Origin of the sequence: Lelliottia sp. RWM.1, from assembly GCF_016859735.1 — a bacterium.
GTDB lineage: Bacteria > Pseudomonadota > Gammaproteobacteria > Enterobacterales > Enterobacteriaceae > Enterobacter.
Window position 1 is genome coordinate 1 of the sequence record NZ_WLVC01000040.1, and the last position, 41,803, is coordinate 41,803.

Annotated in this window: 31 protein-coding genes, 1 tRNA gene and 4 pseudogenes; 12 read left to right on the plus strand and 24 right to left on the minus strand. The window is 49.6% G+C overall.

Going from position 1 to position 41,803, the window contains the following annotated elements; genetic code table 11:
* Positions 1-674, minus strand: a pseudogene (locus GF617_RS21245) (IS3 family transposase); the annotation flags it as partial.
* Between the two features lie 69 nt (positions 675-743).
* Here GF617_RS21245 and GF617_RS21250 point away from each other — a divergent pair.
* Positions 744-830, plus strand: a pseudogene (locus GF617_RS21250) (AlpA family phage regulatory protein); the annotation flags it as partial.
* 117 nt (positions 831-947) lie between these two features.
* On the plus strand, positions 948-3,695 hold the full coding sequence (locus tag GF617_RS21255) for a TOPRIM and DUF927 domain-containing protein (RefSeq protein WP_203452395.1): 2,748 nt from the start codon (positions 948-950) through the stop codon (positions 3,693-3,695).
* 403 nt (positions 3,696-4,098) lie between these two features.
* Here GF617_RS21255 and GF617_RS21260 read toward each other — a convergent pair whose 3' ends face one another.
* The 15 genes and pseudogenes from GF617_RS21260 to GF617_RS21330 all read right to left on the minus strand — a co-directional run bounded on the left by GF617_RS21260 (position 4,099) and on the right by GF617_RS21330 (position 20,899).
* A complete protein-coding gene (locus GF617_RS21260) occupies positions 4,099-4,554 on the minus strand; it encodes a hypothetical protein (protein WP_181625797.1) in 456 nt (151 codons plus the stop codon).
* 111 nt (positions 4,555-4,665) lie between these two features.
* On the minus strand, positions 4,666-5,628 hold the full coding sequence (locus GF617_RS21265; RefSeq protein WP_203452396.1) for an ankyrin repeat domain-containing protein: 963 nt from the start codon (positions 5,626-5,628) through the stop codon (positions 4,666-4,668).
* 11 nt (positions 5,629-5,639) lie between these two features.
* Positions 5,640-6,746: a nuclease gene (locus GF617_RS21270; RefSeq protein ID WP_181625795.1), complete on the minus strand. Its 1,107-nt coding sequence runs from the start codon at positions 6,744-6,746 to the stop codon at positions 5,640-5,642.
* Positions 6,747-6,756: 10 nt separating this feature from the next.
* Positions 6,757-8,520 (minus strand): restriction endonuclease subunit S, encoded by a 1,764-nt coding sequence (locus tag GF617_RS21275; RefSeq protein WP_181625794.1) that lies wholly within the window; start codon positions 8,518-8,520, stop codon positions 6,757-6,759.
* Positions 8,520-9,992, minus strand: a complete 1,473-nt coding sequence (locus GF617_RS21280; protein ID WP_115257860.1) for an N-6 DNA methylase — start codon at positions 9,990-9,992, stop codon at positions 8,520-8,522. The genes GF617_RS21275 and GF617_RS21280 overlap by 1 nt, the downstream gene beginning before the upstream one ends.
* 72 nt (positions 9,993-10,064) lie before the next feature.
* Positions 10,065-12,505 (minus strand): annotated as a pseudogene (hsdR, locus tag GF617_RS21285) (EcoAI/FtnUII family type I restriction enzme subunit R).
* Between the two features lie 100 nt (positions 12,506-12,605).
* The gene (locus tag GF617_RS21290) at positions 12,606-13,814 is read right to left on the minus strand and encodes a PD-(D/E)XK nuclease family protein (RefSeq protein WP_115257858.1); all 1,209 of its coding nucleotides are present in this window, start codon (positions 13,812-13,814) and stop codon (positions 12,606-12,608) included.
* Between the two features lie 444 nt (positions 13,815-14,258).
* Positions 14,259-15,071 carry a shikimate 5-dehydrogenase gene (locus GF617_RS21295; protein ID WP_181620281.1) on the minus strand — a complete coding sequence of 271 codons (813 nt, stop codon included), beginning with the start codon at positions 15,069-15,071 and terminating at the stop codon, positions 14,259-14,261.
* A gap of 1 nt (position 15,072) precedes the next feature.
* A complete protein-coding gene (gene sorE / locus GF617_RS21300) occupies positions 15,073-16,293 on the minus strand; it encodes an L-sorbose 1-phosphate reductase (RefSeq protein ID WP_181620282.1) in 1,221 nt (406 codons plus the stop codon).
* Positions 16,294-16,343: 50 nt separating this feature from the next.
* A complete protein-coding gene (locus tag GF617_RS21305) occupies positions 16,344-17,168 on the minus strand; it encodes a PTS system mannose/fructose/sorbose family transporter subunit IID (RefSeq protein ID WP_181620283.1) in 825 nt (274 codons plus the stop codon).
* Between the two features lie 11 nt (positions 17,169-17,179).
* Positions 17,180-17,977 (minus strand): PTS mannose/fructose/sorbose transporter subunit IIC, encoded by a 798-nt coding sequence (locus GF617_RS21310; RefSeq protein WP_203452397.1) that lies wholly within the window; start codon positions 17,975-17,977, stop codon positions 17,180-17,182.
* A gap of 181 nt (positions 17,978-18,158) precedes the next feature.
* Positions 18,159-18,653 (minus strand): mannose/fructose/sorbose PTS transporter subunit IIB, encoded by a 495-nt coding sequence (locus GF617_RS21315; protein WP_203452398.1) that lies wholly within the window; start codon positions 18,651-18,653, stop codon positions 18,159-18,161.
* Positions 18,653-19,060 carry a mannose/fructose/sorbose PTS transporter subunit IIA gene (locus GF617_RS21320; protein ID WP_203452399.1) on the minus strand — a complete coding sequence of 136 codons (408 nt, stop codon included), beginning with the start codon at positions 19,058-19,060 and terminating at the stop codon, positions 18,653-18,655. Before GF617_RS21320 ends, GF617_RS21315 begins: the two co-directional genes overlap by 1 nt.
* Before the next feature lie 9 nt (positions 19,061-19,069).
* Positions 19,070-19,876, minus strand: a complete 807-nt coding sequence (locus GF617_RS21325) for an SDR family oxidoreductase (RefSeq protein WP_203452400.1) — start codon at positions 19,874-19,876, stop codon at positions 19,070-19,072.
* Between the two features lie 72 nt (positions 19,877-19,948).
* Positions 19,949-20,899 (minus strand): sugar-binding transcriptional regulator, encoded by a 951-nt coding sequence (locus GF617_RS21330; RefSeq protein ID WP_181620288.1) that lies wholly within the window; start codon positions 20,897-20,899, stop codon positions 19,949-19,951.
* A 396-nt stretch (positions 20,900-21,295) separates the two neighbouring features.
* On the opposite strand from GF617_RS21330, the gene GF617_RS21335 reads away from it, so the two are divergent.
* From GF617_RS21335 to ypdK, 4 genes are all read left to right on the plus strand, one after another.
* Positions 21,296-21,835, plus strand: coding sequence for a DUF2058 domain-containing protein (locus GF617_RS21335; RefSeq protein WP_181620289.1), 540 nt, complete (start codon positions 21,296-21,298; stop codon positions 21,833-21,835).
* A gap of 85 nt (positions 21,836-21,920) precedes the next feature.
* Complete coding sequence (locus tag GF617_RS21340) at positions 21,921-22,397, plus strand: WbuC family cupin fold metalloprotein (protein WP_181620290.1); 477 nt, start codon at positions 21,921-21,923, stop codon at positions 22,395-22,397.
* A gap of 377 nt (positions 22,398-22,774) precedes the next feature.
* On the plus strand, positions 22,775-23,692 hold the full coding sequence (lpxP, locus tag GF617_RS21345) for a kdo(2)-lipid IV(A) palmitoleoyltransferase (RefSeq protein ID WP_181620291.1): 918 nt from the start codon (positions 22,775-22,777) through the stop codon (positions 23,690-23,692).
* Between the two features lie 336 nt (positions 23,693-24,028).
* Positions 24,029-24,100, plus strand: a complete 72-nt coding sequence (gene ypdK, locus GF617_RS27460) for a membrane protein YpdK (protein WP_099458937.1) — start codon at positions 24,029-24,031, stop codon at positions 24,098-24,100.
* Between the two features lie 68 nt (positions 24,101-24,168).
* Here the strand turns inward: ypdK and alaC are convergent, their stop codons facing one another.
* Positions 24,169-25,401, minus strand: a complete 1,233-nt coding sequence (gene alaC, locus GF617_RS21355; protein WP_181620292.1) for an alanine transaminase — start codon at positions 25,399-25,401, stop codon at positions 24,169-24,171.
* Between the two features lie 385 nt (positions 25,402-25,786).
* On the opposite strand from alaC, the gene GF617_RS21360 reads away from it, so the two are divergent.
* Both GF617_RS21360 and GF617_RS21365 read left to right on the plus strand, forming a co-directional pair.
* Positions 25,787-27,484: a sensor histidine kinase gene (locus GF617_RS21360; protein WP_181620293.1), complete on the plus strand. Its 1,698-nt coding sequence runs from the start codon at positions 25,787-25,789 to the stop codon at positions 27,482-27,484.
* Positions 27,485-27,497: 13 nt separating this feature from the next.
* Positions 27,498-28,235 (plus strand): LytTR family DNA-binding domain-containing protein, encoded by a 738-nt coding sequence (locus GF617_RS21365; protein WP_181620294.1) that lies wholly within the window; start codon positions 27,498-27,500, stop codon positions 28,233-28,235.
* 37 nt (positions 28,236-28,272) lie between these two features.
* On the opposite strand, the gene glk is transcribed toward GF617_RS21365, so the two are convergent.
* Complete coding sequence (gene glk / locus GF617_RS21370) at positions 28,273-29,238, minus strand: glucokinase (protein WP_181620295.1); 966 nt, start codon at positions 29,236-29,238, stop codon at positions 28,273-28,275.
* A gap of 205 nt (positions 29,239-29,443) precedes the next feature.
* On the opposite strand from glk, the gene GF617_RS21375 reads away from it, so the two are divergent.
* Positions 29,444-30,682 (plus strand): ion channel protein, encoded by a 1,239-nt coding sequence (locus tag GF617_RS21375; RefSeq protein WP_181620296.1) that lies wholly within the window; start codon positions 29,444-29,446, stop codon positions 30,680-30,682.
* Here the strand turns inward: GF617_RS21375 and ipdC are convergent, their stop codons facing one another.
* Complete coding sequence (gene ipdC / locus GF617_RS21380) at positions 30,683-32,341, minus strand: indolepyruvate decarboxylase (protein WP_181620297.1); 1,659 nt, start codon at positions 32,339-32,341, stop codon at positions 30,683-30,685.
* A gap of 184 nt (positions 32,342-32,525) precedes the next feature.
* Here ipdC and mgrA point away from each other — a divergent pair, with 184 nt between their 5' ends.
* On the plus strand, positions 32,526-33,524 hold the full coding sequence (mgrA, locus tag GF617_RS21385; RefSeq protein WP_203452401.1) for an L-glyceraldehyde 3-phosphate reductase: 999 nt from the start codon (positions 32,526-32,528) through the stop codon (positions 33,522-33,524).
* Between the two features lie 126 nt (positions 33,525-33,650).
* Entirely contained in the window at positions 33,651-33,989 is a 339-nt protein-coding gene (ypeC, locus tag GF617_RS21390; protein WP_181620299.1) for a DUF2502 domain-containing protein YpeC, read from the plus strand.
* 47 nt (positions 33,990-34,036) lie between these two features.
* Here the strand turns inward: ypeC and GF617_RS21395 are convergent, their stop codons facing one another.
* Together GF617_RS21395 and GF617_RS21400 are read right to left on the minus strand one after the other, a co-directional pair.
* The gene (locus GF617_RS21395) at positions 34,037-35,212 is read right to left on the minus strand and encodes an IS4 family transposase (protein ID WP_203452402.1); all 1,176 of its coding nucleotides are present in this window, start codon (positions 35,210-35,212) and stop codon (positions 34,037-34,039) included.
* 99 nt (positions 35,213-35,311) lie between these two features.
* On the minus strand, positions 35,312-36,550 hold the full coding sequence (locus GF617_RS21400; RefSeq protein ID WP_181620301.1) for an Nramp family divalent metal transporter: 1,239 nt from the start codon (positions 36,548-36,550) through the stop codon (positions 35,312-35,314).
* Between the two features lie 349 nt (positions 36,551-36,899).
* Here GF617_RS21400 and nupC point away from each other — a divergent pair, with 349 nt between their 5' ends.
* The gene (nupC, locus tag GF617_RS21405) at positions 36,900-38,087 is read left to right on the plus strand and encodes a nucleoside permease NupC (protein ID WP_181620302.1); all 1,188 of its coding nucleotides are present in this window, start codon (positions 36,900-36,902) and stop codon (positions 38,085-38,087) included.
* A gap of 46 nt (positions 38,088-38,133) precedes the next feature.
* Here the strand turns inward: nupC and GF617_RS21410 are convergent.
* The 3 genes and pseudogenes from GF617_RS21410 to GF617_RS21420 form a co-directional block, all read right to left on the minus strand.
* Positions 38,134-39,222 (minus strand): annotated as a pseudogene (locus GF617_RS21410) (IS4 family transposase).
* 102 nt (positions 39,223-39,324) lie between these two features.
* Positions 39,325-41,514, minus strand: a complete 2,190-nt coding sequence (locus GF617_RS21415; RefSeq protein ID WP_203452404.1) for an EAL domain-containing protein — start codon at positions 41,512-41,514, stop codon at positions 39,325-39,327.
* Positions 41,515-41,726: 212 nt separating this feature from the next.
* A tRNA-Ala gene (locus GF617_RS21420) sits at positions 41,727-41,802 on the minus strand.
* Between the last annotated feature and the right edge of the window lies 1 nt (position 41,803).

Here is a 41,803-nt window from a genome sequence, read left to right on the forward strand (position 1 = left end):
GATGTCCGTTACCCAACGCTCATCCGGTGCTTCCGGGTTGAACTGCCGCTGGAGCCTGTTGGGCGTCACGATGCTGGTTTCACCCTTACGTGCCCGTGGGCTACGGTACCCGACCTGAGCCCTTATCCCGGCACGCTTCATCAGTCGCCAGACACGGTTAACTCCGCACTGTTGTCCGGTATCCCGCAGGTCGAGGTGGATCTTGCGATAACCATAAACGCAACCCGACTCCAGCCAGAACTGCTTTATCAGCCCCGTCAGCCTCAGGTCAGCATGATGCCGCCGTGAATCCGGCTGCTGAAGCCAGGCGTAAAAACCACTCGGATGCACATCCAGCACCCGACAAAGCAGTCGGACAGGCCAGCAATAGGTGTTGTCACGGATAAAGGCGTACCTCAGTCGGACAGCTTTGCGAAGTACGCCGCGGCTTTTTTTAATATGTCCCGTTCGTCGGTAACCCGCTTCAGCTCTTTCTGGAGGCGTCGGATCTCAGCCTGAGCGTCTGACTGGACTTTATTGGTTGAGGAATCCGGGCCATATGCCTTTATCCAGGCATAAAGACTGTGGGTGGTGATACCGAGACGTGTTGCCACGCTGGAAACAGAATGGCCGCGATCAACAACCTGTTTTACCGCTTCAATTTTAAACTCTTCGGGATAACGCTTACCGCTCATGGGCACCTCTCTTTAAGTCATCTTAAATGACTCTGAGGTGTCTGTTAAACCCGTGGCGATTCAGATTTCCCAAAATCAATTCGTCTCTCTGAACGCGTCACTGTTTACGATGCAGCAGAGATCCGCGCCTGGCTGGAAGCTAAGAAACACAACTAATCCCATGGAGTAAAACCATGAAATTAAAAAATTCTGGCTTAACCGCCAGCGGCCAAACTCACGCTAAAAAAAGTGACCCGCTAATTATCATTAGCAAACATTTGAGCGGTGAATCCGATGCGTAATATCGACTTTATCCGCGAAGTGACTCATACCGCTGCCGGGCAATGGCAATCCGTTCTGGCTGGCCTGAATATAGACGTGCCTAGTTCACCGCTCAAGCATACCGCCTGCCCCGCGTGCGGGGGAACAGATCGCTTCCGGTTCGACGACAACGAGCGCGGGGCGCATATCTGCAATCAATGTGGCGCTGGCGATGGCCTTGACCTGATTAAGAAGGTGGATGACTGTGGCACGACAGAGGCCGCACAACTCGTGGCGGAAGTGCTGGGTATTGATTACCGGACAACGCAAACGAATCCAAGCGTTGCTATCGAGCGCCGGGCATTACTTGAGACAGTGCAGCAGACACGACAAGAGCAGGCCGCACAGGACACAGAGCATCGTCGCCTAGCCTTTGCTCGCCGCTATGCAGCGATGAGCGAGAACGTCACACAGGGCGAATCTGACTATCTGAAATCAAAGGGGCTGAACGGCCTCACCTATCCACTTCTCACTAATGGCGCGATCTTACTACCGCTGGTGGACAACACCGGAGCGGTCACTGCCGCACAAACCATTACCTCGAGCGGGGAAAAGCGCCTTGTAGTGGATTCAGTCAAACGCGGAGCATTCCACGCCATTAACGCACCAGAGCAACCGCAGGAAGTGATCCTTGCCGAAGGGCTGGCAACTGCTTTATCCGTTAACTTGATGCGACCGGATGCGCTGACTGTGTGTGCAGTCGATGCTGGGAACCTGTTACACGTCGCCATCCATATGCGTCAGCAGTACCCACAGGCACAAATAATTATTGCCGCTGATAACGACTACCTCGACAACCAATCTAACACCGGGAAAGAAGCCGCAGATAAAGCGGCGCACGTGGTAGCGGGATGGGTGGCTCTTCCTCCGGGCGAGCATAAAGCCGATTGGAATGATCACCACCAGCAATACGGGTTAACTGAGGCCACCAGCATGTTTACCTATTCGATATACCAGATACAGGGGGAAAGCGTGAAACCAAAGTCGCAGGCCATTGAGGGAGGTAAATCTAGCCCTCCAGAAATAGACCCGTTAAAACCGCGTATCGAGAGCCGGGAGGATGGTGTGTACTGGATTGTGCCAAAAGTGGACAAAGAAAGCGGCAATATTATCAATAACGAAAACTGGCTGGCGTCAGCAATGGACGTGATCGGCTCCGGACGCGACGATAAAGACCAGTATCTGATATTACGCTGGCTGGCCTTTGGCTTAGACGTACCGACGACCGCTGCCATTCCCCTGGCGGATATTGGAGAGCGAGAAGGCTGGCGCGCTTTGAAAGCAGGCGGGGTTAAAGTCACTGCTAAAAGCAATATGAGGGCAATTCTGGCCGACTGGTTACAGCGCAACAGCTCACATGAGCTATGGCGTGTTACCTATGCCACTGGCTGGCAGTGCGGGGCATATATCATGCCCGACGGAGAAATCATCGGCACACCTGCCAGGCCTGTTTTATTCAGCGGTCGCAGCTCCGCAAGTGCAGGTTATGCCGTACAGGGCACAACTGAGAGTTGGCGTGGCAGTGTGGCGCGTCTGGCATACGGCAACTATGCAATGATGACCGGCGTCGCTGCCGCCCTAGCCGCGCCATTAATCGGCCTGACGGGCGCGGATGGGTTCGGCATTCACTTTTATGAGCAGTCGAGCGCAGGCAAAACCACCACCGCGAATGTGGCGAGCAGCTTATACGGCGATCCGGATTTATTACGCCTGACGTGGTACGGCACGGCGCTAGGGCTGGCAAACGAAGCTGCCGCCCACAATGACGGATTAATGCCTCTGGATGAAGTGGGACAGGGAGCTGACCCGGTGAGCGTATCGCAGTCTGCCTATGCGCTATTTAACGGTGTAGGGAAATTGCAGGGTGCGAAGGAAGGCGGCAACCGCGATTTAAAACGCTGGCGAACCGTGGCTATCAGTACAGGTGAAATGGATTTAGAAACATTCATAGCCAGTGCGGGGCGTAAAACCAAAGCGGGACAACTCGTTCGCCTACTGAATATACCGCTCAGTAAAGCTGAGCGCTTTCACGAATACACGAACGGCAAGCAACATGCTGACGCACTCAAAGAAGCATACCAGCACCATCACGGCTCCGCTGGAAGGACGTGGATAAAATGGCTGACGGACCACTCGCAACAGGCGATTGATACCGTGCGTAAGTGTGAAGCACACTGGCGCAATCTTATTCCTGCCGACTATGGCGAGCAGGTGCATCGTGTGGCCGCACGATTTGCCATTCTGGAGGCAGCGTTACAGCTGAGTGAAGCGGTCACAGGATGGGATGCACAGGCCTGCCGTGATGCAATACAGCACAGTTACAACGCGTGGCTACGCGAGTTTGGCACCGGCAACAAAGAACACCAGCAAATAATTGAACAGTGCGAGGCGTTTTTAAATTCCTATGGATTCAGCCGATTTGCACCGTTCCCCTATAGCTCAGCCGATATGCCGATTAAGGATCTGGCGGGGTATCGTCAGAAAGGGAAGCACGAAAACGATCCGACAATCTACTACACCTTCCGGGGCACATTTGAAAATGAAATCGCCCGGAACTTTAACCCGAAGCAATTCGCTGAAGTTCTGAAAAATTCCGGGATGTTGACCCCTCCTACGAGCGGGCGAGGTTACCAGCGCAAATCGCCTCGTATCGACGGAAGGCAGATTAACGTTTACGTCCTGACCTTCCAGACAGAAGACTACGCCGCATCTGAGGAATAGCATTTTTCACATACGTAAAAAGGGTGTTGGTTCAGTTAGCTCAGTCTGTTCAATATGCAATGCTCATTGTTTTATAAGAATTTTAATTCGCATGTTGAACCAGCGCTGAACCAACAAATACCCGTATTAAACCAACAATTGGTAATATTAACATTCACCCTGATAGGCAGTGAACCAACAGAAAGTCTCTCTGAACCATCACAACATCACCAATGTTGGTTCAGAAAAATCCAGTGTTGGCAATGTCTGGCGGACAGTGAACCAACTAAACCAACGTAACCAACACAACCTGCTTGTTATCAGTAAAAATCAGAGTCGATATGGTGGATATGAAAAATGACCACACAGATTTCAGCATACGAGTGGCTGATGACTGCCCCCGTAATCTTTCAGGTGAGGCTGGTTATGCTGAATCATTTACAGACTCACTCAAGCCCATTTCTCTCCACGCATCTTCCCAGCCAGCAATACGTTTTACTGAAATAGCATGATGAGTCGACTCATCATTTTGCGCACGGTGTCCACCGTGTTTCTCCAGATAACCCATATATGCCGTATAAATATCATTCCTGATCCAGGATAGCGGCGTGACATAGAAAGTATTCGGTTCTCGACCAAGATCGATAAATACCCAAAACTCATTGTCATTTTTATCAAGGGTACACTGGGCAGCATAGTTTGTTGAGGTTTGCCAGGTCCCTGACGTTTTCGCTCTGGCGGTAACTTTATACGTTTTACCGTTTGGGGCATCAAATGTGATGGATGACCTGTTGCCCTCTTTCTGGACGATGGCATTACTGGCACCAAGGCTCGTTAGTTTCTGCAATACCATTAACTGCCCTAATTCTGCTGTAGTCATATTTCCCCCTGATCTGTTTAAAACAATTTAAGCGAACACATCAAATTTGAAGCGATGAAATAATCCCGTGAAAAATAGCAAAACAACGCCCAATGATTACTAAAAAAAGCTTCATAAGGAACGTGGAGAAATCGACCAAACAGTTTGCAGCCAAGTTAACCGCTGTTGCAATTGTGGGATGAACTCATTAAGCCAAAACAGGGAAGCAACATAACCCGAAGATCCGCCACCACGACTGAATCGCTCAACGTAAAAGTCGATGCCGCCCACCCGATTGATTAACGACTTCCCCGTCAGTGACTGAAATGCTGCCGAAATAATATTCGCTAATTCATCTTTATCTTCAGGGATACTGACCTGACATAAAGCCTGTCGCATCTCCAGCCACAAGAACAAGTCACCTCTCGATCCCCATTGCGTCGGAGCAGGATCAAATAAGTCGGATACAACGGCCCAATCACTTTCCAGATAGCTAATCTTTTTTGCCGCAACTTTATGTACCAGCGGGAAAAATATTAGCCTGAAAAAATCCGGTTCAATCTCAAACGTAAAACTACTAGAAACGGAAAAACGAACAGAATCGACAGTGGATATTGCTTTCCCCGTCAACGCAAAAAAGAGGTGACTTAGTCTGGTATCCAGTTCGTTAAGGTCATCAGGGCATTGCTCAACACCTGAAGCCGCAATCATTTTATCGACCAAAATTTGGTTGCCATCATAATCCGTGAACAATTGCCGCTCAGTGGAAACCACTTTTCTGAAAATTTGTGCGATGGTCAATTTTTGCGGAAATAGAAGATATTGCAGATCAGGCCGTTTGTGCTTTTCAACCACGATGTCATAAGCAGTCTGCCGCTTAGCATTTGTTGTCGCACTTCGGTCAGCGCCAAGAGATAACAGTTCTCCAATAACCGACAAATTCGCCCCATGCCATGCAGCCTGATGCAGCGGGGTATAACCTTTAGGTTCACTGGGGTGATTTACCAGATCAGGATAATCACGAAGAATAGGTAAAAGCGTATTCCATTCGCCCTGGAAGGCGAGTTTCAATACTTTATCGCTAACAGACATCATTCCAGCCTCTCTTACTCTGCCCGTTCAGTATCCCAGCGTAAAAAAATACGCTTTAGCTTATCGACTGTGTGCCGCCATTTTGGTGTGGTCGGTTTGCAGACCGTATTCTGATTACCAAAGAAACCAATCTCATTGACCGCCTCCTGCTCGCTGCGCGTTTCCAGCCATTTCACAGGGACAAAATATTCTGATTTGTCGGGATCGTCGGCGTTGTTGCGATATCCGGCACCAAATTTCAGCACATCCATCGCCAGCTTTTCACCGTCGTCAGTGTTGATGGTGAAGCTACTGGCAGGCTCAACAGCACTCTGCACTATGCCAACACCGACGTAACCCGTTGCCGGGATTTTTACCCAGACTCGATTGCCAGGCTGGAGTTGTTTTAAGGTCTGACTGTACCAGCTTCCGCCACCCGCACTGATAAACCCGTAGCGACGCGCTTCTTCCCAAACTCGACTTTGCGAGTCGCCAAACGAAACGTAGAACTCACCGTTCCAGGGTTCCTTCGCATTGGCATTTGTGGCAGTAGCCTGTGCGGCATTAGTTTGTGTCTCGCTTGGGTCGAGAAGCCAGGCTCGGCTTAAGAACTGCTCGTCACCGTGCTGGAACACCTTGAAGAACAGTACGTTAATCGAGATGCCGTTCTTGCTGAGGTAATCGACAATGCGCTCGGTGGACGGGTCCAGTTCCGCTGCAACAATAATAATCTGATGCGACTGGTTGATGGACTCTTCTTCCAGTTCAGTATTGAAACGTTGCCTGAACGCATCACCCAAATTGCCCCCACCGGAGAATTTCTCGTAAATCTGCGACAAACGATCGGCGGATAAATCATCCACCCAGGAGGCGTAATCCAGCGCCTGCGCGACCACTTCACGCGGTGTGCGGTCGCGTTTTAGCTCAATCAGGATCAGCGAGGCATCCGGCGCGATAGCCAATAGATCGATACGCCCTTTGTCGAGCGTATTTTCCTGATGCCCGATAATCATCCACTGATCGGAGAGGATAGTGGGGTCGTTTAAAATCATCCTCTCCAGCAGTTGCTCACTGGCAAGTTTGCTGATGGTCAGCGGCTGAGGGTTCTCCCCCACTCGCCAGATTGCATGATGAACCGGCATCGTCTGTTCCTTAGTTTAATGCTGCGTCGGTGAGGGCATCCGCCAGGTTGAGCTGGGTTTGCTGGACGGATTGCAGGCGGGATTTAAGGCGATCGCAAATTGACGAAAGGTGTTCTATTTTTGAAACTATTCGCTTCTGTTCTTTCTCTGGAGGCATAGGGAAAAGAAAATTCGATATTTCAGAAAGATACAAACAAGGTTGTGCTCCCCCCCGTTTAGTTTCATTGATGATTTTCTGCAATAAAAATGAGTCCATTGAAAACTTAAGATAGTTAGAATTAAACAACAATGGTTTTATAATTGCTACACTTCTAACTAATGCAAAGTTAGCACTCTCTTTTATTAAAGAACTACGACCAATTGTTCCGCCAACAGATACAATTAAAAGATCACCGATCTCAGGAAGGCACCGCTCTCTTGATTTAAGATAATCCTCTTCAGAAATATAGTCGCAGTTATCATAATCAATATACCCATCTCGAACATTTTTAGCCGACAGTAATTTATAACCGTTAGTAATTCTCGGTGGGGTTTTATGATCACCATCAGTTATTTTTGACGTGATGTTTTGTAACTTACACCACTCCCATCCCTCCGGCAATTCAAAAGGCTTCTCCTCATCACTCACTGGCGGCAAAGGTTTTTGTTTTTTAATTTTACCGTCTTTCACCAGTTGCGATTTTTCCTGCTCAATACGATTTAGCAGTTCGGAAGCCGGTTCGTCGTTAGGATCTTGCGGCACCAGTTTACCCATTACCGCCAGTTGCAGAATGGTTTGCTTAAGCGCGTCAATACTCGCTTCGGTGGTAAATAGCGTGTTGAAATGCTGGCTAATGCGCGCCCAGTTTTCGGCTAATTCTTCTGCGTTTTGACTGTCGGTAAGCGTTGCCAGCAGCGTTTCAACAAGCTGAGAATGCGCATCCAGACTGGTCAGGGATTGCTGTTCCAGTTTGTCACAGAGGGACATTAACTCATTTATTTTGTAAACAATACGTAATTGTTCTGGTAAAGGTGGAACTGGTATTTCGAATAATTCAAGAGTTTTCTTGCTAAGACCTTCAATTGCCATACCAACTTGGCGCCCCCAAATGATTTTTTGTATTACTGGGGATATAATTGCCAAATGAAGAAAACTTACCATTCCCTGTTCAATCAGCCTGATAATTGTCACATGCTGATTAACATTTGCCTCACCTATTCTCTCTGGGAAAATTGTACAGCGACCTAGAGATGCTCCAGTGATATTCAATAATATATCGTTTCCTTTCACCTGAGTCCCTTCCATTTGAGAATGGACCTCTGAAGAAATAAATACTACATCATCTAACTTTAACTCATCATTCCAAATATTCTGAGAACGTAAAAATGGAATCCCAGAAGAAACATAAGAGTTTTGTCCGCCTCTAGGAGTACTTCCTGAACCAATTTTTGTAGTTAAATCGCCTAAGCGAATTACATCCCACCCGCTCGGCAATTCAAAAGGCATCTCTTCCTCACTAATTTCCGGCAAAGGCTTCTGCTTTTTAATCTTCCCCTGTTTTACCAGTTCTTCTTTCTCAGCGGCAATTCGCTTTAACAATTCAGACGCCGGTTCATCATTCGGGTTCTGCGGCACCAGTTTGCCGCGCACTGCCAGCTCCAGAATCAGCTCGCGCAGTTTCTTGATACCGTAGAGATCGATTTTGCCATTGCTGCCGCGCCCGGCGGTTGAGCGGGTTTGCAGGGCGGAAGTCCAGGTATCGATATGTTGGGTGATCAGTTTTTCAACGGTCATCAGTTCGCCTCCTTGCTGCCCGCCAGCGCGGCACCGAGGATGTCACGTAGCTGATTACGTAGTTCGCTGATTTCCGCCTGCTGCGTCTGGTACTGCGCCAGCAGTTCGTCCGGGTCATGGCTGATGGTTTCGCCCTGGTACGGGTTTTTGATATCGAGGTTGAAGTTGCGGTCGATGATGTCCTTGATACTGATTTTCCACGCCTGATTGTTCTCTTCGCGGCTGGCAAAACCGTCTGCTTCACTGCCCCACCAGTCGATCTCGGTCTGGAACTCTTCAAACTTCATCGGTTTGGTTTTGCTGTAGTTCTTTACGCCATCCGGGTAAGGGTGTTCGTAGAACCAGATGTCTTTGGTCGGCTGGCCTTTGGTGAAGAACAGAATATTGGTTTTGATGCCGGTGTACGGGTTAAACACGCCGTTTGGCAGACGCACGATGGTGTGCAGGTTGCACTCTTCGGTCAGCAGTTTTTTGATTTTGGTTTTGACGCCTTCACCAAACAGTGTGCCGTCTGGCAATACCACTGCCGCGCGACCTTTGTCTGCCAGCACTTCAATAATCAGTTGCAGGAACAGGTCGGCGGTTTCACGAGTCTGCATCTCTGCCGGGAAGTTTTTCTCAATGCCGTCTTCTTCGGTGCCGCCAAACGGTGGGTTGGTGATGATCACATCCAGCTGTTCGTCCCAGGAGGAGAGCGGCTTATTCAGCGTGTTGTCATGGCGGATTTGTACCGGCACTTCGATGCCGTGCAACAGCATATTGGTGGTGCACAGCAGGTGCGGAAGCTGTTTTTTCTCAACGCCATATATCTGTTGCTGCAGAGTTTTATGGTCTTCGGTGGTGTTGACGTAATGCTCTTTCACATGATCGAATGCACAGGCGAGGAAACCGCCGGTTCCGCAGGCTGGATCCATAATCGACTCGCCCAGTTTCGGATCAATACGATTAACCATAAAGCGTGTTACCGCACGCGGGGTATAGAACTCACCAGCGTTACCAGCGCTTTGGAGGTCGCGCAGGATCTGCTCGTAGATATCGCCAAACAGATGGCGTTCCTGGCTGCTGCTGAAATCGATTTCGTTAAGCTTGTTGATGACCTGACGCAGCAACGTGCCGTTTTTCATGTAGTTGTAGGCATCGCTGAACGCCTGCTTGACCACATAACCACGAGGGTTAGTGTCGATTGGTGCGGTCATGTTCTTCAGTTTTGGGAACAGGTCGTCGTTAACGAATTCCAGCAGCGCATCGCCGGTAATCCCTTCGCTGTTCGCCGCCCAGGTACGCCAAAGATAGCGTTCCGGGATAGGCAGGCTGTAGTTATCCTGTTCCAGTTCCAGCTCTTCTTCCTGAGTATCAAAAATCTTCAAAAACAGAAGCCACGAAAGCTGCCCCAGACGCTGGGCATCGCCGTCCACACCTGCATCTTTGCGCATGATGTCCTGAAGGGATTTAATAACTGAGCTAATCGACATGTTGTTATTCCATTCTTAAAAAAGGATGCCACTGGCAGCAAGGGCGGCCAGTGGCAATAAATTTATGCAGTATCAGGCGAAGCGTGGAGGTAGCTGGTAGATTCGTTTTCCAGTTCATTCACTGCCTGCTCGTAGGCCTGCTTGTCACCAAAGCGGGTTTTGATGATCTCTATTGGACGCCCCAGTGAGTCAAAGGGTTTCAGTTTCAATACCTGAACGTCTTCGATTTCCCGCACGCCTTCATCAGCGTATTTATCCAGCAGCGTGTTAAGCACCTGCTGCGCGGGTTCCGCATATTTTGTGAAGTAATTACGTTTACGCACGTTGGCGGCACGCTCATGGCGCGTTAACGGCGGCTGACCGTACACTACGTGGCAGAGCAGATCAAACGGATCGAGATCTTTTCCGACTTCTTCGGCCAGCACGTCCCACAGAATTCCGAGTTGCTCCAACTCTTCAATGATGACCTGCTTGCGGGGAGCTTCCTGCCATTTGCGCACGAAGCTATCCAGAGACGCATAATCACTGTCTTTGAGCATCGTTTTGCGGGTGTAATCCTGGAAGGATTCCGTCACCAGTTTGCCGTCGGCATCATAATACTGAACGCGCTTCGCCAGCACTTTAACGTCCACACCATTCACATAGAATTTGCGGACTTTGTTTTCGTCATCGTCGTGGAATTCGCCATTTCCGGCGAATTTTTCGCGGTTTACCTTGTATTCGGCTCTCTCTTCCCGCGCTTCATTGGCGAAACTATCATCGTCCTCAGCGTTATCTTCCGCATCGAGTTGGTCATTAAAATCAGACGCCGGGTCCGAAATGTCGTCAGGTTTTACCACCAGCACTTTTTCTGGCAAGCCGTCAAAACGTGGGTCGGCAAATAGCTCTGTCGCTTTTTTGAAGTCGAGAATCGTGAACCACAGCTTGCCGTGCTTTTCGTTGATACGCGTGCCGCGCCCGATGATTTGTTTGAACTTGGTCATCGACTGAATGTTCTGGTCTAACACCACCAATTTACAGGTTTGCGCATCGACGCCGGTACTCATCAGCTCAGAGGTTGTCGCGATAACCGGGTAAGCTTTTTTGGGGTCAATGAAGTTATCCAGCTGCGCCTTGCCAATATCGTCATCGCCTGTGATTTTCATCACGTATTTTTCGTTCTTCAGCACCTGTTCTGGGTTGAGTACCACCAGCGCCTGGCGCATCCGAGCGGCGTGGTCAATATCGTTGCAGAAGACGATGGTTTTATCCATCGGGTTGGTACGTTTCAAATAGTCGGTAATGGTCTGCGCTACCAGCATGGTACGTTCATCAATCACCATCGTGCGGTCAAAATCTTTCAGGTTGTAGATTCGGTCTTCAATCTCTTCGCCGTATTTATCTAACTGACCCTTAACCGGTCGCCAGCCCTGTACATCAACGTCGATATCGACGCGCACCACTTTGTACGGGGCTAAGAAGCCATCTTCAATGCCTTCTTTCAGGGAATAGGTATAAACCGGCTCACCAAAGTAATCGGTGCTGGAGACTTCTTCGGTTTCTTTCGGCGTTGCCGTCAGGCCTATCTGGGTGGCGCTGCCAAAATATTCCAGGATCTCCCGCCAGGCAGAATCTTCAGAGGCGCTGCCACGGTGGCATTCGTCGATGACTATGAGATCAAAGAAATCGGGAGCAACCTGCTTATAGGCTTTTTGATGTTCCTCCGGCCCGGTGATCGCCTGGTACAGCGCCAGGTGTACTTCATAAGCGGGGTCAACGGTGCGCCCGGTAACTTTGGTCATCGCTGAACCAAATGGCTTGAAGTCATTGCGCTTGGTCTGATCGACCAGAATATTTCGGTCAGCGAGAAACAGAATGCGTTTTTTGTTTTTCGCTTTCCACAACCGCCAGATTATCTGGAATGCGGTGTAGGTTTTCCCCGTCCCGGTTGCCATTACCAGCAGAATGCGGTTCTTCCCTGCTGATACAGCATCTACCGTTCGGTTGATCGCCTGCATCTGATAATAACGAGGGGATTTCCCGCTGGCGTCATCGTAGTAGTCCTGGCTGATGACGGGCAGCTGTTCCTGAGTAAACCCTTTCCAGACACAATATTTCTGCCAGAGTTGTTCAGGGGTTGGAAAATCACTGAGAGTAATTTCTGACTCAAGCTGCTGCGGGTTGGTTTTATCGTGAAAAACAAAACCATCACCATTGGTCGCAAACACAAAGGGAACATCGAGCAGGCTGGCGTAATCCAGACCCTGTTGCATTCCTTTACTGATGGCGTGCTGATTGGCCTTGGCTTCTATCACCGCCAGCGGCAAATTCGGCTTGTGGTAAAGCACAATGTCGGCGGATTTAACTTTGATACGCGAGGCCAGTTTGCCACGAACCACAATCTTACCATCGCGGAGTTTCACTTCCTGACGGACCTGCGACATCATGTCCCAGCCAGCATCTTTAACCACTGGCAGGATGAATTTGGTAATGATGTCCGTTTCAGTTAAATGAGCCTTGTTTACGCCAGCCATAGCAGAGCACTCCACGATATTGGGTTAGCTCTGATTTTACACAGATTAGTGCGTTACGTAATGACCTGAAACGAGGTTTTAGGCAACGTCTGGAAAACCATTATTCGTTAGAACAACTTCTACTGCTAACCGACTCATGTAATCGAATAAACAAATCGACACAGCGCCTTGAGAACTCACCATTGTTCATTTCAAGCCATGCACGATTACTCGAAAGCCAATCCCTGTATTCAATGGGATCAAGGTCATGCGACAAATATCCATTAAAGCTGCGCCACCATGGCCACCATGCACTCGCTTTCGCCCCTGTAGGGAAATCTATTTTGAGCTGTTGCGCAGCCAGCAAAGCTGATTCGGTAGCATTCGAAGCATTATCCAGCTTGATACCGTAACTCCAATCCTGATAACTCCCTTTGGCAGGTTCGATACAGTAGTGCCAGCCAATGGCCTCTGGTGGGCGCAACCCAATCCCGTAATCTGGATATAATTTTCGGCATACCTCCCAGCCTGCTGGTGCTATCAAAGCCGAAGTCGCTTTTTTAGTCAGCGTTTGATAAATGCTATTTTGCAGGCTTAGTAGACTTAACGTGGTATCCAGCGTTGATTCGTCAGTAAAGATCTTGTCTAACAAAACATCCACAACCTTCCCCTCCCTGCAATTCAGCACATTCACCGAAATAAAACGCTGCAAATCGAATAGAAAGACTCGCAAGCGGTAAGGTATATCATCATTTTTGCACAGCCCCTCAAGCCAAACGACGAGCCTTTGATATGACAGGAGGACAAGCTCACCAGACTGAAGCGCGGCGTCACATTGATGCTCATCAATACTAAACGGAGTTGGCTTGCTCCCTTCAGGAGTCAGGTAAATCAGCAGCGTTTCGTTTAGTACGCTGCGGCGCTTTCTTAGCTCGTGGAGATAGTCCAAAACCTGATTGGGTTGATCGGCGGCACTGGGTTTGTTCTCTATACCAAGTGTCCATCGCTCCCCTTGTACGACGATATCAATTCGACGTTTAGTGCCCAGGGCATCAGTCTGCTGTTCGCACTCAACAAACCGACAAGATGTTGCATCCCATAAGCTTTTCCCAATCAAATCGAGAAAGGTGCTGAGAAAGTGAGCTTGCTGACCATGAACACCGCGCACGTCAAGCAAATCAGCCAGGATGCGTGAAAGGCCATTTTCGTCAGCAGTGATATACCGAAAGACATTAAACTCAACAGCATCTTTTTTGTTGAGATTTTGGTGCGTCCGTCGGGCTTCGTTGAGCCACTCTGTCATTTGGTTCAGCCAATGATTACCAGTCATATCACTCCATCACACGCAGCTTTCATGCTCGGGACGGCTATATTAACAGCTCAATGCCTCATACAGCATAATGTCGGCCATATGATGCCTTGCCATTCCCGGATTACATTCCTGCTTTGCCCAAAATCATCATTCTGACGGCCCTTGATGGTATTTTTGCTGGTACCAGACATCCACTCTAAAAATAAAACCATCAATATCATAAAATTAGAAAGTTATTCGATTCCTGCAGGGACACTTTAATCTTCTCCCCCCCCCCCTCTAATACACACCATACGGGTGTTGGGCCAACAAACCTCACCAACGAATGATCCCTGGCTTCCCTCTAAATATGTCCATGTAACGTTCGTTATCATCACCAGATGTTCAGGTGAGTATATGACCGTAATCAATACCGAATTCAACAGTAAAGAGCGCCTGTCTTGGCGCTCTTTCAACGTTGACTTATCCTGCCCGCGCAAAGGCGGCAGCTTCCGTAATTAATGCATCATCCGGACGAACACCGGTATACATTTCGAACTGTTCAACGGCCTGCAACGCAATGACCTCCGCCCCGCTAATGGTCTTTTTACCCATCCGCTGGGCCAGCATAATCACGGGTGTTTCTGGCGGCAGGGCGACAACATCAAAGATCACGCTGGCCGTTTCAACCATCGACTCACTGTAGGCTAAATCATTGCTCTGCTTGCTGCCAGCCATGCCGACAGGGGTGACATTGACCAAAATATCGCAGGCAATGCCTTCTGGTAACGGCTGCCACTGAAAACCATACTGCTTAGCCAACGCCAGGCCACTTTCCCGGTTACGGGCGGCAATGATGACATCACGAAAGCCCGCATCGCGAAATGCGGCAATCACGGCCTTCCCCATCCCGCCGCTGCCGCGAATCATGACACGTGCGGAGGTATCAAGCTGGTGGTCCTCAATCAGGCTTTTTACGGCAATATAGTCGGTATTGAATCCAGTCAACCTGCCGTTGTCATTTACGATAGTGTTCACGGAATCAATAACGTTCGCCGACGGATCGATAGCATCAAGAAACGGCATGCAACTCTCTTTGAATGGCATGGAGACGGCACAACCCCGGATCCCCAGCGCACGCACACCTTTTACTGCCGCCTCGATGTCCTGGGTAGTAAAGGCCTTATAGATAAAGTTCAGCCCCAGCTTTTGGTACAAATAGTTATGAAAGCGCGTGCCAAAATTACCGGGCAGGCCAGCAAGCGACATACACAACTGAGTATCACGGTTAATCATCTTAAATCTCCCTGGCAGAGGACAATAAATACTGTTCAGCTTCCTTAGACCAGACCCCTTGATGGCGCGCCAGAATGGCACTCAGTTCAGGATCCTCAATCTGGGTTAATGCGGTGAGCGGTAATGATTTACCGGTATAGACTAATTTTTTCCCACCACCGACTTCAGGCAGCACCAGCGTGGTTTCTCCTGCGGCATTCAGCCCCAGAATATGGGTAACCACTTTTGCAGCCTGCACTTTCTTCTCTTCTATCAGCTTAACCGCTGCGCGCATATCATCGGTGTTGCCGCCAGAAGTACCGACATAGTGGGTAAAGGCATAATGGACGTCGTAAAAGTTAATTGCCGCGCTGAAGTTTTTATCCTGCGGACCCGCAAAAAAGTTCAGGCAACCATCAGCAGCAAGGAGGGAAGAGGCCAGCGTGACCAGTTGTTCGTTAGGCACGAACACAAAAATATCGTCAAAGCCATGCCCACCACTGAGGGCCATCAGCGTGTCATGTGCAGCATCCTGCGCATGAAGGTAGTGGATCAGCGTCTGCGGTTCAGAAGGGTAATGTTTTCTGGCATAGCTTAGCTTAGCGTTATTGGTATCGGTCACAATCAGTAACGATGGATTAACCGGGCCATGCAGCGCGTAGTCGATAGCCAGCAGCCCCATAGGTCCTGTGCCTCCCAGGATGAGAGTCCGCCCCTGAGGACGAATGCCCATTTTGTGATTGTAAGATCCCTCCTCCAGATGATAGTTGGCGTTGAATGCGCCAATCACACAGGAGAGCGGCTCAACCAGCGACCCTTCGAAGTAGGTTTCCCCTTCGTACGCCAGCAAGCAATCCTGCTCCATCACGTCATCGGGAATCAACACATGGGTCGCCTCTCCTCCCACCCACGGGAAAGAGTAGCCGGGGCAATCAGGGCGATCCGGCAGTTGAAGATTCGCCTGAATGACATAGCGTTGACCCGGCTGGAACTTATGCTGCCACTTTTTCCCAACCGCTATAATGTCGCCGCAGAATTCATGGCCGATGATGATCGGGTTCGTGGCGATATCATCCGGCACTTTTTTATGATTCTCGCCCTGATTCGCCTCTTTCCAGGACGAGAGGCACAGGCTGTCTGTAACCACCGTAGCCAAAATCTCATCGTCCTGCATTTCAGGAAGTTCGAACGTTTCCAGACGAAGATCGCGTTTGCCATAAAGGCGTAAAGCTGTTGTTTGCATTGTACCGCCTCAGTTTTACAGGAGCCCCGGCTTAACACCGGGGCAGATAATCAGGACAAGAAGCCCAGCGCATTACCGATAATCCCCAGACCAAACAGGGCAAAAATCAGCCATACCGGGTTAATTTTTTTGTTAAGCAGGCGCACCATCAACAGCGTCAGCCCCAAAGCCAGCAGCCCAGGGCAGAGCTGATCGAGAATGTTCTGCACCGTCATGGTGACGGTGGTATCACCCGCGCCGGGCGTTTGTGACACCACAAGCGGTACATTGATGCGGGTCCATTTGGTCACCAGCACCCCCATCACAAACAGACCGAGAATCGATGCGCCTTCAGTCAGTTTTTGCAGCAGATTGCCGCCCATATCGCTGACAATATTGACCCCTTTGCTGAAGCCTATTTGCAGGCCATACCACTTCATTGCCAGACGCACTGCATTGAAAATAAAGAAAAACAACAGCGGGCCGAGAATATTTCCAGACAGCGCTAACGACGCACCAAGCGCGGCAGTTATTGGCCGCAATGTACCCCAGACAAGCGGATCACCAACGCCTGCCAGCGGCCCCATCAGGCCCACCTTGATACCGTTGATCGCACCATCATCAATCTCCGCACCGTTCGCGCGCGCCTCTTCCATCGCAGCCGTGACACCAATCACCGGCCCGCAAACGGCTGGTGTGGTATTGAAGAAAACGAGATGGCGTTTGAGGGCTGCCACCTGATCCTCTTTCAGGGGGTACAGTCGCTTGATGGCAGGGATCATGTCGTAGCAAAAGCCCAGCCCGTGAATGCGCTCAAAATTGAACGACGCCTGCTGCAGATTGGAGCGGACAAACATGCTAAACAGGTCAGATTTGGTCAGTTTTTTCTGTTCCATGATGGACTCCGTTAATCGTCAAGCTGGTCAAGGGCGGTGGCTGAAGTGGCCTGTACGTGCGGCCCGGCTTTACGCCACTGGGGATTCAACTGTATGTAGACCAGCGCAATAATCACGCCGATACCGCCGAAGGCCAGCAGACTGAAGTCGAGATATCCCCCCGCGATAAAACCGAGGAAGAAGAAGGGCATCAGGTATTTCACGCCCATCATGCGCAGTACCATGGCGTAGCCCACAACGACAATAAAACCACCGGAAATCTGTAAACCGCGCGTAACGAATTCCGGGATGGCGTTCAGCATATTGCTGACCATGTCGGCACTGACAAATAACGAGACAATCAAGGCGGGTATGGCGACGCGTAGTGCCTGAACACCCAGAGCAGAAACGTGAAGGATATCAATGGTGTTAAAGCGCGCCTCTTCAGCGGCTTTATCCGCCGCATGCTGGAATACCACAGTGATGGTTCGCGCGAAAACGGTCAGCACCTGGCCTGCCGCCGCAACCGGAAGGGCAATAGCAATACCAGTCGCAATACTCTGCTGTCCGACGATAACCAGAATAGCGGAGATAATACTGGCCAGCGCTGAATCCGGTGACTGTGCAGCGCCGACATTCATCCAGCCGAGTGCGATCAGTTCCAGCGTACCGCCCAACATAATCCCGGTTTTTAAATCTCCGAGAATCAAGCCAATAACAGTACAGGCGATAAGTGGGCGATGAGTCTGAAACTCATCCAGCACACTGCCCATTCCGGCAATACAGGAAAATATAAAAATAGCGATAATTTGTAGGGTACTGATTTCCATAATATAGAACCTTTTAAGTGTGTTCATCCCTGCCTGTTACGGCATTGACATGTTGTCTTTGAGGCTGCATCCCGGCAGGTTTAATTTCCTCATCCCGACATTGCTATGCTTCCGGGATTCGTTAATGTTCCCTCGCGACATATCCAGAATGGCGACATATCATAAATACAGGCACTTTTATTTATTCAGCGAATGACTGTTCTTTTATTTTTTCGAGAATATCAACCGAAGGGTCAGAGGCAACAACGCGTAAATCCAGCTTCACACCAAGCCTATCCAGTTCACGAAATGCATTAACATCGTTACCATCCAAAGAAACAGCCTTCGTTAATTGTTTTTTCCCAGGCCGCCAGGCCATACCACCTATATTTAGCGTCGTAATTTCTACGCCCAGCCTCACCATAGATAACGCATCCTGTGGGTTGGTAAATAAATAAAAGACAGTATCATTTTTATATTGAGGGTTATGATAGACCGCCACTGCCTTTTCAATATTCACCACATTGACTTTCATTCCTGGTGGTGCGGCCTGCCGTAATAATGTCCGGCGCACCTCATCGTTATAAACCTCGTCATTACAGATAATAATCCGTTGCGCATTCGCCACTTTCGACCAGACAGTCGTGACCTGACCGTGGATCAGGCGGTCATCAATACGAGCCAGGGTAATATTCATCAGAAATCCTCTTCGGTCGTTTCCAGATGCTGCCAGACGACGCAGGTTTGTTGAGCTATCGTCGTCAGGTGTTGACAAAGTTCATCCACATTCATCGTGCGTTGGTTGTCCACCAGTTCCAGCGCAAGTGGCAGAGAGAGCCCGCTGATAACCCTGATTGCCGGATGACGCATCGCCAGGGTCACGGCGGCGTTCCAGGGGCTACCACACTGCAGATCAACGGCAATAAGCCATTCATCACTGATGCGGGTATTCACTAACGTGCTCAGCTTTTCCACGATATCTCCAGCGTTCTCACCGGGAACAAACTCCACCGCCAGGACATGGACATCGCCGTAGACCATCTGCACAGACTCCAGCATGGCGCTAGCCAGTTTGCCGTGGGCGCAAAAGATTGCATTTACCATAAGCCCTCCTTAGCCGCGCGTTTTACCGCCTGCAATGTTCGTGGTCACCCCAGTAATGTAACTGGCACGTTCAGACAGTAGATAACAGACAAAATCAGCAACTTCCGTCAGACGCCCTGAACGGCCAATTGGAATTGCATTTTTGCTGTAACCTTCACGCAACTGCTCAACGGTAATGTTTCGGGTCCAGGCTAGCGCTTCCTCATACTCAGGCGTGCGCAACCCTGTTTTTTCCAGGATTCCGGGCGCAATGCCGACCACACGAATACCATGTTTACCCAGCTCTTTTGACCATGAACGGGTGAAACTATTCAGGGCGGCTTTAGTCGCGGCATAGCAACTCTGACCTTCAGAGCCTTCCAGCCCACTTTCCGAAGAGACGTTCACAATTACGCCGTTATGTTGTCTGACCATCTGACGAGCCACGGCTTGCGACATCAAAAACACGCCTTTCTGGTTGATATTGACCATTTTTTCAAACGCGTCTTCATTGAGCTCATATTTTCCGGCTGGCGATTTTTCATCAACCAGCAAACGTGGGAAATTCACCCCAGCGTTATTAACCAGACCGTCAATCCGACCAAAGCGCTGAATAATTTCTTCGACAGTCTGGGTGACCTCTTTCGCACTGGAAATATCTGTCGGCCAGAATTGATATCCCCCCCGCACCTCATTTTTCCCTACTCCACCGTGAATATCCGCCATCTGCACATTTGCGCCCTGAGCCAATAACTCTTCGACGATAGCCAATCCAATACCTGAGGCTCCGCCTGTAACAATAATGACTTTATCTTTTAAATTTAACCACGTTTGCATAATTAACTCCCACTTTCAGATAAGGGGATCCCTCATAAATTTAATTATGTCAGGATCAATTTAATTTTTTGATTACAATAACAATTCGGCAGTGGATTTATTCGTCACTAAACAGTTAATATAATTCCCGCGTAAAGCGCCAAGAATACCACTCAATTTTTCTTCACTCATCGCGATACCAATAGAATAACGCGCCTTTTTTAATTTATTGATTTCAATAGAGAGCGTTTTTTCACTCATATTGGTGTCTACCGTTACACCATTGATATCGTAAAAACGTGAACAGATATCTCCGGCAACCTGTCGGGCATGCAGATCATCACTTTCTTCGCTGCCATAAAATGCGTGCCAGTTTGCGCCATCACGAATGGCGGGAGAACCAATCCCTACCAGTGCAATATCCAGATTATCCCAGTAAGCGGCGATCGTCTCAAAATGCCGGGACTGCATAATGCCGTTGCGAATCAGCGGATTTTCCAGAAGCGCTGGAAAATCCGCCAGATGAGATTCCCCTTTCAGCTTTGCAGCAGCGCTGTAGGTCAACGTATTGACATGAAAACGGCTTTCAAGCTTGCCTGAAGGGCCACCGATAATGGGTACACAGATGAGCTGACGTGACTGGCCCGCTGGCGATAGCCCCTCCACCAGCGCACTCACCGCTCGTCCCCAGGAAAAACCGATAATGTCGCCGGGTTCCAGTAAGCGTTCGAGCAATTGAGCGCCATGCTCACCCATCATCGCGAGATGATCATCCTCCCGTTCACTGTCACAGGAGATCACCACTGCCTCTTTCAGACCAAATTTCTGCTTTAACTGCTGCTCAAGCCAAAGGTTTTCGTTGTAATCGTAATTAATGGCGATCGTCACAATTCCCTGTTCGCGGCCCCGCTTCAGCAGGCGACTAATGGTCGTGCGATAAATTCCCAACTCACGCGCTATCTGCGCTTGCGTCATATCCTGCTCGTAATACAACTGCGCTATTTTCACGATCAGGCGAATGTCATCGCTGTTTTCCGTCGCCATTTTTACACTCCTGCACATTTGTGCAAATCACGAAATTGTCGTCCTGATCTGATATAACCCCATCAATGCTGGAGTTCAAAGCAATTTTCTCTTATTTGAACGCCAAGAACTGACGTTTTATCTTGCACATTTGATGTGTCGATAGATCGTTTACGGCACATCTGTGCTCGCCTTTCTAATCCATTGATTCTGCTCACCTTCATCAATCAAAGTTGCTAACAGCAAAAACAGTCACTTTTGTGTTGAAAGGTGTGGCAGATCACAAAGCGCATACAGGTTATTGAATCCCCTTCAGCCACAGGTCAATACCTCCACGCCCTGATGCCATCATCTGGTACTGCATCGACGATTACAGGTATAATCCGAAGTACTATTTGAATGGTTTTAGAAACGAACATGACAAAACTTACTCTCCAGGAACAGATGCTGAAAGCGGGATTAGTCAGCAGTAAAAAGCTCGCGAAAGTGCAAAAAACGGCTAAGAAATCGCGCGTGCAGGCCCGTGAAGCCAGAGAAGCTGTTGAAATGAATAAAAAGGCGCAACTTGAGCGTGATAAACAGCTGAGCGAACAACAAAAGCAGGCGGCATTATCAAAAGAGTACAAAGCGCAGATCAAACAGCTCATTGAGATGAACAGGATTGTTTGCCCAAAAGGTGAGATTGGATATAACTTCACCGATAACAATCTCATCAAGAAAGTCTATGTGGATAAACTTATTCAGTCTCAATTGATGAGTGGCCGTCTCGCCATTGCTCGTCTGAGTGCGGATAATGGCCCAGAGAGTGAATACGCGATTATCCCCACCATCGTGGCTAATAAAATTATGCAGCGCGATGAGAGTTATATCGTTTTAAGCAGTGTGGTTACCCCAGAAGCTCAGGATGAAGAAGATCCTTATGCTGACTTTATCGTGCCTGATGATTTGATGTGGTAGGAAAGAAGATTTCTTAATCCTCTCCTCGGGCATATCACTTACCTGTTCCAGCAGATGACAGCTGGCTCCCTCTCAGGCGATTTAGATGAAGCAAATAACATTTAGCGATCTCAGGCAACAGAGCGAAGCTGCTGCAAATTCACCCCGCTTGCGCGCCCATCGTAATTTTCATCCCGAATTGAGCGATCCTGTACAACGTTTAGCGGTTGCTATGGAGCCTGGCACTTACGTTCGGCCACACCGCCATCCGCATACATTCGAACTGTTGCTTCCCCTCAGTGGCCGCTTTGTTGTCTTAAATTTTGATGAGAATGGCGTCGTTACCCATCGCGTTGTGTTAGGGGAAGAGTGCATGGCGCTGGAAACAGATGCCGGTGTCTGGCATGCCGTTTTGTCGCTGGATCAGGGCGGGGTTATTTTTGAAGTCAAACACGGCGGCTATCAACCCGTTGCAGAACAGGATTTCGCTGCATGGGGACCAGCTGAAGGTGATGCCGGAACAGCCGAACTGATGGCATGGTATGCGCACGCACAACCCGGTGATGCGTTTTTTAAACGGTAAATGACAGCTTTTTAGATACACAAACAGATACCGTTTGGTGTCTGTTTCTCTAAAAAACCAACGTATTGCCACAGAAAAAGACATTTCGTACATATTGAGATCATCTGTCGCAAAAAATTATTTTGATAAAATTACCCCCACCATAATGATGAGAATCAAGCACCTTAAACATTGTCGCTTTTTTAGGCAAAAACCATGTGTGGCAGATGCCGTACAACGGTGCTACATTACGCCGCCCAGCTTGCATCGGCAGTGGACAGGTAACGCCGTAAAGATCGGTAAAGCCTGAAACCATCACCTTAAATTGTGGTCATAATTAGCACGGTGTAACGCGATGTTTGCGCTACCTTCACAGGCTTTACATAGGTTTCACTACTTTGTCTCAATCCAAATTCAAACGCACCTATTTACATCCGCGTTACTGGTTTACCTGGTTTGGTCTTGGCGTATTGTGGCTACTGGTTCAGCTACCCTACCCGGCAATTCGTCTGCTGGGCTCTAAACTGGGCAGCGCTTCACGTCACTTCCTTAAACGTCGAGAATCGATCGCCCGTAAAAATATCGAGCTTTGCTTCCCTCAATACAACGCTGAACAGCGCGAAAAACTCATCTCGGAAAACTTCAAATCTATCGGCATGGCTTTGCTTGAAACGGGCATGGCGTGGTTCTGGCCTGATGAACGAGTCCGCAAATGGTTCGATGTTGAAGGTCTCGACAATCTGAAGCGTGCGCAAGCACAAAACCGCGGCGTGATGGTTGTCGGTGTGCATTTTATGTCGCTGGAGTTAGGTGGCCGCGTAATGGGGCTTTGCCAGCCAATGATGGCAACCTATCGTCCGCACAACAACCCTCTGATGGAGTGGGTGCAAACACGTGGTCGTATGCGTTCCAATAAAGCAATGATCAGCCGTAATAACTTACGCGGCATGGTTGGTGCATTGAAAAAAGGCGAGGCCGTCTGGTTTGCGCCCGATCAGGATTATGGACGGAAAGGCAGTAGCTTTGCGCCTTTCTTCGCCGTTAAAGACGTGGCAACAACAAACGGTACATTCGTGATTTCACGCCTGTCCGGGGCTGCAATGCTGACCGTCACCATGGTCAGAAAAGCAGACAACTCTGGCTACCGTCTGCATATTTCACCTGAAATGATGAACTACCCAGATAAAGAGTGCGACGCTGCGGCATTTATCAATAAGGTTATCGAGAAAGAAATCATGCGCGCGCCGGAACAATATCTGTGGGTGCATCGCCGCTTTAAAACTCGCCCTATTGGCGAATCTTCTCTCTATATCTGACACCTTGCCTAAGGTTAGTTTCGCTAAGAAACTAACCTTTTCAATCACCTGCTATTCCCTCTCGTTTCGTTCTCTTTCCGTCGTCGCTCAATCCGAATTTATTGCGCATCGAAATCAAACTGTCGCCGTTCCACGACACTCGTAAGTGTAGGAAATTATTTAAAAAAATGCCTCTTGTCACCCCTCTGATTTAGGCGTACATTAGCGCCGTCTGGCAATAGGAAAGCACAGAATTCTGAGCTGGAGTCAGCGGCGTTTAAGCCCGATTTCAGCACTCTATACTCAGGTGGACTCTGTTTTTAAATGCGTATCACACGGTACGCGGAGCGATGAAACGTGAAATATTTCTTTATGGGCATTTCGGTGATTGTATTAGTCTGGGCCGGAACCTTTGCCCTGATGATCTGAGCGAAGAAAATGCATTAAAAAAGACAGGAGCCAAAGGCTCCTGTCTTTTTATCATTCTTCGACCCGTGTTATTCCGTTGTACTTTTTGAACCTGATGATGAGAGCAACCCATCCGCACGGAACATACTTTTAATACCTCTGACCGCCTGGCGGATACGATCGCTGTTTTCGATGAGGGCAAATCGCACGTGAGTGTCGCCATAATCACCGAAACCGATGCCTGGAGAGACACACACCTTCGCGTCATGCAGCATCTTCTTCGCAAACTCCAGTGACCCCATCGCCGCATAAGGCTCGGGGATCTTCGCCCAGACATACATCGACGCTTTCGGCATTTCTACCATCCAGCCAGCCTCGTGTAAGCCTTTAACCAGCACATCACGACGGCGTTTATACTGCGCGGCAATGTCATGCACACATTGCTGATCGCCCTCCAGCGCCGCGATAGCGGCCACCTGAAGCGGTGTAAACGTCCCGTAGTCGTGATAACTCTTGATGCGCGCCAGCGCATTCACCAGCGTCTTGTTGCCGACCATGAAACCAATGCGCCAGCCCGCCATATTGTAGCTTTTGGAAAGTGTGAAAAACTCGACAGCCACATCACGCGCACCTGGAACCTGCATGATTGAGGGAGCCTTCCAGCCGTCATAAACGATATCGGCATAGGCTAAATCATGGACAACCAGAACATCGTAACGTTTTGCCAGTGCCACGACTTTTTCAAAGAAATCCAGTTCAACACACTGCGCGGTTGGGTTTGACGGAAAACCGAGAATCATCATCTTTGGTTTTGGGTAACTTTCACGTATCGCACGTTCCAGTTCACCAAAAAAATCTACCCCTTCCACCAGCGGCACAGAACGAACCTGAGCACCGGCAATGACCGCGCCATAGATATGAATCGGGTAGCTAGGATTGGGCACAAGTACCGTATCACCGTGATCAAGCGTTGCCAACATCAGGTGCGCCAACCCTTCTTTCGAGCCGATAGTCACAATCGCTTCGCTTTCAGGATCGATATCCACCTGGTAACGATCCTGATACCAGCGAGAGATCGCCCGACGTAAACGAGGAATACCGCGCGATGTAGAGTAACCATGCGTATCAGGGCGTTGAGCCACAGTGCATAATTTCTCAACAATATGCGGGGGAGTTGGACCGTCGGGGTTACCCATGCTGAAATCAATAATGTCTTCGCCGCGCCGACGCGCAGCCATTTTCAGTTCAGCAGTGATATTAAAAACATAAGGAGGGAGACGATCAATACGCGTAAAACGGCGTTCGGGACTGAATTCAGCCATAGATTCCTCAGATTCACGTTAGCGCCCGGACCGTCCGAGCGACGCTGCCACGTATGTGGCGTGTTTAGAAAATAACCTGAAAAAAAACCTGCTGTCGAGAGGGAAATGAAAAAAAAGTCATCGCGTTAAAACCGGAATCGTGCTGAGTATAAAAGCGGAAGCCTTCTGAGGCAGACCTTATTTTTATACTATTTACTTAACACAATGATATCAAAAACGTTACTCATCATTAGCACTGTGATAGAAAATCAGGTTTATTCAACAAGACACAAATAATCCCCTTTGTAAATTATGGTTTTTCCTCATTTGATAAAGCAGACGGATAGCTGGTCATTACGCGCCAGGTTTTTTATCATGGTTTTTTCCCGATATCCCAGGTCTACTCGTGCACGAAATATTCGATATGCTGCTGGCGGTTTACGACCGCGCGGCGTTAATGCTCATCTGCCTGTTCTTCTTAATTCGCATCCGCCTGTTTCGCGAGCTTTTGCATAAATCCGCCCACTCGCCAAAAGAGCTGCTGGCCGTTACGGCAATCTTCTCGATGTTTGCCCTGTTCAGCACCTGGTCTGGTGTTCCCGTCGAGGGTTCGCTGGTCAACGTGCGTATTATCGCCGTGATGTCGGGAGGGATTTTATTTGGCCCATGGGTGGGGATCATCACCGGGATTATTGCCGGAACACATCGCTACTTAATTGATATTGGCGGCGTGACGGCAATCCCCTGCTTTATCACCAGTATCATTGCCGGGATCCTTTCCGGGTGGATTAACCGCAAAATTCCGAAAAAGCAGCACTGGCGGGCAGGGATTGTCGCCGGCATGGTGTGCGAAACGCTGACGATGATCCTGGTCGTCGTCTGGGCTCCAACAACTGCACTAGGGCTGGATATCGTGTCTAAAATCGGTATTCCCATGATTTTAGGCAGCGTCTGTATCGGGTTTATCGTGTTGTTGGTACAAAGTGTGGAGGGCGAAAAGGAAGCCAGTGCAGCTCGCCAGGCCAAGCTGGCGCTGGATATCGCGAACAAAACGCTGCCGCTGTTTCGCCACGTTAACGCCGAATCACTCCGTCAGGTGTGTGAGATTATCCGCCGCGATATTCACGCCGATGCCGTCGCCATTACCAACATCGATCATGTGCTGGCCTATGTCGGCGTAGGTGAACACAACTACCGTGACAATGATGACACCGTCAGCCCCACCACCCGCCAGGCCATTAACTACGGTAAAATCATTATTAAAAACAATGATGAGGCATACCGGACGCCTGAAATTCACTCCATGCTGGTGATCCCACTTTGGGAAAAGGGAGTGGTAACGGGCACATTGAAGATTTATTACTGCCATGCACATCAGATCACCTCCTCATTACAGGAGATGGCAATCGGCCTGTCGCAGATTATTTCCACCCAACTGGAAGTCTCGCGCGCAGAGCAGTTACGTGAAATGGCAAATAAGGCAGAGCTCCGCGCGCTGCAAAGCAAAATCAATCCTCATTTCTTGTTTAACGCCCTGAACGCCATCTCCTCCTCCATTCGCCTTAATCCGGACACCGCTCGCCAGCTGATTTTCAATCTCTCGCGCTATCTTCGCTACAACATTGAACTGAAAGATGACGAGCAAATTGATATTAAAAAAGAGCTCTACCAGATTAAAGACTATATCGCGATCGAGCAGGCTCGCTTTGGCGATAAACTCACAGTCATTTACGATATTGATGAAGAGGTTAACTGTGTGATCCCTAGCCTGCTCATTCAGCCGCTGGTTGAAAATGCAATTGTTCACGGCATCCAGCCCTGCAAAGGTAAAGGCGTCGTGACCATCAGTGTGACCGAAAGCGGTAATCGCGTGCGCATTTCGGTACGTGATACGGGTCATGGTATCGATCCGAAAGTCATTGAACGCGTTGAAGCAAATGAAATGCCGGGAAATAAAATTGGCCTGCTGAATGTACATCATCGCGTCAAACTGCTGTATGGGGACGGGTTACATATTCGACGCCTTGAGCCAGGCACTGAAATCGCCTTTTACGTCCCGAATGAACGGACCCCCGTTCACGTACCGATATCACTGTTGCCTTAGGCCGGAGTAATACATGAAAGTCATCATCGTGGAAGATGAATTTCTGGCTCAACAGGAACTGAGCTGGCTGATCAAAACCCATAGTCAAATGGAGATCGTTGGTACATTTGAGGACGGTCTGGATGTGCTGAAATTTTTGCAGCATAACCGTGTTGATGCCATTTTTCTGGATATCAATATTCCTTCGCTGGATGGGGTTCTGCTGGCGCAGAACATCAACCAGTTTGCTCACAAGCCGTTCATTGTGTTTGTCACTGCATGGAAAGAGCATGCCGTTGAGGCATTCGAACTGGAAGCATTTGACTACATTCTTAAGCCTTACCAGGAATCACGCATCGTCAGCATGTTGCAAAAGCTGGAGATGGCCTGGCAGCAACAGGCTGGTACAGCAACCGTCAACGCTAACCCAGCCGCTCGGGAGAATGACACCATTAATCTGGTCAAAGATGAGCGAATTATCGTTACGCCGATTGATGATATTTATTATGCCGAAGCGCATGAGAAAATGACTTTCGTCTACACGCGACGCGAGTCGTATGTGATGGCGATGAACATTACCGAGTTTTGTAACAAGCTGCCTGCGGCGCACTTTTTCCGCTGCCACCGCTCGTTCTGCGTCAATCTGAATAAGATCCGAGAGATCGAACCCTGGTTTAACAATACCTACATTTTGCGCCTGAAAGATCTCGATTTTCAGGTTCCGGTAAGCCGAAGCAAAGTGAAAGAGTTTCGCCAGTTGATGCACTTATGATGATTTCACCCTCTCCCTGAAGAGAGGGTGACGAAGACTAGAGAACCTGACCAAGAACCTGACGCAGGTGTGCACCAGAGCCCAGTAATCCTGGGTTATCGTGAACAATCAGATAGACCGGAATATCCTGTACATAGGGTTTAAAACGTCCTTTATCTTCAAACCCACCGCGAAAACCGGATGACTTAAAAAATTCCAGGAATCGCGGCACAATCCCGCCAGCGATAAACACACCACCAAAGGTGCTAAGATTCAGAGCCAGGTTGCCGCCAAAACGCCCCATGATGACACAGAACAACGACAGTGCGCGGCGACAGTCGGTGCAGCTGTCCGCCAGAGCACGCTCGGTCACGTCTTTCGGCTGCAGATTTTCCGGCAAACGACCGTCAGATTTGACGATGGCGCGGTAAAGATTCACCAGCCCAGGACCTGAGAGCACTCGTTCGGCTGAAACATGACCAATTTCCGCACGCAACTCCTCAAGGATAATGCCTTCTTCTTCGCTGTTTGGTGCAAAATCAACATGTCCCCCCTCCCCTGGCAGGCTTACCCAGCGCTTATCCACATGCACCAGATGCGCCACCCCTAAGCCGGTTCCTGCGCCATAGACGGCAATCGGCTTACCTTCAACCGGTGCAGTACCGCCAAACTGGATGAGATGTTCAGGCTTCAGCATCGGGATCGCCATGGATACCGCCGTGAAGTCGTTGATGATTTCAAGATGCGAGAATCCCAGATTTTTTTTCATCTCAGCAATAGAAAACGCCCATGTATGGTTTGTCATGGCCACCCAGTCACCGGTAATAGGGCATGCAATGGCGATACAACCATCCTCAACGCTAATCTGATGTTCATCCAGATAGACACGCACAACGGCCTCCAGGCTTGGGTAATCCAGTCCTGAATAGGTTTTCGCCTGAGAGATTTCCCCCGTATTCACATCGCACAGGGCAAGGCGCGCATTCGTGCCCCCAACATCACCTACCAAAGCATACTTTGTCATTCTTCTACGGCTCCGCTAAAGTCAGAATAAATCTTTGGGACACTGTAAATTCAAGGCTGGATAACAACAATGTTCTAAAGGGAGTCGCCCCAGGATTGTCGATCCACGTCACAGAATCACTTTACCGTTTCAGCACCTTTTGCACTATTGCGACCAAACTGATTGTGCAAAGTAACGTCATACCGTTTTGTACAAGGAAATCATCATGCTCCACCCGCGAGCCAGAACTATGCTGCTGCTGGCGCCACCCGCGCTGATTATCGGTATTGTGTCCAGCCTGATTTTAATTGTCGTCATGAAAGTGGCATCGGTACTGCAAACGATGCTGTGGGCATCGCTACCGACCACATTTGGTTTCGCGCCTGATTCTTCAGTGTGGACTCTGCTGATGCTGACACTGACAGGTATTGCGGTAGGCCTGGTGATTCGATTTAGCCCTGGGCATGCAGGTCCTGATCCCGCCCAGGAGCCACTGATTGGCGCCCCCGTCACGCCTTCAGCACTGCCAGGATTAATCCTGGCGCTGATTATTGGTCTTGCGGGAGGTGTGAGCCTGGGTCCAGAGCATCCAATTATGGCAGTCAATATTGCACTGGCAGTTTATCTCGGCTCACGTATTTTTCCGCGAGTAGGCGCACTGGACTGGACTATTCTCGCCTCTGCCGGGACTATCGGTGCACTGTTTGGTACACCCGTTGCCGCGGCACTGATTTTCTCCCAGACGCTGAGCGGGAATAACAACGATATTCCTCTCTGGGACAGGCTTTTTGCCCCCTTAATGGCGGCTGCGGCAGGTGCACTAACCACCAGCCTGTTTTTCCATCCCCACTTTTCGCTCCCGATCCCTCATTACGGGCAAATGCAAATCGCCGATATCTTCAGTGGTGCGATTGTAGCGGCTATCGCTATCGCACTGGGTATGGTTGCCGTATGGTGTCTACCACGCCTGCACCGCTTGATGCATAAACTCAGGCATCCGGTCCTGATTCTGGGTGTCGGGGGATTCCTTCTTGGAATTCTGGGGGTCATTGGAGGACATATCACCTTATTCAAAGGGCTGGATGAGATGCAGCAGATGGCATTTAGTCAGGTCTTTAGCACATCAGACTATATGCTGTTCGCCCTCGTCAAACTGGCGGCCGTTGTGGTTGCAGCAGCCTGCGGCTTCCGTGGCGGGCGCATCTTCCCCGCGGTATTTATTGGCGTCGCATTGGGCCTGATGTTACATGAGCATGTGGATGCTGTACCGCTGGCCATTACCGTCTCCTGCTCCATTCTGGGCCTGGTCCTGGTTGTCACCCGCGATGCATGGCTGAGCCTGTTTATGGCAGCAGTGGTGGTTCCTGATACCAACCTGCTGCCCTTGCTCTGTATCGTGATGTTACCCGCCTGGCTTCTGCTGGCGGGTAAACCGATGATGATGGCCTGGAGGCAAGATAAGTAATCAGGCGCTATTACGCGCCTCAAGCGCTTTTGTTATCGCCCCCAGTAGCGGCGGAATGTCTGTTTTTGGCAGCATGACCTCAATGAGAGACAACCTCTCGTGGTGTGCGACTTTATCCAGCACATCTGCCAGCACCTCAGTTTCACTGACACGCCAACACTCAGCCTGAGATTCCAGGCTGAGTGCCTGCGGTATCTGCGTCCAGTTCCAGAGTGCAATATCGTTGTATCGCTGCTCTGGCCCGTGGATCGCCCTTTCAACCGTGTACCCTTCGTTGTTAAGCACCAGAATAACAGGATGCTGATGATCGCGTAGCATTGACCCCAACTCCTGGATAGTGAGTTGCGCCGCACCATCGCCCGTAATCACAACAACTCTACGCTGTGGGCACGCCGTTTGCGCACCAAACGCGGCTGCCAGCGTGTAACCAATCGAACCCCAGAGAGGCTGAACGATAAAATTCACATCAGCAGGTAAGCGAAGGGCAAATGCCCCAAATGCAGATGTCCCCTGGTCAGCAAGGATAATGTCACCAGGACGAATAAAGGTTTGTAGCGTGCCCCAGAAGTTTTCCTGCGTGAGCATTCCTTCGGATGACGCGTGCGGAAACACCCGCGGAGGAGTCGCAGCAATGGGCTTCGCCACGTACTGCCTGCAAAGTTCAGATAAGACATCGATCGCTTGCTGCATGGGAATACCGGTAAACCAGACATCCCCGACGCGCGAAGCATGAGGCTGGACTTCAATGGTTTGCGCTGCCGTAAGTTGATGTGTAAAACCGGCAGTCAGCGTATCCGTAAAACGAGTCCCGATGCACAATACGGTATCAGCACCCTCAATAGCCTCTCTGACAGCATCCGTACTTGCCGAACCACTGTATGTGCCATAAAACCCCGCCTGACGCTCATCAAAAATCCCTTTTCCCATCAGCATCGTGGCGTGCGCCATAGGGACGTCGTTCACCCATTTCTGTAGCGCAGGTTTTAAGCCATGGCGAAGAACCAGGAAATCCGCCAGCAGCGCGGTACGGTTACTGACTTCCAGACGGAACTGCGCGGCATCGCGAAATGCTTTCAGGCAGGCATGATCGGCAAGTATGGGCTTCACAGTGAGAGCGCTTACAGGGGGCGTGGCGGCTTTTTTTGCCACATCGGCAGGTAGCATTAAATAGCCGGGCCGACGTTCACGCATCATGATGGAGAGGACACGGTCAATTTCATAGCAGGCATTTTGCTCGGTGAGTACCGCCTGAGCGACCGTGATCGGCTCGCTCATCTGATAGAAATGGCGAAAGTTTCCATCACCCAGAGTGTGATGCAAAAGCTCACCTTTTTGCTGTACCGCCATACCCGGAGCCCCCACAATATGCAATACCGGCACATATTCAGCGAAGCTGCCAGCAATACCGTTCATGGCACTTAATTCCCCAACACCAAATGTTGTCAGCAGTGCGGCAAAGCCCTTACACCGGGCATAACCATCTGCGGCATAAGATGCATTCAGTTCGTTAGCGCAGCCCACCCAGCAGATATCGGGGCTGTCGATCACATGGTCGAGAAACTGCAGGTTATAATCACCGGGCACACCAAACAGATGATCAGCACCGCAATCTGTAAGCCGGTCCAGCAGATAATCAGCGACGCAATACGGGGTTCGCATAACAGGTGTCCTTCTGACGTTGACCTCACTTTGAGTATTAAAGAAGCGTGATGGCTGTCCAGAAATGGCAGAAAGAAGCGTATGGAAAGAATGCTTTACAAAAAAGGGTGCGTTATTCTCCTTTTCTTCACGTTAGTGTAAACGCATACACTGGCTTTTCTTTTCTGCGCCTGAGGTTACGAGTATGGTTTTTCAGCCTGACAAAAATCGTTATCAGACAATGCAATATCGCCGTTGCGGACAGAGCGGTCTCAAATTACCCGCCATTTCTCTCGGGCTTTGGCACAACTTTGGCGATGCCACGCTAATTGAGAATAGCCGCCAGCTTTTACAACGCGCCTTCGACCTGGGGATAACCCATTTTGATCTCGCCAATAACTATGGCCCACCTCCTGGCTCAGCAGAATGTAACTTCGGACGTATTTTCCAGGAGGATTTTCAACCCTGGCGCGATGAGTTGATTATCTCAACCAAAGCGGGTTACACCATGTGGGATGGCCCTTACGGTGACTGGGGTTCACGTAAATACCTCATCTCCAGCCTGGATCAGAGCCTGAAGCGTTTAGGGCTGGAGTATGTCGATATCTTCTATCACCATCGCCCTGATCCGGAAACGCCGCTGCAAGAGACAATGAAAGCGCTAGACCATGTGGTACGCCAGGGGAAAGCGCTCTATGTCGGACTCTCTAATTACCCTGCGGAACTGACACGCCAGGCGATAGAGATACTTGACGATCTTGGAACGCCCTGCCTTATCCATCAGCCCAAATATTCCATGTTTGAACGTGCCCCCGAAAAAGGATTACTCGGCGTCCTGCAGGATAAGGGCGTGGGGTGTATCCCCTTCTCTCCACTGGCGGGAGGTCAACTGACCAACCGTTATCTGAACGGCATTCCGGCGGATTCACGTGCGGCCAGCGGCAGCAAATTTCTTAATCCTGACCAAATTACGGAAGAAAAACTGGCAAAAGTTCGCCGACTCAATGAACTGGCCGAACATCGTGGTCAAAAATTATCGCAAATGGCGCTGGCATGGATTTTACGCCACGATACCGTGACCTCTGTGCTGATTGGGGCTAGTAAGACTGCGCAAATTGATGATGCAGTTGGCATGCTCGAAAATCGTCACTTTTCTGAAGAAGAACTCGCTGCCATTGAAACGATTTTGACCTGTACAGAATAAGAGATCTTTTAGCAAAACGTGCTCCCTTTTGTGAATTCGGAGTTGAGGCGATGAAACGGGGCTTTACCGCCCCGTAATATTGCGTTAACAGGCCGCATAAAGGCCCCGATCGTGAAGGAGAAGAGTATGTTCAGGTCACTGATTCTGGCTGCAGTATTACTGGCTGCAGCGCCGCTGGTTGCTAATGCAGGCGAGATCACCCTGTTGCCATCCGTAAAATTACAAATTGGCGATCGTGATAATTACGGTAACTACTGGGACGGTGGCGGCTGGCGCGACCGTGATTACTGGCATCGTAATTATGAATGGCGTAAAAACCGCTGGTGGAGGCATGATAATGGCCGTCATCGCGGCTGGGACGATCGCAGAGCCTATGAGCGAGGTTATCGTGAAGGCTGGAGCGATCGCGATGACCGTCGTGGTGATTGGGGTCGCGGGCGTGGTCATGGTCACGGCCACCACTGATGATTAAAAAAGGAGCCTTACGGCCTGAGGGATCCCCAGAAACATCATCAATACACCATGATGATGTTTCGATAGGCCCTTGCCATATCTGCATATACCCTGTCGGGGTTCATCCCCGACAGGAGCCCCGGTGACTGCCGGATGACATTTTCACTCAATGTCAGATACGACAGCACCCTGCGTGATTTCTCACTGTTCGCCTGGAACCATCGATTTATTCCCTTACTTTCAAGGTAATATCCCGTCAGCCATAGGATGATGCTGTAGAGAACTGCAACCAGGCAAAGCACGGATAGTCTTTTTTCTCCCCGACTTTTACTTGCCCGCAGTCCCAGCCCATAGCGCTCGCTTTTTTCATCTCTGAAGTTCTGTTCTATCTGCATACGGCGACTATAAAGTTTAACTATCTCGCGTGGCTTATATTCCATCAAGCTGGTAAAAAGCAGCCACGGTTCACGCGCGTTTTTACGGTACAGCCTGTCTGTTTTGGGGTAATGCTGACTGCTTTTCCTGCCCGTCGCCCGCTTATGCACGGTGTAGAAATGTCCCGGGCAGGCACGACTGGCGTTGCGTGCCAGTCGCCCGAATCCCGGATAACGCGCCGTTGTTGATGACACAACATCCCGCGCCATCAGCCACTCTTCATCCCCGATGACCTGAAAACAGAGGCAGCCCCTGACTCGTCCAACAAAATCCCAGCCCAGAGAGCGGATGTGATGAAACCAGCTACTGCGAAACCCGGCATCCGTCACAATGATGACCTGTTTATCTTTACCGACAGCCGTTGCCATCTGGTCAAGAAACGCGTTCTGGACGGCAGAGTTGTTCTGGTAGCGGGAGGAAATGACCTTACTCATCAGTGGGATAGCCCTGCCATCACACAATAAGCTTGCCCGCAAAACACTGAGTTCTGATGAAGGATAGCCACTCCAGTCCACGGCAATGACACAAACTGAAAGGCTGTGCGTGAGGCGGGATACAGGCTGCTGGTAGACGGAGGGAATATCACTGAACATCAGGTCGCTGTTGAGGTGCCGATCAACACGCTTAATCTTGTGCTTAACACGTGCGGGGCCTGGCAGGTATCTGCCGATGCTGGTAAGAGAAAGCGAAGCACCACGTGTCAGGGCCACGGTCATATCGAGCAGGGCGTTTTTACGGTACTGATGAATGGAGTTCAGGGACTGGCTGAAAAATTTATGGCAAACTTGTGAAGCAGGCATAGAGGAGTGACCTTACTTTTTGGTGGAACACTAAGTAGATCACAACCTTCTATGCCTGTCTTTATTTATGGGGAGCCGTCAGGCCTTGCGGCTCCTTTTTTATAACCCTAATGCAGTCCCCACCAGCAACCACAGATTCAACGCCACCACCACTACCACGATAGCCCACCCTGCCCGTTTCACAAGAGTGGTATTAACCAGATCGCCCATCAGCGATTTATTGCTGGTAAAGATAAGCAGAGGAACCAGCGCAAGGGCAATACCAAAACTCAGTAATACCTGGCTCATTACCAAGATACGCGTCGGATCCAGCCCCATCAAAATCACAATAAACGATGGCAGCATGGTGACCGCACGACGAACCCACAGGGGAATATGAAAGCGAACAAACCCCTGCATAACGACCTGACCAGCCAGGGTCCCCACCACCGTTGATGAAAGGCCTGCCGCAACCAGGCTCAGACCAAAAATAGTTGCTGCGGCATGGCTGAGTAATGGTTCGAGCGTCAGATATGCCTGATCGAGATCGGCAATGCCTGTATGCCCGTTGAAATGAAATGCCGCAGCAGCTGTTGCCATCATCGCCAGATTGACAAAACCGGCGATGGTCATGGCAATCGCCACATCCCATTTCGTCGCAGAATAGCGCTGCTGCCGTGTGCCACCATGCAAGTGCTGCGTTAACGAAGAGTGCAGATAAATCACATGTGGCATGATCGTGGCCCCAAGCACACCTGCTGCGAGAAACACCGCCTCTGAGGTCGGTAAATCAGGAATTATCATCCCTTTACTTAACTGCGCCAGGTCAGGTTGCGAGAAAATCAGCTCGACAATATATGCGGCCGCAACAAACAGCAGCAGGCCACCGATCACTTTCTCAAGCGGTTTTTGCCCGCGGCGCTGCAACATAAGAATAAGGAAGGTCGCTATCCCGGTCAGCACAGCGCCCTGCAACAGAGAAACGCCAAGAATCAGCTTGAAACCAATTGCTGCGCCGATAAATTCAGCAAGGTCAGTCGCCATGGCAATAATTTCGGCCTGAACCCAGTAAAGCCAGACAGCAGGACGAGGATAATGATCGCGAATTTGTTCCGCCAGGTTTTTACCTGTTGCGATACCTAGTTTCGCGGAGAGCATCTGAATCAGCATGGCCATCAGGTTTGCCCAGACAACCACCCACAGCAGTTTATAGCCGTAACTGGCCCCGGCCTGAATGTTGGTCGCAAAATTACCCGGATCGATGTAGCCAATGGCGGCAATGAATGCCGGTCCCATTAATGCAAAGCGCAACTTGCGTGCCGCTCTGCCACTGCTACTCTCAACGCGACTGTTTGTCATCTCTGCCTCAGAAATATAGCCTTTGCTATGTTTCATGCTATCAAAATGCGAATGATTATCAAGTTCATTTATAATGTTTAACGTGATATCTCTGATAGCTAAAAACGATAGAAGGGCTGAAAGATGTGAAGGGTTGTCACAGGCGATGCAATCGCACAGTCAATTTAAAGCGTAACACACAAACGTAACTTTTCACTCATTTACTCAACATAACAGAAATGTATAGTTGATCACTATTTTTGAGACTCGTCACAGGATGTAACTATAGTGTGCCCTTGATCTCGTTTTCTTTGTGCTTGTTACATAGAATGTGCACGGAAATTAAACCTGCCTCATATTTGGAGCAAATATGGACCGCGTCCTTCATTTTGTCCTGGCACTTGTTGTCGTTACTGCACTTGCATTGCTGGTCAGCCATGACCGCAAAAAAATTCGTATTCGCTATGTTGTTCAACTGCTGGTTATTGAAGTTTTACTTGCGTGGTTCTTCCTGAACTCCAACGTAGGCCTGGGCTTCGTGAAAGGCTTCTCCGAAATGTTCGAAAAACTGCTCGGATTCGCTAACGAAGGAACCAACTTCGTCTTCGGCAGCATGAATGATCAAGGCCTGGCATTCTTCTTCCTGAAAGTGCTTTGCCCTATCGTCTTCATCTCCGCACTCATCGGTATCCTGCAGCACATCCGTGTTCTGCCTGTTGTTATCCGTGCGATCGGTTTCCTGCTATCCAAAGTGAACGGCATGGGTAAACTGGAATCTTTCAACGCCGTAAGTTCCCTGATCCTCGGTCAGTCTGAGAACTTCATCGCGTATAAAGATATCCTGGGCAAGATGTCCCGTAACCGCATGTACACCATGGCGGCAACCGCAATGTCCACCGTTTCCATGTCTATCGTGGGCGCGTATATGACAATGCTGGAGCCAAAGTACGTTGTTGCAGCGCTGGTTCTGAACATGTTCAGCACCTTTATCGTGCTGTCGCTGATCAACCCATACCGTGTTGATGCCAGCGAAGAAAACATCCAGATGTCTAACCTGCATGAAGGCCAGAGCTTCTTCGAAATGCTCGGCGAATACATTCTGGCAGGTTTCAAAGTTGCGATTATCGTTGCCGCAATGCTGATTGGTTTTATCGCACTAATCTCTGCACTGAACGCCCTGTTCGCCGCCGTACTGGGCATCTCCTTCCAGGGAATTCTTGGCTACATCTTCTACCCAATTGCATGGGTAATGGGTGTCCCGGCTCACGAAGCACTGCAGGTCGGCAGTATTATGGCGACTAAACTGGTTTCCAACGAATTCGTAGCCATGATGGATCTGCAGAAAATCGCCAGCACGCTCTCCCCGCGCGCAGAAGGCATTCTCTCCGTGTTCCTGGTCTCCTTCGCTAACTTCTCTTCCATCGGGATCATCGCCGGTGCGATTAAGGGCCTGAACGAAGAACAAGGTAACGTGGTTTCTCGCTTCGGTCTGAAACTGGTATACGGTTCTACGCTGGTGAGCGTACTGTCTGCATCCATCGCAGCACTGGTACTCTAATCCAGACAATAAAAAAACCGGGAGCCAGGCTCCTAATGCCAGTCAGTTAAACAACTGACTGGCCCTTTTTCGGGGCTGTGGTATACCTCCAGAGCCTCTCCTTTACCCCTCTCGGGAAGGCTCTTTCCCTCCGGGGCGGTAACGTTGCCAATTGCCCCATACTTTCAAGATCACGCATCAGCTCCGGGATTCTCCTCGGTGAAGCGCCCTGCAGGGTCATCAGCATTCCGCATGATTCTGAGAAGCTCAACTGATTCGGCCAGCATCCTTTCAGGTGCATCGCCATCTTAATCATCTGATATCTCACCAGATTATAAGCCAGCAAGACGCCCCACAGCTCCTGCTCCACAAGCTCCGGCTTTTTACTTCTCAGCGTCGGTCTGCTCAGCTGCATCGTCTGTTTTATCTCCCCGTATCCCCGTTCAATCTCCCAGCGATGACTGTACAGGTCTGCCATTTCTCCACCTGGGCAACGCATGGCATCCGTCATTGATGTCAGCAGATGACAGACTTTCCCTTTGCGCGTCACGGTCAGCAGGCGGGCTGTCATTTCGTTCCCCAGACCCGGCTACTTTTTTCGTGCCTGTGGACTGGCTTTCAGCGTTACCAGATGGTCGCCTTTACCCAGTTTTCTGATCTCTTCATACTGTGCCCCTTTTCTGAGCAGGGTCATCCAGTGCCGGTGTTCTCCCGCCGGGTTCCAGGCATTCAATAACTCCAGTGAGTAATAACCTTTATCCATTAACGTCAGGGTGTTACCGCAGGTTTGCTCTATAAGTTGCTCTGCAAGCTCATTTTCGCTGTTTTTCATTGTGCCGAAGGCTGCTGCCGTCAGCAAATGGCTGGTCAGTTCTATCTGACAGACCATTTTGGCCTGCGGATAGAGTGCAGGGTTCCCGCCATGCGTCTGGCGGGCGAAGGCTGCATCGTTCTCTGGTGTGTCCGGTGTGCCCCAGAACACACCATCAATGGCCAGCAGGGTCAGCACGCACCAGTTCGGGTGCGGCGTGGCGATACCGGATTCCTCAAGACAGCGGGAAATCAGTTCCGGGTCCAGATATTCGCCCAGAGAAGTCAGAGGGTTATGCAGGGAATCGTAACGGGATACCAGATCAAGAGCCTGTCCAATGTGCATAAAAAATCCGGAAACGGGTGAGCATTTCCGGATTCTTACACAGCCACTGGATCGGTCAACCGACCTTAACTGATCGGCATTAGGAGTCTGGCTCCCGGTTTTTTATGCCTGCAATTCAGCCAGTGGTGTCGGCTTGCCTACCAAATAACCTTGCAGATAATCCACGCCGAAACGGAGTAGCATTTCGCGTTGTTCTGCAGTTTCCACAAACTCGGCAACCACACTAAGCGACTTCGTTTTAGCCAGATTACAAATCGACTGGACAATCATCGCATCCATACTGTCAGTGGCGATATCTTTTACAAAGCAACCATCAATCTTGATGATATCCGCCTGCAAACGCTTAAGCCGCTCATAATTCGCATACCCTGTCCCAAAGTCATCAATCGCGATACGGAAACCGTATTCCCGTAGCTGATGGATGTTTTTAATACTGGTTTCGGAATTGGAGAATGCCTGCTCTTCGGTTACCTCAATCACGACTGCGTGCGGTGCAACCGAATAGCGTTCGAACAGGGAGATAATCTCGGAAGCAACCTCTTTCTGCATCAACGTGAGTGGCATCAAATTTACTGAAAAACGGGTTCCGGCATGGGGCGCTGGATTATCACGTAACCATTTCAGTAAATGCTCAACCACACTCAAGTCGAACCGGTGGCTCAGGTTGAATTGGGCAATCAGCGGGATAAAGCGATCGGGCGTGATAATCTCACCCTCGCTTTCCAGTCGCGTCAGAATCTCGTAGTACCTTTCACCTTTGGCGTTCTGAATCGGCTGGGCATACAAGAGAAGCCCTCTGGCGTCGAGTGCACGCTTGATTCGTCCTAACATCAGAACTCTTTCCGTCGTTTGTCCTGAGACCGTGTCAAGGCTATTGGTTAATGCAAGCACATTATGTGCAGCACATGATTGCTCAGACAACCAGCTTAATTGCCCAAGCATATGGTGCAAATGTTCGCCGCCATCGACCTCGCCCCAGGATGCTCCAAATTCAATATCCAGTCCGGTATTGTTCCAGAAAATTTTACGGCTGTTCAGTTGATCAACCATATGCTGTAAGCGCTCGGCCGTTTCAGGGCCTAACAGTACCAGCACCAGTTCACTACCTGGCAACTGGAAGAGCTTTTCATCTTTTTGCAGCAGAGGTTGAAGAGATGCGGTAATCACCCGCTTGCAATGCACACGCATGAGGATGCCATAATGACGGCTTAAAAATTCCAGATTATCCATCCTCAGACAACAGACCTTTGCATCGGAATGAATGGACAGAAAGTCTTCCAGCGCACGAATGTTGGGCAACCCTGTTAACGGATCGGTTAAAGCCCTCTCCTGCCAACCTTGCTTCAACCACTCGCTTCGTCGGTAGATCCTGGACATATAAAGCAAGCAGATGGCGAACGAGATCAGCACAGACAAGATAAAGGACAGCGAATACCCCGTCTCAACACCATTGAGAAAGTTATAGTTGTACGTTAGCAACAAGAATGCGGAGGCAGCCCACAGTAACGAAATTAGCGCATAGCTAAGCCGACTGATACCGAGGGTAAAGAGAATAAAAATCCCCGGCATCAGGTAACCCGCAATGATGGGTGATTCCAGAGGCGTACACAAAAGTGCAATGATGGACACCAAAAACATCAGCCAGACTAATATAAATAGCGGTTTTTTATTATAAAAAATAGGTTTCAGACTTCGTCGCCAAAACGTTCTGGCGTAGCAGGGATTAATTATCATTCTTAATGGATAATAGAACATCATTGTAAATATAAGGGCTGCACAAATCAGACTCTGAATATCAACAACGTTATAAATGGCAGTACCATCACCAAAGAATGTAGAGAGAGAAACAGGAAAATCAAAAAAATACCCAGCGAGATACATCGATACCTTGATACCTATAGGCACGATAAAACCAAGCCAGAAAATGCGAATTCCAATGTATTTATTTGGGAGACTATGACGCCATCGACGCCCCAGGATGGCTCGCATGATACCAGCGGTAGCAAAAACAGAAAATGTCTGACAAAACAACAACACAGCATGCTGAAGAACGGTTAATTGCAAATTATAGACATTCGTGGCAAAAAGGCTCAACAGAACAGGAATGATGGCACGGCGACCAAACAATAAAATAACCGCCAGCATTACACTTAACGGTAACCATGCCAGATAAACATCATAACCATTCACAATTGCACGCGGAGAAATATAACGAGAAAATGGAATTGTGAGCAGGCATAACAGCAGGGCAAGCATAAATATTTTTACATTATTGATGAGTTTACTTTTCATTAAGATAAATAAAAAATTTTCCATACAATTCATTGACCGAATGGATAATATGTTTATTAATTGCGCGAATCAAGTTCAAGTCAATAAAGAGACCGCTTTATTGATTTAGATTTAGGTGAGGTGTAGAAAAAAAACCTTTCTCGTAACAAAATATACCGATGAGTGTTACATAGATATAAAAAAACCCCGTCTTTCGACGAGGTTTAGAATTTTGGTGGAGCTAAGCGGGATCGAACCGCTGACCTCTTGCATGCCATGCAAGCGCTCTCCCAGCTGAGCTATAGCCCCA

Coding starts and splice junctions, on each gene's coding strand:
- GF617_RS21255 (WP_203452395.1), top strand. CDS start 948: ATGCGTAATATCGACTTTATCCGCGAAGTGACTCATACCGCTGCCGGG.
- GF617_RS21260 (WP_181625797.1), bottom strand. CDS start 4,554: ATGACTACAGCAGAATTAGGGCAGTTAATGGTATTGCAGAAACTAACG.
- GF617_RS21265 (WP_203452396.1), bottom strand. CDS start 5,628: ATGATGTCTGTTAGCGATAAAGTATTGAAACTCGCCTTCCAGGGCGAA.
- GF617_RS21270 (WP_181625795.1), bottom strand. CDS start 6,746: ATGCCGGTTCATCATGCAATCTGGCGAGTGGGGGAGAACCCTCAGCCG.
- GF617_RS21275 (WP_181625794.1), bottom strand. CDS start 8,520: ATGACCGTTGAAAAACTGATCACCCAACATATCGATACCTGGACTTCC.
- GF617_RS21280 (WP_115257860.1), bottom strand. CDS start 9,992: ATGTCGATTAGCTCAGTTATTAAATCCCTTCAGGACATCATGCGCAAA.
- GF617_RS21290 (WP_115257858.1), bottom strand. CDS start 13,814: ATGACTGGTAATCATTGGCTGAACCAAATGACAGAGTGGCTCAACGAA.
- GF617_RS21295 (WP_181620281.1), bottom strand. CDS start 15,071: ATGATTAACCGTGATACTCAGTTGTGTATGTCGCTTGCTGGCCTGCCC.
- sorE (WP_181620282.1), bottom strand. CDS start 16,293: ATGCAAACAACAGCTTTACGCCTTTATGGCAAACGCGATCTTCGTCTG.
- GF617_RS21305 (WP_181620283.1), bottom strand. CDS start 17,168: ATGGAACAGAAAAAACTGACCAAATCTGACCTGTTTAGCATGTTTGTC.
- GF617_RS21310 (WP_203452397.1), bottom strand. CDS start 17,977: ATGGAAATCAGTACCCTACAAATTATCGCTATTTTTATATTTTCCTGT.
- GF617_RS21315 (WP_203452398.1), bottom strand. CDS start 18,653: ATGAATATTACCCTGGCTCGTATTGATGACCGCCTGATCCACGGTCAG.
- GF617_RS21320 (WP_203452399.1), bottom strand. CDS start 19,060: ATGGTAAATGCAATCTTTTGCGCCCACGGCAAACTGGCTAGCGCCATG.
- GF617_RS21325 (WP_203452400.1), bottom strand. CDS start 19,876: ATGCAAACGTGGTTAAATTTAAAAGATAAAGTCATTATTGTTACAGGC.
- GF617_RS21330 (WP_181620288.1), bottom strand. CDS start 20,899: ATGGCGACGGAAAACAGCGATGACATTCGCCTGATCGTGAAAATAGCG.
- GF617_RS21335 (WP_181620289.1), top strand. CDS start 21,296: ATGACAAAACTTACTCTCCAGGAACAGATGCTGAAAGCGGGATTAGTC.
- GF617_RS21340 (WP_181620290.1), top strand. CDS start 21,921: ATGAAGCAAATAACATTTAGCGATCTCAGGCAACAGAGCGAAGCTGCT.
- alaC (WP_181620292.1), bottom strand. CDS start 25,401: ATGGCTGAATTCAGTCCCGAACGCCGTTTTACGCGTATTGATCGTCTC.
- GF617_RS21365 (WP_181620294.1), top strand. CDS start 27,498: ATGAAAGTCATCATCGTGGAAGATGAATTTCTGGCTCAACAGGAACTG.
- glk (WP_181620295.1), bottom strand. CDS start 29,238: ATGACAAAGTATGCTTTGGTAGGTGATGTTGGGGGCACGAATGCGCGC.
- GF617_RS21375 (WP_181620296.1), top strand. CDS start 29,444: ATGCTCCACCCGCGAGCCAGAACTATGCTGCTGCTGGCGCCACCCGCG.
- ipdC (WP_181620297.1), bottom strand. CDS start 32,341: ATGCGAACCCCGTATTGCGTCGCTGATTATCTGCTGGACCGGCTTACA.
- mgrA (WP_203452401.1), top strand. CDS start 32,526: ATGGTTTTTCAGCCTGACAAAAATCGTTATCAGACAATGCAATATCGC.
- ypeC (WP_181620299.1), top strand. CDS start 33,651: ATGTTCAGGTCACTGATTCTGGCTGCAGTATTACTGGCTGCAGCGCCG.
- GF617_RS21395 (WP_203452402.1), bottom strand. CDS start 35,212: ATGCCTGCTTCACAAGTTTGCCATAAATTTTTCAGCCAGTCCCTGAAC.
- GF617_RS21400 (WP_181620301.1), bottom strand. CDS start 36,550: ATGACAAACAGTCGCGTTGAGAGTAGCAGTGGCAGAGCGGCACGCAAG.
- nupC (WP_181620302.1), top strand. CDS start 36,900: ATGGACCGCGTCCTTCATTTTGTCCTGGCACTTGTTGTCGTTACTGCA.
- GF617_RS21415 (WP_203452404.1), bottom strand. CDS start 41,514: ATGAAAAGTAAACTCATCAATAATGTAAAAATATTTATGCTTGCCCTG.